The organism is Ureibacillus sp. MALMAid1270 (genome assembly GCF_049202975.1).
GTDB lineage: Bacteria > Bacillota > Bacilli > Bacillales_A > Planococcaceae > Ureibacillus.
This window is the reverse complement of the sequence record NZ_JBMIRP010000020.1, coordinates 1-57,671: the sequence shown is the minus strand read 5'-3', so window position 1 is coordinate 57,671 and position 57,671 is coordinate 1. Positions and strand designations below refer to the sequence as shown.

At 35.5% G+C, this 57,671-nt stretch carries 55 protein-coding genes, 2 pseudogenes and 1 riboswitch (1 of these 58 running past the window's edge); of the genes and pseudogenes, 13 read left to right on the top strand and 44 right to left on the bottom strand.

Annotated features, from left to right (window positions below):
• From ACOQFO_RS01720 to ACOQFO_RS01645, 16 genes and pseudogenes are all read right to left on the bottom strand, one after another.
• On the bottom strand, positions 1-3,600 hold the 5' portion of the coding sequence (locus tag ACOQFO_RS01720) for a hypothetical protein (protein WP_421687992.1). The gene continues 813 nt to the left of window position 1, outside the view; 3,600 of the gene's 4,413 nt are visible here — the first part of the coding sequence; the start codon lies at positions 3,598-3,600; its stop codon lies off the left edge, out of view.
• Between the two features lie 58 nt (positions 3,601-3,658).
• Positions 3,659-4,396: a DUF6063 family protein gene (locus tag ACOQFO_RS01715; RefSeq protein ID WP_421687991.1), complete on the bottom strand. Its 738-nt coding sequence runs from the start codon at positions 4,394-4,396 to the stop codon at positions 3,659-3,661.
• An 18-nt stretch (positions 4,397-4,414) separates the two neighbouring features.
• Entirely contained in the window at positions 4,415-5,920 is a 1,506-nt protein-coding gene (locus tag ACOQFO_RS01710; protein ID WP_421687990.1) for a replicative DNA helicase, read from the bottom strand.
• Positions 5,893-6,921: a Wadjet anti-phage system protein JetD domain-containing protein gene (locus tag ACOQFO_RS01705; RefSeq protein WP_421687989.1), complete on the bottom strand. Its 1,029-nt coding sequence runs from the start codon at positions 6,919-6,921 to the stop codon at positions 5,893-5,895. The genes ACOQFO_RS01710 and ACOQFO_RS01705 overlap by 28 nt, the downstream gene beginning before the upstream one ends.
• A gap of 705 nt (positions 6,922-7,626) precedes the next feature.
• Entirely contained in the window at positions 7,627-7,770 is a 144-nt protein-coding gene (locus ACOQFO_RS01700) for a hypothetical protein (protein WP_421687988.1), read from the bottom strand.
• A 74-nt stretch (positions 7,771-7,844) separates the two neighbouring features.
• On the bottom strand, positions 7,845-8,054 hold the full coding sequence (locus ACOQFO_RS01695; RefSeq protein ID WP_421687987.1) for a hypothetical protein: 210 nt from the start codon (positions 8,052-8,054) through the stop codon (positions 7,845-7,847).
• 18 nt (positions 8,055-8,072) lie between these two features.
• Positions 8,073-8,636, bottom strand: coding sequence for a hypothetical protein (locus ACOQFO_RS01690; protein ID WP_421687986.1), 564 nt, complete (start codon positions 8,634-8,636; stop codon positions 8,073-8,075).
• Between the two features lie 726 nt (positions 8,637-9,362).
• Positions 9,363-9,491, bottom strand: coding sequence for a hypothetical protein (locus tag ACOQFO_RS01685; protein WP_421687985.1), 129 nt, complete (start codon positions 9,489-9,491; stop codon positions 9,363-9,365).
• 87 nt (positions 9,492-9,578) lie between these two features.
• Positions 9,579-9,677: riboswitch (SAM riboswitch) on the bottom strand.
• Positions 9,678-9,944: 267 nt separating this feature from the next.
• Positions 9,945-11,165 carry a Zn-dependent hydrolase gene (locus tag ACOQFO_RS01680; protein ID WP_421687984.1) on the bottom strand — a complete coding sequence of 407 codons (1,221 nt, stop codon included), beginning with the start codon at positions 11,163-11,165 and terminating at the stop codon, positions 9,945-9,947.
• A gap of 114 nt (positions 11,166-11,279) precedes the next feature.
• Entirely contained in the window at positions 11,280-12,284 is a 1,005-nt protein-coding gene (locus tag ACOQFO_RS01675) for a GGDEF domain-containing protein (RefSeq protein ID WP_421687983.1), read from the bottom strand.
• Positions 12,285-12,583: 299 nt separating this feature from the next.
• Positions 12,584-12,739: pseudogene (locus tag ACOQFO_RS01670) on the bottom strand (VUT family protein); the annotation flags it as partial.
• A 104-nt stretch (positions 12,740-12,843) separates the two neighbouring features.
• A complete protein-coding gene (locus ACOQFO_RS01665) occupies positions 12,844-13,071 on the bottom strand; it encodes a hypothetical protein (protein WP_421687982.1) in 228 nt (75 codons plus the stop codon).
• A 47-nt stretch (positions 13,072-13,118) separates the two neighbouring features.
• On the bottom strand, positions 13,119-13,511 hold the full coding sequence (locus ACOQFO_RS01660) for a hypothetical protein (protein ID WP_421687981.1): 393 nt from the start codon (positions 13,509-13,511) through the stop codon (positions 13,119-13,121).
• 446 nt (positions 13,512-13,957) lie between these two features.
• A complete protein-coding gene (locus ACOQFO_RS01655) occupies positions 13,958-14,089 on the bottom strand; it encodes a hypothetical protein (protein WP_421687980.1) in 132 nt (43 codons plus the stop codon).
• Between the two features lie 90 nt (positions 14,090-14,179).
• Positions 14,180-14,335 (bottom strand): hypothetical protein, encoded by a 156-nt coding sequence (locus ACOQFO_RS01650; protein WP_421687979.1) that lies wholly within the window; start codon positions 14,333-14,335, stop codon positions 14,180-14,182.
• A gap of 12 nt (positions 14,336-14,347) precedes the next feature.
• Positions 14,348-15,244: a type II toxin-antitoxin system SpoIISA family toxin gene (locus tag ACOQFO_RS01645; RefSeq protein WP_421687978.1), complete on the bottom strand. Its 897-nt coding sequence runs from the start codon at positions 15,242-15,244 to the stop codon at positions 14,348-14,350.
• A 717-nt stretch (positions 15,245-15,961) separates the two neighbouring features.
• Between ACOQFO_RS01645 and ACOQFO_RS01640 the strand changes: the two genes are divergently transcribed.
• On the top strand, positions 15,962-16,321 hold the full coding sequence (locus ACOQFO_RS01640) for a cyclic-phosphate processing receiver domain-containing protein (RefSeq protein ID WP_421687977.1): 360 nt from the start codon (positions 15,962-15,964) through the stop codon (positions 16,319-16,321).
• 181 nt (positions 16,322-16,502) lie between these two features.
• Positions 16,503-18,122: an MFS transporter gene (locus ACOQFO_RS01635; RefSeq protein ID WP_421687976.1), complete on the top strand. Its 1,620-nt coding sequence runs from the start codon at positions 16,503-16,505 to the stop codon at positions 18,120-18,122.
• 1,154 nt (positions 18,123-19,276) lie between these two features.
• Here ACOQFO_RS01635 and ACOQFO_RS01630 read toward each other — a convergent pair.
• The 4 genes and pseudogenes from ACOQFO_RS01630 to ACOQFO_RS01615 all read right to left on the bottom strand — a co-directional run bounded on the left by ACOQFO_RS01630 (position 19,277) and on the right by ACOQFO_RS01615 (position 22,096).
• Entirely contained in the window at positions 19,277-19,474 is a 198-nt protein-coding gene (locus tag ACOQFO_RS01630; protein ID WP_421687975.1) for a hypothetical protein, read from the bottom strand.
• 881 nt (positions 19,475-20,355) lie between these two features.
• Positions 20,356-20,790 carry a DUF4275 family protein gene (locus ACOQFO_RS01625; RefSeq protein ID WP_421687974.1) on the bottom strand — a complete coding sequence of 145 codons (435 nt, stop codon included), beginning with the start codon at positions 20,788-20,790 and terminating at the stop codon, positions 20,356-20,358.
• Positions 20,791-20,877: 87 nt separating this feature from the next.
• Positions 20,878-21,537, bottom strand: a pseudogene (locus ACOQFO_RS01620) (HAD family hydrolase); the annotation flags it as partial.
• A 22-nt stretch (positions 21,538-21,559) separates the two neighbouring features.
• Complete coding sequence (locus ACOQFO_RS01615; RefSeq protein WP_421687973.1) at positions 21,560-22,096, bottom strand: histidine phosphatase family protein; 537 nt, start codon at positions 22,094-22,096, stop codon at positions 21,560-21,562.
• Between the two features lie 579 nt (positions 22,097-22,675).
• Between ACOQFO_RS01615 and ACOQFO_RS01610 the strand changes: the two genes are divergently transcribed.
• Positions 22,676-22,798, top strand: a complete 123-nt coding sequence (locus ACOQFO_RS01610) for a YjcZ family sporulation protein (protein ID WP_421687972.1) — start codon at positions 22,676-22,678, stop codon at positions 22,796-22,798.
• 430 nt (positions 22,799-23,228) lie between these two features.
• Here ACOQFO_RS01610 and ACOQFO_RS01605 read toward each other — a convergent pair whose 3' ends face one another.
• The 3 genes from ACOQFO_RS01605 to ACOQFO_RS01595 all read right to left on the bottom strand — a co-directional run bounded on the left by ACOQFO_RS01605 (position 23,229) and on the right by ACOQFO_RS01595 (position 27,661).
• A complete protein-coding gene (locus ACOQFO_RS01605; protein ID WP_421687971.1) occupies positions 23,229-24,668 on the bottom strand; it encodes a M20 family metallopeptidase in 1,440 nt (479 codons plus the stop codon).
• 133 nt (positions 24,669-24,801) lie between these two features.
• Complete coding sequence (locus tag ACOQFO_RS01600) at positions 24,802-26,109, bottom strand: amidohydrolase (RefSeq protein ID WP_421687970.1); 1,308 nt, start codon at positions 26,107-26,109, stop codon at positions 24,802-24,804.
• A 13-nt stretch (positions 26,110-26,122) separates the two neighbouring features.
• Positions 26,123-27,661: an AbgT family transporter gene (locus ACOQFO_RS01595; RefSeq protein WP_421687969.1), complete on the bottom strand. Its 1,539-nt coding sequence runs from the start codon at positions 27,659-27,661 to the stop codon at positions 26,123-26,125.
• A gap of 107 nt (positions 27,662-27,768) precedes the next feature.
• Between ACOQFO_RS01595 and ACOQFO_RS01590 the strand changes: the two genes are divergently transcribed.
• Entirely contained in the window at positions 27,769-29,079 is a 1,311-nt protein-coding gene (locus ACOQFO_RS01590) for a hypothetical protein (RefSeq protein ID WP_421687968.1), read from the top strand.
• 369 nt (positions 29,080-29,448) lie between these two features.
• Here the strand turns inward: ACOQFO_RS01590 and ACOQFO_RS01585 are convergent, their stop codons facing one another.
• From ACOQFO_RS01585 to ACOQFO_RS01555, 7 genes are all read right to left on the bottom strand, one after another.
• A complete protein-coding gene (locus tag ACOQFO_RS01585; RefSeq protein ID WP_421687967.1) occupies positions 29,449-30,777 on the bottom strand; it encodes an aminoglycoside 6-adenylyltransferase in 1,329 nt (442 codons plus the stop codon).
• Positions 30,764-32,056 carry an alkaline phosphatase family protein gene (locus tag ACOQFO_RS01580; RefSeq protein ID WP_421687966.1) on the bottom strand — a complete coding sequence of 431 codons (1,293 nt, stop codon included), beginning with the start codon at positions 32,054-32,056 and terminating at the stop codon, positions 30,764-30,766. Before ACOQFO_RS01580 ends, ACOQFO_RS01585 begins: the two co-directional genes overlap by 14 nt.
• 232 nt (positions 32,057-32,288) lie before the next feature.
• The gene (locus tag ACOQFO_RS01575; RefSeq protein WP_421687965.1) at positions 32,289-32,429 is read right to left on the bottom strand and encodes a hypothetical protein; all 141 of its coding nucleotides are present in this window, start codon (positions 32,427-32,429) and stop codon (positions 32,289-32,291) included.
• A gap of 281 nt (positions 32,430-32,710) precedes the next feature.
• Positions 32,711-33,208 carry a GNAT family N-acetyltransferase gene (locus ACOQFO_RS01570; protein WP_421687964.1) on the bottom strand — a complete coding sequence of 166 codons (498 nt, stop codon included), beginning with the start codon at positions 33,206-33,208 and terminating at the stop codon, positions 32,711-32,713.
• A gap of 517 nt (positions 33,209-33,725) precedes the next feature.
• On the bottom strand, positions 33,726-34,031 hold the full coding sequence (locus ACOQFO_RS01565) for an antibiotic biosynthesis monooxygenase family protein (RefSeq protein ID WP_421687963.1): 306 nt from the start codon (positions 34,029-34,031) through the stop codon (positions 33,726-33,728).
• 291 nt (positions 34,032-34,322) lie between these two features.
• Positions 34,323-34,943, bottom strand: a complete 621-nt coding sequence (locus ACOQFO_RS01560; protein ID WP_421687962.1) for an NAD(P)-dependent oxidoreductase — start codon at positions 34,941-34,943, stop codon at positions 34,323-34,325.
• A 189-nt stretch (positions 34,944-35,132) separates the two neighbouring features.
• A complete protein-coding gene (locus ACOQFO_RS01555) occupies positions 35,133-36,026 on the bottom strand; it encodes a DMT family transporter (protein WP_421687961.1) in 894 nt (297 codons plus the stop codon).
• A 155-nt stretch (positions 36,027-36,181) separates the two neighbouring features.
• Here ACOQFO_RS01555 and ACOQFO_RS01550 point away from each other — a divergent pair, with 155 nt between their 5' ends.
• The gene (locus tag ACOQFO_RS01550) at positions 36,182-37,051 is read left to right on the top strand and encodes a LysR family transcriptional regulator (RefSeq protein ID WP_421687960.1); all 870 of its coding nucleotides are present in this window, start codon (positions 36,182-36,184) and stop codon (positions 37,049-37,051) included.
• Between the two features lie 94 nt (positions 37,052-37,145).
• Here the strand turns inward: ACOQFO_RS01550 and ACOQFO_RS01545 are convergent, their stop codons facing one another.
• Positions 37,146-37,859, bottom strand: a complete 714-nt coding sequence (locus ACOQFO_RS01545; RefSeq protein ID WP_421687959.1) for a ZIP family metal transporter — start codon at positions 37,857-37,859, stop codon at positions 37,146-37,148.
• A gap of 97 nt (positions 37,860-37,956) precedes the next feature.
• Here ACOQFO_RS01545 and ACOQFO_RS01540 point away from each other — a divergent pair, with 97 nt between their 5' ends.
• Positions 37,957-38,298 carry a VOC family protein gene (locus tag ACOQFO_RS01540; protein ID WP_421687958.1) on the top strand — a complete coding sequence of 114 codons (342 nt, stop codon included), beginning with the start codon at positions 37,957-37,959 and terminating at the stop codon, positions 38,296-38,298.
• Between the two features lie 25 nt (positions 38,299-38,323).
• Here the strand turns inward: ACOQFO_RS01540 and ACOQFO_RS01535 are convergent, their stop codons facing one another.
• The 3 genes from ACOQFO_RS01535 to aac(6') all read right to left on the bottom strand — a co-directional run bounded on the left by ACOQFO_RS01535 (position 38,324) and on the right by aac(6') (position 40,160).
• The gene (locus tag ACOQFO_RS01535; RefSeq protein WP_421687957.1) at positions 38,324-38,923 is read right to left on the bottom strand and encodes a hypothetical protein; all 600 of its coding nucleotides are present in this window, start codon (positions 38,921-38,923) and stop codon (positions 38,324-38,326) included.
• A 214-nt stretch (positions 38,924-39,137) separates the two neighbouring features.
• Entirely contained in the window at positions 39,138-39,683 is a 546-nt protein-coding gene (locus tag ACOQFO_RS01530; protein ID WP_421687956.1) for an aspartyl-tRNA synthetase, read from the bottom strand.
• 42 nt (positions 39,684-39,725) lie between these two features.
• A complete protein-coding gene (gene aac(6') / locus ACOQFO_RS01525) occupies positions 39,726-40,160 on the bottom strand; it encodes an aminoglycoside 6'-N-acetyltransferase (RefSeq protein ID WP_421687955.1) in 435 nt (144 codons plus the stop codon).
• 475 nt (positions 40,161-40,635) lie between these two features.
• Here aac(6') and ACOQFO_RS01520 point away from each other — a divergent pair, with 475 nt between their 5' ends.
• Positions 40,636-40,824, top strand: coding sequence for a hypothetical protein (locus ACOQFO_RS01520; protein ID WP_421687954.1), 189 nt, complete (start codon positions 40,636-40,638; stop codon positions 40,822-40,824).
• A 71-nt stretch (positions 40,825-40,895) separates the two neighbouring features.
• Here ACOQFO_RS01520 and ACOQFO_RS01515 read toward each other — a convergent pair whose 3' ends face one another.
• Positions 40,896-41,402 carry a YusW family protein gene (locus tag ACOQFO_RS01515; RefSeq protein WP_421687953.1) on the bottom strand — a complete coding sequence of 169 codons (507 nt, stop codon included), beginning with the start codon at positions 41,400-41,402 and terminating at the stop codon, positions 40,896-40,898.
• Positions 41,403-41,539: 137 nt separating this feature from the next.
• Here ACOQFO_RS01515 and ACOQFO_RS01510 point away from each other — a divergent pair, with 137 nt between their 5' ends.
• Positions 41,540-42,013, top strand: coding sequence for a hypothetical protein (locus tag ACOQFO_RS01510; RefSeq protein ID WP_421687952.1), 474 nt, complete (start codon positions 41,540-41,542; stop codon positions 42,011-42,013).
• Between the two features lie 101 nt (positions 42,014-42,114).
• On the opposite strand, the gene ACOQFO_RS01505 is transcribed toward ACOQFO_RS01510, so the two are convergent.
• Positions 42,115-43,629, bottom strand: coding sequence for an SIR2 family NAD-dependent protein deacylase (locus ACOQFO_RS01505; RefSeq protein ID WP_421687951.1), 1,515 nt, complete (start codon positions 43,627-43,629; stop codon positions 42,115-42,117).
• 562 nt (positions 43,630-44,191) lie between these two features.
• Positions 44,192-45,031 carry a DMT family transporter gene (locus tag ACOQFO_RS01500; RefSeq protein ID WP_421687950.1) on the bottom strand — a complete coding sequence of 280 codons (840 nt, stop codon included), beginning with the start codon at positions 45,029-45,031 and terminating at the stop codon, positions 44,192-44,194.
• 565 nt (positions 45,032-45,596) lie between these two features.
• On the opposite strand from ACOQFO_RS01500, the gene ACOQFO_RS01495 reads away from it, so the two are divergent.
• Positions 45,597-46,349 carry a TerC family protein gene (locus ACOQFO_RS01495; protein WP_421687949.1) on the top strand — a complete coding sequence of 251 codons (753 nt, stop codon included), beginning with the start codon at positions 45,597-45,599 and terminating at the stop codon, positions 46,347-46,349.
• A 107-nt stretch (positions 46,350-46,456) separates the two neighbouring features.
• Here the strand turns inward: ACOQFO_RS01495 and ACOQFO_RS01490 are convergent, their stop codons facing one another.
• Positions 46,457-46,954: an LURP-one-related/scramblase family protein gene (locus ACOQFO_RS01490; RefSeq protein WP_421687948.1), complete on the bottom strand. Its 498-nt coding sequence runs from the start codon at positions 46,952-46,954 to the stop codon at positions 46,457-46,459.
• A gap of 126 nt (positions 46,955-47,080) precedes the next feature.
• Here ACOQFO_RS01490 and ACOQFO_RS01485 point away from each other — a divergent pair, with 126 nt between their 5' ends.
• Positions 47,081-47,758, top strand: coding sequence for a hypothetical protein (locus tag ACOQFO_RS01485; RefSeq protein WP_421687947.1), 678 nt, complete (start codon positions 47,081-47,083; stop codon positions 47,756-47,758).
• A 44-nt stretch (positions 47,759-47,802) separates the two neighbouring features.
• Here the strand turns inward: ACOQFO_RS01485 and ACOQFO_RS01480 are convergent, their stop codons facing one another.
• The 3 genes from ACOQFO_RS01480 to ACOQFO_RS01470 form a co-directional block, all read right to left on the bottom strand.
• Positions 47,803-48,213 carry a GGDEF domain-containing protein gene (locus ACOQFO_RS01480; RefSeq protein WP_421687946.1) on the bottom strand — a complete coding sequence of 137 codons (411 nt, stop codon included), beginning with the start codon at positions 48,211-48,213 and terminating at the stop codon, positions 47,803-47,805.
• Between the two features lie 171 nt (positions 48,214-48,384).
• Positions 48,385-49,986: a gamma-glutamyltransferase family protein gene (locus ACOQFO_RS01475; protein ID WP_421687945.1), complete on the bottom strand. Its 1,602-nt coding sequence runs from the start codon at positions 49,984-49,986 to the stop codon at positions 48,385-48,387.
• Between the two features lie 166 nt (positions 49,987-50,152).
• A complete protein-coding gene (locus tag ACOQFO_RS01470; RefSeq protein ID WP_421687944.1) occupies positions 50,153-50,293 on the bottom strand; it encodes a hypothetical protein in 141 nt (46 codons plus the stop codon).
• A 496-nt stretch (positions 50,294-50,789) separates the two neighbouring features.
• Between ACOQFO_RS01470 and ahpC the strand changes: the two genes are divergently transcribed.
• Positions 50,790-51,353: an alkyl hydroperoxide reductase subunit C gene (ahpC, locus tag ACOQFO_RS01465; protein WP_421687943.1), complete on the top strand. Its 564-nt coding sequence runs from the start codon at positions 50,790-50,792 to the stop codon at positions 51,351-51,353.
• A gap of 12 nt (positions 51,354-51,365) precedes the next feature.
• A complete protein-coding gene (gene ahpF, locus ACOQFO_RS01460; protein ID WP_421687942.1) occupies positions 51,366-52,895 on the top strand; it encodes an alkyl hydroperoxide reductase subunit F in 1,530 nt (509 codons plus the stop codon).
• 83 nt (positions 52,896-52,978) lie between these two features.
• Here ahpF and ACOQFO_RS01455 read toward each other — a convergent pair whose 3' ends face one another.
• Positions 52,979-54,385 (bottom strand): tetratricopeptide repeat-containing diguanylate cyclase, encoded by a 1,407-nt coding sequence (locus ACOQFO_RS01455; protein WP_421687941.1) that lies wholly within the window; start codon positions 54,383-54,385, stop codon positions 52,979-52,981.
• A 178-nt stretch (positions 54,386-54,563) separates the two neighbouring features.
• Positions 54,564-54,995 (bottom strand): hypothetical protein, encoded by a 432-nt coding sequence (locus ACOQFO_RS01450; RefSeq protein WP_421687940.1) that lies wholly within the window; start codon positions 54,993-54,995, stop codon positions 54,564-54,566.
• Between the two features lie 950 nt (positions 54,996-55,945).
• Between ACOQFO_RS01450 and ACOQFO_RS01445 the strand changes: the two genes are divergently transcribed.
• Positions 55,946-56,491, top strand: a complete 546-nt coding sequence (locus ACOQFO_RS01445) for a chloramphenicol phosphotransferase CPT family protein (protein ID WP_421687939.1) — start codon at positions 55,946-55,948, stop codon at positions 56,489-56,491.
• 50 nt (positions 56,492-56,541) lie between these two features.
• On the opposite strand, the gene ACOQFO_RS01440 is transcribed toward ACOQFO_RS01445, so the two are convergent.
• On the bottom strand, positions 56,542-57,483 hold the full coding sequence (locus ACOQFO_RS01440; protein WP_421687938.1) for a Gfo/Idh/MocA family protein: 942 nt from the start codon (positions 57,481-57,483) through the stop codon (positions 56,542-56,544).
• Between the last annotated feature and the right edge of the window lie 188 nt (positions 57,484-57,671).

Below are 57,671 nucleotides of genomic sequence, written 5' to 3'. Positions count from 1 at the left end.
AAACGATTCTGCGAGCTGATTCGTTCTGTCAATCTGTTCTTCTAGCAATTGATGGTGATTAACCACTTCCGTATAGGTCGTCTTCGTATCAATTCCATCAATCGCAATTTTTCGCATTTTAGGGTCTGTTAATGAATGGCAAAACTTTTTAAATTGCTCCTTCGCTTTACCTAAGTAGATTTTTTCCCCATCGACTTGCTTTATATTGTCATCTAATTCACGAATCACGTTTTCAATGATTAGGATTCGATTGTAAGTGAAGGCTTGAATTTCTTCATCGGTTAAATGATTTTCAAGTAGTTGAGGATCATTTAACTTGTGAAGTTTTTCATTTCTTTCAAAGAGCAGTCGGCCCTTTTCACAATTCATTTTTAACTGTTTCGCCTGCTCTTGTTGTCGACTGATAAATTGATGTCGTTTTGTTAATTGTGTTTGCTCAGAACGGAGTTGTTCTTCTACAACCATTACTTCTTCGTTAAAGGAAATGAGCTCTTGATTGATAAATTTTTCATTATATTGTTGTAGTAGTTGTTTAATTGAACTTTCTTGAACTGCACAATCTGTACGCTTATTTTGTAATCGCGCTAGTTCTTCTTTCAGCTTTTTATCTAATTCGCGAATACTCACCTGTAAAGAACTAATTTTCCCTTCACCATTGACAGGAAATTCAAGGTTTTCATCAAAATTGTCATATTCCATGTACAGGCTCTTTCTCGATTGCTCCAAATCCTGGATTCGCTGATTACTACTAGCTTTTCTTGCTTCCCACTCGCCTCTTGTTTTTTGTACTTGTTTTAACTTATCGAGGGTATTTGTTCTTTGTTCTTTTAACGCATTGCTATTGGCTATTGACGGAATTGGTCGTGTTGTTTTAACTATTTTGTAAATTTCATTGTTCTCTACCTCATTTTTTAATTGAAGATTCAAAGTTACTAGGTCATCTCGATTTTTCAAAATGTCTTCTAACGTTTCCTGCAGTTGACGATTTAATCGACTTTCATTTTCTTGTTGTTCTTTTAATCGATGGCGGAAAACAATAATTTGAGATTGTTGATACTGGATTTCCTTCTGTAAGCGGACATAGTCATTCGCTAACGGAATTCTCTTTTCTTGTAAGTTTTGAAGTTTTTCTTTTATATCACTTAACCGCTCTTGTTTTATTTCGATATCTTTTTGGATTTCACGAAGATTAGACTCAAGCTTCTGGTGTTCTAGGTGTAAGATTTCCAGTTCATGAGACAGACTTGTCATTTCTGTCGTTAATTCATTGTATTGTTCTATTGGAAATTCGCTTACAAAGCCTTGGAATGATTGCTTTGTATGCTCCCAAAGTTGGATGCTCTGTTCAATTTCTTGACGCTCCAATGTCTTTTCTTCTGCATCTTTTGAAATCGTCGCTTTCCATTCATGAAAACTTTGTGCATTCACATTATTTTGCCAGATAGCGGGTTCAATTACTTCACGTAAATCATGCTCTCCATTAACATATCTTGCTGCATCATGTACCGTTAGAACAAAGATTGGATACGTTAAATGATGTTGAACGGATTGAAGCTTATCCATTAGTGCATCCTTTTCCTGTTCAGTGGTGATTAATGTTGTCGCCCAAAATGGATAATCAATCTTAGAGGTGTCCTTTTCAATAGATTGGATATAATTAATCCCCGTTTTTAAATAGCTAAATTGGTTCCATTGTTGCATTTGTTTTTCAATATAAGGGTCTGCAAAGAAATATTCTTGCCCAGCATAATCATCGACATAACGTTTAGCAATACGTTCTTTAATTAAGGCCTCTTCTTTTTTACCTTGAAGAATTGCAAGACGTTCTTCCAATTGATGTTCAATGGAGGATTTTTTATCGTACACTGATTGTAAAAAGCTCCATTGTTGCATTGCTGTAGCTAGCTGCTTTTTAATTCGTTCATGGGCCTGATCGAACTGAAGTTTCCGTTCTTCTTTCTTCGTATGTTCTAATTGTTTTTGACGAATTTCTTCATTTTTTGATTGAACTTGAAGCTCGGTTTCTTGTCGTGCTACAGTAAGTTGTTTAATTTGTTGATGTAGTTTAATTTGCTCCTCATCTAATTGATTTTGTTGGTTAATCCATAGTGGAAGTAATTCTTCGATGGATTCATCCTCATGGGAGACAAGCTGCATTTTTATAGAATTCATTTGATTCGACTTTTCATCTACTATTGTCTCTGCCTTCACTTTTTTCGCTTGCGTCTCCTGTACTTCACTAGCTACAGACAGTAGATTTTTTCGAACTTCATCACGCATTTCTTCAAGCTGTTTTTTCATTAATGTCGTACTATTTATTTGCTTTTCGAATTCTTCCTTTAGTGCTAAGAATAAATAATGAAGTTGCCCATTGATTTCATCGAGTTCTAAGTATAGTTGCTCAGTTGAGGCATCCTGGTCCAAAGACTCTAATTCCCTTTCGACGACATGTAGTGTGTCACGTTCATTTTTCAATTCTTTTTGAATTTGTGCCAATTTCAATGAATAGTATTCATTTTGACTAGTTTTAAATTTATGTTCATGTTGCTCCACAAGATTTTGGATTTCAAGTTCTTCTTTTTGCAAATTAGAAAGAATCACCTTTTCTTTATGAATGCGCCAGGAAGCCTTCTTTCTCTCCAGTAGCTGTTGTTCATTTTGCCAATCGTTGAAAGACTGTTCTAGTTGTAGAAGTTGCTTTTCTACTTGATTTATCTCTTCTAAAAGGACTTGATGATATCCTTTAGCTGTTTTTCTTGCTTGAAGATAGGCTATTTCTTTATCGTCCACTTTTTTAAATTGCTCAACGTAGATCGCCAATTCTTGTTGTAGGAGTTTATTTTCTTCAATTTTTTCTTTGAGTTCTTTATATTTTTTAAATTGTTCACGGTGGTTTTCAAACATATCAGCGAATGTGTCTTTTTTATACCCAGTAATTCCTTTTTCCACCGATGGAATTAACAATCGGTCGATTAACTCCGTTGTCTTCTTACAGTTTTCAAAGAATTCTTCAATGCCGCCTTCTGATCCATTAATTTGAACAATACTTTCCCATTCGTTTCCGATAATATGGTATTGGTTTTCAATATACTCTCGAAAGGATTTAATAGATTGAGGAAACGTTTTTGCATTTTTACTATACTGACTAGTCATATAGGCGTAGTAATCTGACATTTCTCCGCGACTACTTGGACGTTTTTCATTTCCCTCATGCTGTGTAAACGGGATGTTATCAATTGAATGTGCATCGTTTTCACCATACTCGTAAACGTATCGAAGCGATTCAATGCCATTTAGTTTTCGATAAAGTGAGACAGCGGTCACAACATAGCGACGAGGTCTCTCATTTAAGATCCATTCAATGGCAATATGTGCTGGACCTTCGTCTAGGCTGAGTGTATCTTTTATTTTTCTCTCCGCTAAATCTGTATGGGGAATAATTGCCTGTACGAGGGTTTGAATAAATACCGTTTTCCCACCACCATTTTCTAATAAGACGGCTCCGTTATGGCCATCAAAATAAAATGGCTCGTCGTGGTATCTTTTTTGACCTTGCTCATAGACAACATTAGTAAAACGGATTTTGCTAATTGATGGCATGCCCTGTTCTCCCTTCAATGCACTTTTTTATAAAGACCAGATGAGGATGGTCATCCACTTATTCATTTTTTTGCGCTTCTTCGAAAGCATATAAAAACTCCAGAATTCCACGATTAAATTCACGTTCCATAAAATATCTACCAACAATGACTTTTGTCTTTTCAGTAATGGCCATTTCCCCATTTCCGATATCTTCAACAACCTGATTTCCTATTAAAAATCTTCGAACAGTATCTAGAAAGCTTAGGCGACTTAATGTGTTCCCTGATTGTTTATTGGCAGTCTCTTTTACATCATCTAGTGCATCCCATTTTTCGATGATGGCCGTCCAACGATAAGAAAACTCCATTTCAAGTTGCTCTAACTTTTCTTCATCATGTTCTTTTAAACTATCCATTCGTTTATTCACTTCATTCAACCACTCATCGAGGGTAATGAAGTTTAACGTTGGTTCTACTGACTGGTAACTATCATAAAAGCATCCAATTAAGACAATGGAACAAAAGTATAACAAGTAAAGATCCGCATTCGTCGCTTTCGATCCAAGATACATTTTTTTCAGTTGTTCATTACTTATATGAAAAGGTGAAAGTTTCGTTTTCGGAACGAGGTATAACTCTTGTCCCACAGAAAGACAGACTGCATCATTCATTTCAACAAAATGGTCAGTGAGTGAACGAATTGGTTCTTCTACTTTGTATGCACGGGCAAGATCACCTGTAGCTACTCCTTTTTGGGCGAGCTCTGAGAATAAAGAAAATGCTTTTAAAACTTGGTCTTGCTCATATCTCAACATACGAATCCTCCTTTTAGCTTAAATCGTGTCCCATAGATGGAAATGCATATTTTGTATTTCAAACCGATCATTCACCTTAATAATTTCTGGTAAGTCTTCGATAACGAGCTTTCTATGATGTAATAATTCTAAAGCATCATCTAAAAGATGCAATGCACTTTCTTCTTCTTCCCGTTCATTCTCCTGGAAAATTGGACTTCGCTGATGACATAATATTAAAAAATCATAAAATGAACGATTTTGAAGCCAAGGGTGTTGTCTATTTTGAAGGTCGGTAACCCATTCAGATAGTGTCCATTCTACCTGTCCTTCAAAAAGTTCCAGTAGGTCGTTCATCATTTCCCCATAAAGCTTTCGTTTGAGATTCGCATATTTTTCTTGAGCCTCATCTTCATCTATCTGGGCAAAGACAGTATTGTTACTACTTTGGTCTTCTTCTGACCAGGACTGGGGTGCGAAAATAGACAATAATGACCACGTTTCTTTCTTTTCTACCCTTAAAAAGGGAGCTAATACGCCTTTCATAGATTCTAGTGGTAGTGGCGTACTAATGATTCTTGAAACGATATCTTGGTCAAAATTAAAAGTATCCACCCCGATATAGTACAGTGATTCCTCTGCTGCCTCTAGCGCATTCTTTTTTAAAATAAAGCTTTGATTTAGTAACTCTCGATGCTGACTATGTACGACACTCAATTCTTTTTCGATTTGCAGCAATAATTCATAAGCTTCTTTTTCCTTCTCTGGATTCGGTTGATAATAATAATTGTTCCGCGTATCTGAAACAAATTGCTGTAATTCCTGAAATTCTTCATTTTCTAAACCTAAGCGGAAATTACGATCCTCTATGACTTCCATAAATCGCTTTTGCGTTTCAATGGATACAATACTTCTTTTAATTTCATGTTCGAGTTTCACCATTCGCTCATGAATTGTTTCAACATCCATCCTCATTTCGTTAATTTGTCTTAAAGCACCAACAAATTCCCCTTTTTCAAGTAGTTTTCGCAACATTAATTGATGGATGGACAGTTGAAATTCTTGAAAATACTCTTTCGTTGCAAAGACAAGCTCCAACCCATCATCATCGAGTGTGTAGTATTGTCGATTGGTCTTTACATCAAATTCTGTCGCTTTAATGTATGAAAAATCCAATTGATCTTCCTGATGAGTTTCCCAGTTGAAAAAGGAATGTGTTCTCTTTTTCCCTGTACCTGGTCGGAACGAAGCAATAATAATCCTCGCAATTTCATCCATCTGTTTATCATCTAATTCATATGTGCCATGGGTAAATTTGTGTAGAAACTGAATAAGTTCAGTAACCCCACTCTTCTTCTCTCTCATGAGCTTCATTTCAAAGAAAAATAGGAGCGTGAATAAACCGAGACTCTTCATATCAACTTCTTTACCATTCTGGTCAGTTCGATTTTTTCTTCCTAGCTCTTGTAATGGCTCAAAAAGAAACATTCGTTTGACACGTTCTTTATAATCCTTTGCTATAGTTTCGATAAACGACTGGTCCAATCCGATTCACTCCAGATCTGTTTTAATTCGCTTGAAGATAATACTTCTTGTGGATAGTAGTAGTTGTTTGTCAATATGGTTTGTAATTCTCTTTTTTCATGATCATTAAAATAGGAATAAAATCGTTCATTGGCTGTTTCATTTTTGACTTGATTCGTTCTCACTGGTATTGCTTGCTTCTTTAAAACGGCGCGATAAAAATATAGTGCAGGTATGGCATCGATTTTTTGGGTAAGTAAATGCCAAATTTTTATCCCTTCCCAATCTATATCCCCAAAATAGTAAAAGAGATGGCTTGCTGTTGGAACGGGGAATTGCTTTTTAAAATGTTCAATACTTTTCGTGATTTTATAGCCTTGTCCATAAATAAGTGTTGTAAATGGGGTATCTGTTATTTTACCGATGAGTCCATCAAAGGTCGTTTTATTTTCTACGATAAGGTGGTAATGTATCTGGTTGTTTATCAGGGATGGATTGATTGCAAAACTTAATGGATCATGAACGGGGACAATTTTTAACTGATCCCAAATCTTTATGCTTTCGAGTAGTTTTTGCCCATTCTTTTCTTGAATCCATTTTTCATCACCAACGAGTGCGAGACTCCGTTCAGGAGCCGGTACTTCATTGGTCGGTAAGCCATAGGTTTTTATGTATTTATCAATTTTCTCTATGTATGGCTTGTCCGCTTCCCATTTTTGCGGTAGGGATCGGAAATAGTCGTCTAATTTTAGTGCAGGGTGAATGGATAGACTGAATTTTTCAATATCCTTATGCACATCCTTTTTTAGTTTTGAATAGTGAATGCGATATTTATAGGCAAGAGAAGGTGTTTTTCCATTACAGCCTGCACTTTTTACCGCTTGTAGTATCCCCTGTTCTTCTAGCCGGAGAATCGCTGTAGAAAATTGTTCATAGGTTTGATAATTTGGACCCATTTTCTCAAGGTCATTGAGGGTAATATAGGTTTTTGAAAAGGTAAATAAGTGATCAATTAATTCCATCTTCTTAGCCCCCTATATGTATACTAATTTGTTATTTTTACTATAGAGCACTCCCTATTCATTCTCAATAATAGTATTCAAATTTACAGTATTGAAATCTTTTCTAGCACTCTTCCGTATACTATTGTTCCTTAAATTCACACTATCATTAGATAATAGATTGATTCAAAAAACGAACATACGCGCTATAATTTAATTGCAATAGTTTGATAACTCAAGGGTGGTTGGCTTACTCCTCTACAGAATGGGGGGTGAAAGCGGGCTAAGTGCGCCACGTCCTGTGGCAACGACCGCATGACCCACATCCCGTGGGCCTCCTCGAAGCACTAATGCTAGCAATTGCTTTTACTACATTAGTACTATTAATCCTGTCTTTGAGTTGACGTCCCGGGCCGATTATACACTCTAGTTAGCCACCCCCTTTGAAGGGACTGACTATTTTACCTGGCTACTATCCACAATTTATTCCTATACAATATTGTTTGAGGGTTTAAATGATAAATGAATGCGCAAAATTTCTAATATGTTATTATAATAACCCATATAAAAATAGCCCTCCTTTTATTTGTATACAGGGAGGGGTTAGACATGATGGGGCTATTATTTTGGACTACTTGACATTAGAGCAGTCTTTATAGTTTCGATTCCATCTCTTTGTAAAATGATTATCTATTTAACTAGATGTTTGAAAATTACCATAAGGTTTTAATCTTTCGATTTATCCTTTACTTGAAAGCCAGATTTCTTTAAATCCGCTTTCAACCTAATCTTATCGTTATTTTTATAGTACTGGTCAATTTTCTTTTCCCAGTTGTTAATCTTATTATCTTTTTCTTTTTTATTAGACAATGTTTTCACTCCCCTACATGTTTATTAACATGATGGAAGAGTGGCAACAGTTTTATACAAGTTTATTAAAAAAATTATAGTTTTACAGCAACTGCATTATTATCTTTTTCTATTAGCGAATGGTCATCAATAGTACACGCAACTTCACCATAGTATGCAGATACAGACTGTGATACTTTTTCATGGTTAAATCCAGCAGTTTGTAAGTCTAACTTCAGCGTTGTTGTGTCTGCATTATCATAATAATCATTCATTCGATCAATCCATTTCACAATTTTACTCAATTGTTTTCACCTCATTGTTTACATTTCTTTTGATAAGCGGGAAACAATTCTTTTATCTCTAATAACAAACTGTTTTTCCGTTCTGAAATGTCTTGTTTTAGCATATGGCGATGATTTATTGTTAGAAAATAACGGTGGGTAAATATTATGCTTATCTTTATATACGAAAGTCTTAGATACCATAACTAAATCTAGTATTCTTGATAAATAGTTACAAAAATAAGCATCGCTATATTCACCGATTTCAAGTTCCTTCTCTTTAAGTTGCTTATCCAGGCGCTTCATTTCATTAAAGAAGAAATCTTGTTGCTCTCTAAAATCGTGATCAAGAAAGTACTCTTCATCATATGTTACAGAACATTTTAGAACTGCCCAGTTTTGGCCGAAATACTTTTTACTACGTGTTACCTTCATTTTTGCCCAGTGCTCTGCTTGTTTTAGGTCATTGTAAAAATAGAATCCATCACCTAAATAATGCTTGTCTCCATATGATTTAAATTTGTCTAATAACATACCTTCTTCAAGAATTTCATTAATAGCTTTCTCTGTATTACCATGATATAGGATCATTCTTTTTACCATTGAACCCATGCTCCATAGAGAATAATAATTACCAATATATTACCACTTCACGGATTTTTTACAATAAATCTGGCAAAAAAAAAAAAAACAATGCAGGACGTAAATTATTGTGAACAGCCTGGGAAGATTTGATTATTATCTTTTTGGGGGAATATTCATCTCCCCCACATACCAAGGTAACTCCCCCGTCTCCCTTATCAACTCCCGAAAACTCTTATACTGCTAATAAATTTTGAAACCAAAAAACAAAAGTCTAATAACTATAAAAGGTATTCACTCTAAATCATATGTGATTTTATAAACGGGTTTTCCTCACCTGACGGAAACGAGATACGACATATCCATAATTAAGTGCAATTGGCACATATTTTTAAATATGTCGTATCTCAATTCCGCTAATTAGATGATTTGATTGCAAAAATTCATAGGTGCTTACATTAGTTCTTTCTTTAAAAATTGTTTCATACATTGTAGTTGGTGGATTAGATGCTCGAGGTCCGTTAATTGAGCGGTGTGTGATTGGTGGCGGCATTAACTAAACAGCTGAATTTCCCCTATACAAAATGCTAATGGGAGAATTGAGTGGAGTATTTTGTCATTTATCTTGATGCCGGCATTGTATTGTTAGTAGCGATTATCATGCAGTTCTTCATTTCCAATCATAGTACGTGGAGTAAAGTAAAGAAATTGAATGTGAGCATCAGTTTGGCTTTGCTGCTTTTCATTTTAAATACAAGCTTTTTTATTATCACCGAAAATATCACCTTTGTTTACTGTTAGTGATACATTTCGAACAGCATGAACTTCACGTTTAGCTATTTTAAAAGTTTTAGAAACATCTAAAAACTCTATCATTTATATCCCTTCTTTCTCAAAACCGCTGATTCCCAAAAAAAAATCATTTCTTAAAAGTTAAGAAATGAAAGATTGCAATTGCTCTCATTCTTATCTTTCAAGTTAATTACTTGCAGGATTTGGCACTGGCGTTACGCTGCTGCCGAGACTTCACTGGGCCTGTCCCTCCATCTCTCTTGATAAGAAATTTATTAAGTTATGTAAAATTTAATTGTTTCTAATTTTAATAATATTGAATCAGTTTGTCAATATAGTTTTTTTAAAATAATGATTTTATTCTGAAATTTAATTCGGTTCGGATTTCAGTTGGATAAAACTGTATAATCCTCCTAAATATTGTTACATTATTATAGAAGTCACAAAGAGACAGGATCCTTACCCAAAGAGTTTTAGTTCGGGAAGGATGCCTGTCTCAAATATCGCTTTTTTAAGAATTTGCTAGAAAAATAACATTTATATAGACTGGTCCAAACGTACTAATGTGTCAAATAAGACATTTGTAGCGATTTCACAGTCATCAATTGAAGTGTATTCTAATGGATTGTGGCTAATTCCGTCTTTTGAACGAACAAAGATCATTCCCATTGGGCAAATTCTCGCTAGGTTCATGGCATCATGTCCAGCTCCGCTAACAAGGGAAATCGGTTTAATTCCTTTGGAAACAATGGCTTCTTTAATCATTGCTTGCATACCTGCATCTGCTTGTACAGAAGATACCGTTTGCAATTCGGTGATCTCAAACTGCACACCACGTTTTTGGGAAACCTCTTGGATCATTTCGGAAATTTCATTCACAATCTTTGCACAACGCTCATTATCAAGATCACGAACATCTAGTGAAAATGTCACTTCACCAGGGATCACGTTTACACCATTCGGTTTCACCTGTAATTTCCCTACCGTCGCTACTGCATCTTTATAGTTAAACGCAATCTGTTCAATTTTAAGTATCATTTCACTAGCTGCAACAAGGGCATCTTGGCGAATTGGCATCGGTGTTGCCCCTGCATGCTCACTAAGGCCTCTTACAGTAATTTCCTTCCAACTCGGACCAGCAATTCCCGTGACAATCCCAACCGGTACATTTTCATTCTCTAATACTTTTCCTTGTTCAATATGTAGTTCAAGATAAGCGGCTACTTCGCGAACTTTTGCTTCACTAATTTTTTCAGGGTCATATCCATTTTGAATCATCGCCTCTTTTAGGGTAATCCCTTGATCATCTCTTCCTTCAAGTTCTTCCTCTTTTAATATCCCTGCCACGGCACGACTTCCAAGTAATCCAAAACCGAAACGTGTTCCTTCTTCGTCTTTAAACGAGACGATTTTAAGAGGTGATTTTAGCTGAATGCCTTGGTCTTTTAAGCTATGTGCCACTTCAATAGCCGCAAGTACCCCAAGGGCTCCATCAAATTTCCCACCATGAGGAACCGTATCAATATGCGAGCCAATCATAATTGGCGCTTTTTCTTCTGTTCCTTGTAGTTCACCAATCACATTTCCAACCGCATCAAAGGAAACCGTTAACCCAGCTTCCTCCATACGTTGTTTGATGTATTCGTTCGCTTTTGCCTCTTCTTCTGTAAATGAAAAACGATTAATACCACCTGATGATTGCATTCCAAACTGACTAAGTTCTTCAATATGCTTTTCTAGTCTTTCTCTATTAATCATGCTAGTTTTTCTCCCTTTTCTTCTTTAACAGTTATTTTAACACACGGAATAATTCAGAAGAATAAAATAATAAAAAACACAAAAGTAGAAATTTCCACTTCTGTGAGTTTCCTGTTAGGACAAGGGAACAGCCGCGCCTTCGTATTGCAAATCTCTCCCCTTCGCTTTATACATCGCTTTGTCCGCCTCTTTCAGCATCGTTTCTAGTACCGCCTGTGAAATATCTGTTGTATAGTAAGTCCCTATACTAGCAGAAACATTGATTGTTTGTTGATTTAGGAACACTGGCGTCTCCAGGTTGCTTTGGATTCGATTTTTTACGATGTCTAGATTTTCATTATCTAGATTTGTGAATAGTATGACAAATTCATCGCCACCTAACCTGCAAAGTAAATCTGTGTCTCTCACTTCACTTTTTAACCTTGAGGCAATTTCCTCCAACAATTGGTCGCCCATTTCATGTCCATAAGTATCGTTCACTGTTTTAAAACCGTTCATGTCAATGAAAACAAGTGCGATGGATTGGATCTTTGTCGTCTTCAAGAAATTAAATTTTTCCTTTAGTAACAACCTATTCGCCGCCCCCGTTAAAGGATCGAGATACGCAAGTGCCTGGAGTTTATCATTTGCTTCATTAATTTTCTGAATAAAAAATAATAACAAGCTCGTAACCATAACCCCAAACAATACTAGAAAAATAAAATCTCCCTGCACGACATTTGGAAAAATTTCATCATGAAGGTAAAAGAACGCGTAATATGTAAGAACGATTGAAGCAATCCCTGCAAACACAACCACTCGCGAATTTTGATAAATCGCACAAAGCGGTAAAGCTAACCACATAAAAAGATAATTTACTAAATACGGAGAATCATTTAGTAAAAAATAAAAATAAAGATACACACTGCTAACGATTATATACATTGTTATCTTTGGGTTTACTCTTTTATAGATGAGGATTGTCAAGATCGCACCCAATACGATAAAAAGATACGTTGGAGGAAATATACTTTCTAAACCTTCAACCAATATATTTATTGTTATATGTATAAAATAATAAACACTAATTATTAGGAGTAATACGGAATTCCGTTTATGTATTAATTCATCACTAACCATAGCGACCCCTCATTTTCTTTAAGATGTAGGATAAATTGTTTGTATGGATAATTCCAATACTTCCAAATCATCTCAGTATCTTTATTATAACTGATAAAGTGTCTAAAACTTTGTATATTAATTGAAATTATCTTAGAGAATGCTAGTTTTAGTTTCTCTATCCATGAAAACTGTTCTCGAGAAATAAAAATATGCTTAATTAACCTTGGTAGATTAATTAAGCATTCTCTATGTGAAAATGACGTTTCGTAGTTACTTATTCAATTAATTTACCAAAACTGGATTAATACGGTATATTTCTATACTTCTCTTAATCTTTTCGCTTTTATCGCTAGACCTTGGCTTAGGATTAGTGCACCGATCATTTGAACAATTGTCTTCACAATTACTTGACCAATAATTGCTGCTGGGATAGCTTCCCAAGGTAGGAATCCTGCTCCTAGTGGACTTAAACCGGGGGACATTGGGGACAGTAAAAGTGTCCCACTGACCTTGGGGGACATTGGGGACAGTAAATCTGTCCCACTTACCCGAAAAAATGATCTATCTCCATTATTTATTAAAAAGGTAAATCGTTATATTTTATTTTCGTCGGTGTATTTTCTTTTCCCTCATTGTGTTCACCATTCTCGATTTCTCCACACTCTTCCCAAGTGATACCATATGGTGCCCCGCCTTCTGTATATCCAGCAATAAATGCAAATGTTTCATCTTGCTCAAAATCAATTTTATAATTGTTGGAACAAGTGTTTTTATTCTTCTTTTTTGAATGTCTCTTTTTAACCATAATCTCAAATCCGTTCTCTAAAGGCTGTTAATATTTGTAAAACTCTTTTATTTATTTGCTAAAACTACTTTCAATAGTTGTTGAATAACATCTTTTAAGATATTCATTTTTTCTTTTGTATCTATTACTTCAAAAGGTATATATATTTCATGTTTTTTCAGTTGGATTTTTCTCATTTCTAGAATATCAAAATTAAATATTCTTTGGATTTCCTTTTGTACTTTTTTCCCTTTTGTTGATTCTGGATTACCTGGATCTATATGTACAATTAAACAACGGTATTTTTTATCTCCTTGAAGGGTGGCAAACTTGGTTCTTATTCCAGCAAAGGTAAAAGGTGTATACCCGATTGATAAGCTTTTCATTGGTAAGGAAACATCCATAGGACCTAATGAATTTAAAAACTTATGTAATTCACCAAACACTAGTAACTCGTTCATTTCTTTTCATCCCACTTTCATCATATTAACTACAACATTTTCTATTATTTTAGTCTACAAAATCTATTTCGTCATTCTCTTTGATGGTAACGATCGCATTTTCCAAATTAGTAGTAATGATTCTGTCATTTAACCATAAAAAATAACCCATCCTTGAGTTGACGGCTCTGATGGGTTATACACTCTAGCTAGCCAACCCCTTTGAAGGGACCGACTATTATTATTGACTACTTGATGTAGGAGCATCAGGTAGTCTTTTTTAAATAATGCTTTTACTTACCTTATTATACAAAATATTCGTCCCTTCAATAAGTTAGCCATTAGGTGGGACATTGGGGACAGTAAAAGTGTCCCACTGACCGGGGACATTGGGGACAGTAAATCTGTCCCACTTACCCGAAAAAATGTTTTATATGTTTATTAATTTTATTATCCTTAAAAATCTATCAACCAAACATTCCTTTAAAAGATCGGACTACTTTCAAAGCTTCTTTATTTTCCTTAGACATTTTCGTATCACCTGAATAGCGAGTGACCTTTTTGGATGTTGATTTTTTATTTTCCTTTTGGTTGCCCAATTTTATTCCTCCTATCTCATAGTTTCATTCTATAAGCATTGACAGGAAAAGGAATTTCCAAACAAAAAAAGCAAGGTATTGATACCCTGCTTACTGATTCGCAATATATTTCATAACTTTTTCATTTAGATCTTTTATTTTCTTTGAAGATTGACTCATAGAACATTCAGATAATCGAGTGACTCTTTTTGCTTTAACAACTTTATTCTCTTTTGTTTTTTGTTTTAGAGTTGGTATCATTGGCATATTATAACCCCCCTAGTTTGATAAAGCGTGTGTATAAAGCTTCATATAACTATCTTTCTTATAAATGTAAAAAATGTGTATCAAATTGATAATGTGAACTGCGTCGACTTCTAACAATACACCTTTTTGATTTTTTAAAACGATTAAATATTGTCTTATTTCCATATCAACTGGAACAATCATACTATCATCTTTTAATAGAGAAACAATCTTTAAGTTGGCTAATGCCTCAATATAGGGTTGTCTTTTTTCTTCTAGATTAAAAGAGTTTAGTCTTTCAATTTTATTTAAACATTTTTCTATACCATTTACAAATCCTAACTGTTCTGATAGTAGTTCTAGTTCTTCATCATTTAGTCCACTCTTATCCTTCGAAGGAATGTCCGAAATGGGAAAAGGTGAATATTCAAAATTAAAGATTTGGATGATCAAGCCAAATTGTTCTGAGTAACGTTGAAGATATTGTTCCAATTCTACAGTTTCGTCTATTAGAACATCATCGAGATATGGATCTTGCTTGAAATCTTCCTCAGCTAATTGAATCATTTCTGACATGGTATTCACTCGATCGAGCGTTGCTTTTTCTCTTTTATCATTCGTCATAATGATATTTTCCACATAATCAGCATACTGAAACTCTGCACTGAAAATTTTCAATATACTCGGTGTTAATAAAATAGCTAAATCTATAAAAATAATAATGGTTGTTAAAATTAATATAAATTGCCAGTTTGTTAGATTGATTTCATCAAAGAGGACACCTAACCCTACTGCCCCTATAAATAACGAATAAAGCCCCTTTCGTAACGTACGAAGATGAAAGCTGTAATTCACCTGCGATTTTAGAAAGTAAATAAAGTTTCCTATTACAAAAAGAAGTAATAAACATACAAATAACTTAAACGCCAAGGAATCATCTCTCCCTTATCCAGTTATTTTAGTTGAATTAGGCCTAAGAATTCTTATACTTCAATTCTAGTTATCTACTACTTTCGCTAATGGAAACTATTTCACCTTTCCCCCAACAAATAACCCATCCATTGGCACAGGATGGGACACTGGGGACAGTAAATCTGTCCCGGTAGCGCATGGGACATTAGGGACAGGTACAGTGTCCGAGGCACTGAAAAACTAAATGATACTTTACTCGTTGTATTTGATCATGAATTGTCTCGTAGAAGCGCTCTATGAGTCATTTCTCATTGAATTTGATCATGAATTGTCTCATAGAAGCGCAGTACGAGACATTGTCCAAGAATTTTTAACATGAAATATCTCATTGAAGCTTGCTTTGGTGGGACATTACTCTTCGGTGGAAATCATGCAGTTTGGGTGCATAGATTGAAAAATTTGCTATTTTTTCAGTGCCCTCGGACAGGTAATCTGTCCCACTCTTTCCGGCATCACAAGTAAAGGAGTACTCAAATGGATATTAATGAAAGAAAAAAGATTGTTGAGGCAATTCAAATAGCGACGATTACTATAAAAATAATGATGAAGCATTGAAACGACTTGAACAATCTTTAGAAGAAGTCGAACTCATACAAAAGGGTTTATTACCTAAAAAATCGGCGAGGGAGTTTTTAGAAGAACTTAGAGCTGAGAAGAAATTGGAGAAAGAGCAAAATGAATAAGGAAATTAATATATATGTGGATGATTTAAGGGATTGCCCAGACGGATTTGTCGTCGCTCGAAGTATGAATGAAGCCATTTATCATTTTGAAAACTCTACTATTAATATCCTTTCACTTGATCATGACCTAGGTTGTGATGACGATGGCCACCTACTCCCTACTGGATACGACTTAGTTAAAATCTTTTGTGAAAGAGGATTTCACGCCAATAAAATCTACATACACACCGATAATCCAGTCGGCCGAGAAAACATGTATCAGACACTTCTCGGTGCTCAGAGACACGGTTTTATTAGTCAGGATATCATGATCTACAATTATCCAATTACTCCAAATAAATATTCAGGATAATTGGGACACTTTTACTGTCCCCAATGTCCCATCTTCCGAACTAAATTCCCCTCCTCCGAAAAAAAGATTTGTAGATTTCGATACAAATCTTTATAATTTATTGATAGTTACACATATGTCACTTTAGTTAAATGAACTTTTTAACCGCAAGTGACCATAAAGAAAAAGAGGAGATGAAAGAATGAGTAAACAATCGTCGAGTTCGACTTGGGCGATTACGTTGTTCTGTATTGGGGTTTTCATGGCAGCGCTGGATAATGGAATCATTAGTGCTGCATTAACGACGATTAATAGCTCGTTCGACGTGTCAGCCAACTGGGGAGCTTGGGGTGTCACAATCTACACACTCGGCTTAGCCATTAGTATCCCGATTGTTGGTAAAATTTCAGATCGTTATGGTCGAAGAAAATTATTTTTAGTGGAAATTGCTTTATTTGGTTTGGGTTCACTTCTTGTTGCGCTCAGCCCGAGCTTTGAATTTTATTTAATTTCTCGATTCATCCAGGCAATGGGTGGCGGTGGTATTTTCATTATCGGAAGTTCCCATGTATTAAGTACCTTCCCCGTTGAAAAACAAGGAAAAGCGCTTGGGATGTTGGGGGGAATGAATGGAATCGGTGCCATTCTAGGTCCAAACCTTGGTAGTATGATTTTAGACTTAACTGGAAATTGGCATTATTTATTCTTTATTAATGTGCCGATTGCCATCGTCTTAGTTGTTTTAGGGTACTTTAAAATCCAAGAAACGAAAGAACCTTCTGTTGGAAAACTCGATTTTATCGGAACGATTCTTCTATCGTTAGCTGTTCTAAGTATTATGTACGGTTTAACGAATATTGAAGGGGTTTCATTGATCGACAGTTTGTTAACTGTTGATGTATATGGGTTCTTACTTGCAGGGATTATTTTATTTGCTTTGTTAATTTTCTATAATCGCTCTTTAGAAAAACGTAATGGCGATCCGATCTTACCAGTTGGTTTATTGGTACGTCCTACGTATTTACTGACTTTACTTGTTGGAGCGTTATCAGGGGCATTGCTTGCAGGTATGATCTATATGCCTTCATTCTCAGAGCAAGTTCTCGGTGTTGCAGCTAAAAATTCAGGGTATTGGATGACGCCACTTGCATTAGCATCAGGTATCGGGGCAGGTTTGGGTGGAGCTCTTGTTGATAAAAAAGGGCCTGTTTTAGCCGTATTTTTATCCGGATTAATTACCGCGATCGGCTTTGTTTTATTCCCTACTTGGATTGATGTGGAATGGCAATTTGTCTTCTCTTCATGTATCGCTGGTCTTGGAATGGGGATTCTTTTAGGGGCACCGTTGAACATTTTAGCGACAGAACGTCTTGAAAATAATAAAGGATCAGCACTCGCAGGACTTTCCCTTGCTCGCCAAATTGGGATGACGATTGCTCCAACGATTTATGCTGGATTTATCGTCCGTGGATTTAATCAAATTCCTGACCTTTTCAAAAGTGATTTCGGAACGATTTTAAAAGATAATATGGAGGCTGCTGATTTAAGTCCGGAAGCAATGCAGGAGTTTCAACAGGTGGTTAGCACCGTTTCTGCAGATGCTTCCTCTGGATCTACTGATTACTCAAATCTAGTGAATCAAATTCAAGATCCGACGTTAAAAGATGTCATCCAATCTTCCGTCGACCAAATTACACACATCGCCGCGCAAGATGGATATGGAGGATTATTCTACTCCACAGTAGTCATTGCGGTGTTGGTTCTTGTGTTAGCGATTATTCTAAAACCGATTCGCAAGAAAAGCTTGCGGGACATTGTGTGATGGGATTGGGACATCGGGGACATCAGGGACAGTAAAAGTGTCCCAGTTGCCCTTGGGACATTGGGGACAGTAATTCTGTCCCAGTCACTCCTGGGACATCGGGGACAGTAAATCTGTCCCACTTCCTTTAATTATAATAAAACACCTTCGACAAGTTCATAGTCGAAGGTGTTTTTGCATTACATGGGACAACTTGGATCACTCCCACTTTTCCAACAAGTAAATCTACCAATCCATTTTTATTAACTTAGATATCCCAGTAATCTTCTCCCTCTCAAATAGGAAAATAGTGTTCTACATATTTTATACAATTGGTATAATAGATGGGATTTTATTATGCGAACATACGTGCTATAATTTGTCTATAGTAGTCTGGGATTCAAGGGTTGTTGCCACACTCCTCTATTGGATTGGGGGTGATGCCTATGACAATATATGAAGCGTTAATGTTTACAGTTGCGTTTGCAGCATTGGTTATTTCGCTTTTAGATCATAAAAAATAACCCATCCTTGAGTTGGAGCCTCAGATGGGTTAGTCCTATCATGTAGCCAACCCCTATAGGGACCGACTATTATATCATTGACTACTTGATGTTGCCGCATCAGGTAGTCTTTTTTAAATTATGCTTTCACTTACTATATTATACAAAATATTCATGCTTTCAACAAGGGAGGCATGGGATTGTGGGACATTGGGGTAGGTTTTCTGTCCCAGCCTTCACCCGCTGCTTCAAAATCGATCTATTATTTCACTATAAATATCCAATTTAATTAATAAAATATTGAGTTGAATCAATTTCATAATTAAGTTTTTGACCATAAAATACGAACGAATTATATTTGAGGTTATTTAAAGTACGACTTTTGCTCTTGTTTTTACATTTACAAGGGTGTAAATTAAATAATTATTCGGATTTATAGCTCGGATTTTGATTTATGAAATTGATTCAGTTATTAAAAGAATTGTTATTTTAAAACGACGGTTAAGTTTTTTGTCAACTAAGTTTACTTAAATTAGCGTAAGTATTATATGAAAATCGATTCTCCCAATCAAATAATCTTAGATTAATGAAACATTAACCTTTAAACTTTTGCTTCTATCAATGCTTCAATTAGAAAGTGGGACACTTTTACTGTCCCACTTTTTTAAGTGCTCAAATTTCAAATCTTTTTTCCGCTTTTATTGCTCTCGCTAAATCAAATATTAGCAACACAAAGCCTGCAGCAGATATCGCCATACTAACTAGGAAGCCGATTAGCCAAACTTCAAAAGTCATTCCAAAGTCGAAAAACATAAAAATTGAAGTTAATATTATTCCGATGAATAAAAATAGTAATCCTAATTTTTTCAATGGTGTAACTCCTCTTGCTGATTTATTATCCTTACACATTTCTTGTATCTACAATTATGATAAGGTTAATCTTAACTTTAGCTCAAATGAAAAGTAAGCGTTACCCAGCATCTCTATATTAAATATGGAGGGTTTCTTTATTTTATTCTCTTTGGTAATCTAGAAAGCCCTTCATTCACTGAACTTACAAAATAATCGACCTTACTCTTTTCTAAAATTGATATTTCAAAATGGACGAGTTGCCCTGCATTATTCACTACGATCATTTTGCTAGTAAAACTGTTAAATAAAACACTAAGCTAATCGCAAAGCAAATAAATGTGATCAATTGGTAGCCCAAGTTGAGTGTTATGATAAGAAATAAAAATCCAAATATAAATTTGCTTAAGTGAAATTTTGTTGAGACAGCTACACTTGCTATATTTTGCAAAGGATAGGATATTTCATCTTTGCCCAGAGGAAATAATTCCAGCACTGTATTCGGTTTCGTGCTAATAATTCTTTTATTTGTTAGCGAAAAATCCTTTTTAACCAGGCTAGTAGAAGATTAGTTGTCAATTTCACAGAGTTGAGTAGTTCTTCGTCTTTTGAAAGTTTAATATTCATTTGCACATTCCCCTCAAGCAACTTGGTCTTTCCTTACATCTGTAACCAATTCACCGAGAAATTATTACTTTGAAATAACATTTTCTTCATAACATTTCATTTTGGGGAGTTTCATTTTGGCAATAAATAATCGGAACCTAGTAATAAATTTCATATCACTCCCAAATTAATTAAATGGCCCCCCTGCACGATTTCGCTGGGACAGATTTACTGTCCCCAATGTCCCTATTGAACATGCATAATAGTGTTCTCCTCATTCATTAGCGTATCCAACTTTATTTCCTTGCAAAATAAGGCCCGCACCAGTCCGTTTCGTGCGTCATGACAAATGTCCAATTAAATTGTTTGTCGGTTATGTAAAGGTCTGTTCCGATTTCACTAGCCAAGTCTTCTGTATTCAGCGTTGTGGCATTCTCAAGTAGTAGTGCCTCATCTGAGTGTTGAAAAAAGATAAAGCATTCCTTTTTCAGTTCGTTGTTGAACGCTTCTTCAGCCTGTTCCCTTTCGACACAATCCTTCTTCTGAAAGCTAAATAGATGCCATAAGTATCCACACATTCCCTCATGATCATGCAAATAAATCTTCTTTCGCTCTACGGTACTCAAATGGGGGGCGAATTGATTTTCCCACTCTTTTCGTAAGTAGGGTCCCCACTTTGGAATTTCAGTTACTTTTATGTTCTTACTTTTTAGTTTATCTATTAAATTCATGAACTAGCCTCCTTTCCTACGCAATTCTTGCCTGTGCCTGGGACAGATTTACTGTCCCCAATGTCCCACAGACATCCTGGGACACTTTTACTGTCCCCAATGTCCCTCCAATAGAACATCCTTCAACTCCATCAAATCATTAATGACAAAATCCGCTTGAGCCAGTTCTTCTTCCCGAGCGAAATCGAATCGACATCCGATCGCAACCAAGCCATTATCTTTTGCTGCTTTGATATCAGATAATCGGTCCCCTACTACTGCACCGGAAGTAACACTATATTTATCGATAACACTTCGAACTAAATCTGATTTATTCATCGAATTAATTTGCTGAATACTAAAGGTTTCCGTGACCCATTCATCCAAATGATAAAAATTTACAATCGCTCGTAAATAGTCTACTAACCCATTACTTGCAATATAGATCGACCAATTATTTTCATTCAAATAGCTGAAAACTTCCTTTACATTCGGATATAGATCTCCATTTCCACTTCGAATGTTTTCAACTAATCGTTCCTGGAAATAAACATCCGCTTGTTCTCTAACCTCACTCGAATGCTGTGGTAACAATGTTTCCCAGACTACCGGTAAAGGAACACCCATAATTTCACGGTACTTTTCGATCGGAGTTTCCTTATCCCATTGCCCCAGTGATCTTAATTGGCGGAAGGTTTCATCAAGGGATTGTTCTAATATCGTATCTGTTTGAAAAAGTGTTCCATCCATATCAAAGATGATTGCCTTAGACATCGTTGCACCTCCTGATTTAATTCCATAACCTTGCTGTAGTTACTTGTCCCGATTCAATTGTCAGGAGATAAACGTCTGGATTGCTTAAGCTTTTCCAGCTTTCAAAACCAAAGTCATTATTAAAATACTTTAATAGCAACGAAAGTAGATTGCCATGTGACACCAAAACTGTATTCTGAATCTCGCTAGTCTGAACTTCTTCAACCAGCTCAACAATGCGAGTCATCGCTTCTCGGCTAGATTCTCCACCTTCAAACTTAACATCCAAGTTATCAAAAGTAGATTTCAATTTTTCTAGCCAATCCTGCATATTTTCCGTACTCAAAACTCGCTCTGCTAATCTACTATCCTGTTCAATCTCGATTCCTAATTTCGTTGCAAGTGGATGAATTGTATCAACCGCACGTTTAAACGGACTCGAAATTATCCGGTCGATTTGAACATTCGCGAAAAAATTCGTTAGCTCCACTGCCTGCTTTTCACCTTCTTCTGTAAGCCGCGCTTCAGGTGGCTGTCCTTCCGCAGAGCAATGTCTAATTATGTATATTTTCATTAATAACTCTCCTAAATGAGGGACATTGGGGACAGTCTTTCTGTCCCATTTTGATTTTACCCACTACTTTGGGACACTTTTACTGTCCCCAATGTCCCTATCTTGTTTTATTTATCATCTTTATGATTGTTAGTGCCAATTCTATTATTTACTGTGATATTAATGTTGATGAATCTTGGTAGTAGAATTGCAAGAATGAACAGAAAAGTACTGAGCTTTTTAAATTTAGTCATGAAATCCTCCTTTTAACAGTTAATATCACACAAACTACGCCTCTATTACACTTTCTCTTTCTATTTGTGATTTCCCTTTAAATAAAATATTTCAGTGAAATAATAAAAAGACCACCCTTAAAGTAAGTCGATTCTTTGTTTAGCTGATCCAAAGCAATTCTCGCATCTTTCAGTATCCTTATGAATTTGAAAAGATAAAAGAATCTTTATGTATAGCAAAAAGCCTAAGAATCTTAATAATTATTTATTTGTTGGTAAATATTTTCGACTACATTTTTTGGGGAAACGCACAGTTATCATTCCAATTTTTGAGTAATGTATTACTAACGGAAATCAAAAGGAGGTAATGAGCATGGGTGGCTATCAACAAGGAAGTTATGGAAAAGATAACAACAATTTTGCTTTAATCGTAGTTCTATTCATCTTATTAATCATTGTTGGGACTGCATTTATGAAAGATCACTACTAATCCTTTAGCATATGGATACATCAAAATCATAAACTCATATTGATGGATTCCTTTAAGTATTTAAGAGTCCCTAATTTTGCCCATTCCAGAGCCTCTTACTAAAGTTTAAAAACAGCTTAGTTTTTATTCCCTAAGCTGTTTTGTCATTTTTATGAGGTTTTCCCTCTTATGATTACTCTAATTAAAATAACACTTCTGATTTTGCAGATCAGATCGGTTATTCCTACCATATGGGCACACTCTTGAAGAGATTGTTTTTTGGCGTTATCGGTACATATTCGCCATTTCAGAATTCTTCAACAGAGTTGGGATAATTCCCCTGTCCCCATTGTCCTTGCAATTGTGCTGGGACACTTTTACTGTCCCCAATGTCCCACTCCCAATGTCCCAATGCAACTCCGCTGGGACACTTTTACTGTCCCCAATGTCCCTAGCCGTACATATTAGGTACGATTTCTTTTGGGATTGGGTTGATGTAGTTGCCTTTTGTTTGTTTTTGTAGTTCGGCTTTGGCTTGGTCGATTATTTCTGGATTTTGTAAAAGTTCGACTGCCGTTAAAGCTAAGACTTTACTTGCATAGAGCATCCCTTTATGCGCAAGTCCTGTTTTCCCTTGGGATACAAGCTGCCACGTATGAAGTGGTGTCCCTAACACGAAACATGTTGTAAAGAATTGCGAAGTTGGCACTACCCAACTTACATCCGCCACGTCTGTAGAACCTGACATTGTTTGAGTAGACTTTTGATAAGGAACTACTTCAGAATAGAAGACATTTTCTTCTTGATCTATATCATCCACCGGGCTATCTGGATTAATCATTTTAATCTCATTTAAAGCACTTGTGTATTCCGATGGGCTGATTGTTTTATTCATCTTCTTCGCATATTCCAGTTCTTCCTCATTGTATTGAGGTAATCCAACTAATTGAAGTTTATCGTAAATTATTTTGTTAATTGTATGGTTTGGAATATAGTTCGAACATGCTTTATCAAACTTAACTTTCACCTTAGTTTCCGTCATCAATGCAGCACCTTCAGCAATTTTCACCACACGCTTATAGATGTCATCTACTTCTTTAATTGTATTGGCACGAATTAAATATAAAACCTCGGCCTCAGCTTGCACGACATTCGGAGATTTTCCTCCTGTATTTGTCAATGCATAGTGCACTCTTGCACTAGTAGGAATGTGCTCGCGTAAGTAGTTCACACCAACATTCATTAACTCAACTGCATCTAATGCGCTTCTTCCTAAGTGCGGTGAATTCGCCGCGTGTGCAGCAACCCCTTCAAACTCAAAATATACTTGATAGTTTGCTAGGGAAGAAAAATTAAATACGCTTGTAAATGAATTCGGGTGCCACGTTAATGCAACGTCCACATCATTAAATACGCCTTCACGAACCATAAACGTTTTACCAGAACCGCCCTCTTCAGCCGGACAGCCGTAGTAATGAATTCTACCTTTGACTTCACCTTTGTCGATCAATTCTTTCAGATGAACAATAGCTCCAACTCCAGCTGTTCCTAGTAAATTATGACCGCATCCGTGTCCATTTCCACCATTCACAAGTGGTTCACGGACATCGCTACCAGCTTTCTGGCTCAATCCAGGAAGTGCATCGTATTCTCCTAAGATACCAATGACCGGACCTTCATTGCCGTATTTCGCTACAAAAGCAGTTTCAATGCCGCCAATGCCTGTTTCTACTTCAAATCCATTGTTTCTAAAGTAAGTTGTTAATATTCTTACAGATTCAAACTCTTTAAATCGCGTTTCGGGAATTTCCCAAATTTGATCTGCTAATTGAATAATCTCTTTTTCAAATTGATCATAACTATTTTCCACTCGTTCCAGTTGACTAACCATTTTCTTTCATCTCCTCATTTAAGTGAAACTTCAATCAATAGGAATCTAGCCCCACTAAAAGAACGAATCAGGGAGTTAGCATCCGCTAACTCCCCCTAAACATTATTATTTCTCATGTTTTATATTAGGTGTTTTACGGACGATTCACACCGGGGTAAATACTAAAGGGTAAGTTTAGCCAGATTTCAATAGCCGAAAGCATATCCTCTTCATCAATATCAAACTCTTCATGGTGATGTCCTGCGGCTAACTCAGTACCGATAATTGAGTAGCATGCTAGACCACCTTGTTGTTGAACATGTTTCATGATAAATGTTACATCCTCGGAACCCGCTTTGAAATCTCTATACTCTATTACTTCATTAATAGATGATTGAGATTTAGCAACTTCCTTTATTACTTTTGCTAACTGAAGATCTGATGGGACATTAATAGCGTATCCGACTTTATTCAGCTCAACTTCTACATCATACATTGCTTCAATACCTTTGAATATTTGCTCCACTTTTGTTTCGTAAAAAGCGTTAATATCCGTATTTTCAGCACGAATTTCAAATTGCATTTTTGCTAACGAAGGAATAATATTTCTTCCGTTACCAGCCTCTAACGTCCCAACATTTACACGGAACATCCCTTCACTATGTGGAGGTAGACTATGTAATGCAAGAGCTGCTTGTGCACTTGCTAACAGTGCATTTTTACCCTTTTCAGCAAAAATACCTGAATGAGCTGCAACACCTTTAATTGTAACATCATATTTAGATGTTGCTAGAAAACCATCCACTCCCGCAACAAATGTGCCTTTTGGAATGCCTGTTCCAATGTGAAGTGCAAACAAGTAATCTATCTTTTCTAATAGAGGCGAGGAAACAATCGCATTTCCTCCTCGCACCCCTTCTTCAGCTGGTTGGAAAATCAAAATAATTTTCCCACATAGCTGATCTTTTCTTTTCATTAATTGCTCAGCTAATCCAAGACCGATCGTTGCGTGACTATCATGGCCACATGCATGCATGAAACCTTCATTTTGCGAACGGAATCCAAGTTTTTGAGGCACATGGTGTTTTGCATCAGACTCTAAGATTGGCAACGCATCTATATCTACACGATAGGCAATTGTAGGTCCTTCAACACCTGTTTCAAGAACTCCAATTACGCCTGTTTTTCCAGCTTCCATTTTTTCTAACCATTTTGTCTGGATATTGCTTTCTAATGCTTTATTATAGAACAGATTTGCTTGCGCTTGACTTGGCACGCCTAGGGATTTTCCTAAAATAATTTCTTTCCCTACATAAACGTCATATCCCCAATTTTCAAGCTTGTCCGCTATAATTGCAGATGTACGGAATTCTAACCAACCTGGTTCTGGATGACGATGAAAGTCCCTTCTCCATTCTGTTAAAACTTCCAAGTAATCTTTTTCTAGTTTAATAAAGTCCATTAATGACATCTCCCTAGTTCATGAAGTAGAAAACACCTGGGCCAATCGGAATATTGAAGAATACGAACACTAGCATTAATAGAATCCATGCAATTAAAAATACAATTGTGTAAGGAATCATAAGTGACATCAATGTTCCAATACCCGCTTTTTTGTTATAGAGTAACATAAACCCTAGTATAATGGCAAAATATGGATTCAACGGCGTTACCATGTTTGTAGAAGACTCCCCAACACGATATGCTAATTGAACAAATGCTGGATGATAATCTAATAAGTAGAACGTTGGTACGAAAATTGGTGCAACAAGAGACCATAGTGCAGAACCACTAATGATAAATAAACTTAGGATTGCTACAAGTAGAATAAATAATACGATCGCAAAGATATTTGTTAAATTAATAGCATGTAAAAGTGCTGCTAAATTAACAGCCATCCAAGTAGCAATGTTTGTCCAGTTAAAGTAACCAATAAATTGACCGATGATAAAAATTAATACAATATAGCTAGATAGATCTTTAATCGCTTCAGCCATAATTTGTGGAACATCAGCAGCTTTTTTAATTTCTTTAACTGTCACTCCGTAAGTAATACCTGTTGTTAAAAAGAATCCGAATAGTAACGGTACAATTCCTGATAAGAACGGTGAACGTAAGATTGTTCCATCATCATTTAGTAATGGTGAATTTGGAATTACCAATAAAACAACGATTGCTGCAATATATAGTAGAGCTGCAATACCTGTATTTCGTAAAGCACGGTTTTCTAAAGGTGATAAGTCATGTAAATCTGCTTTCTTGTCCCCAGTGTAAGTTCCTAAACGTGGTTCAACAATTTTATCCGTAATGAACGCACCTAAAAATGCTAATAAAAATGTCGAAGCACTCATAAAGAACCAGTTATCTAATGGAGATACTGTAATTGCTGGATCAATTGTTTTCATTACTTCAGTTGAAATCCCAGAAAGTAATGCATCCGTACCTGCAATCAAAATATTCGCTGTAAAACCAATACCAGCCCCAGCAAGACCCGCAGCTAAACCTGCAAGTGGATGTCTTCCTAAAGATAAGAATACTAATGCAGCTAAAGGTGGGATAACAACGAATGCCGCATCAGAAGCTATATTCCCTAAGATCCCGATGAAAACTACCATAAATGATACAATTCGTTTTGGTGTTTTCGTAATTGCTTTTGTCATTAATGAAGAGAATAATCCTACTCTCTCAGATAAACCAATTCCAAGCATCATCGTTAACACTAAACCTAATGGCGCGAAACCTGTAAAGTTTGTTAACGTATTGCCTAATATATAGCGAATGCCTTCTTTAGAAAGCAAATTATTTACTGTTACTGTTTCACCTGTATTAGGATGAACTACAGAAGCATTCAGTGACCCTAATATAACTGATATAACAATCAAGATTATTGTAAGATAAAGGAATAGCATAAATGGGTGCGGTAATTTATTACCAACTTTTTCAACAGTATTCAGAAACTTATTGAATGCACCGTTATTTTCTTTTTGAGCAGTATCTAGTTGTTGTGTTTTCACAATTTAATATCCCCCTTACTTATTATTAGACATTTTATTACAATGTCTTAAAATGAATGTTATAATATTTAGAATATTGATACAATGAGACTTTAGGAGTGTTTTGGATGTATAATATATGTGTCTTTTCGACTAAATTTTCGTATCGATGGATAAGAAAATGCGAAAACCTTCAGTTCGATAACATTAAAATACACTTACTTTTATATGATGATTTAAATCATTTAGAGCAATTGTTTTTGGAAAATATCAAAAGAATGGATGGCTATATATTCAGTGCCCAAATTCCTTTTTTACATATACAAAGACATCTAAGTGAATATTTGACGGAGATTCCATGTACATTTTTCGATATTACTGCCCAGGATTTTTATTTTAAATTAGCTGAAATTCACTATAAATATCCGGATTTTTCTATCAAGCATTCTATGATTGATTTTCTTTATGAAGAAAATGATTATTTAAATTTAAAAGAAATCATATCACCTGATGACTTTCCTTTTATTCTTGATAATAGTATCCAAATTTTTGGACAACCGAATGCTTATGAACTTATTTACGAGGCACATGCAAAATTATGGAGAGAAAAAAGGATTCGATTCTCCCTCACTCGTTTGTCGAGTTTATATACGTTTTTTGAAGACGAGCATATAATACCAATTGTTGTAAATCCTACTTTAGATAGTATGAAGGCGACAATTTTAGAATTAGTGCATGGAATTGAATTAGAAGACTTAACGAATAATCAAGTTGTTGCTGGCTATCTTGAGTTTTCAATACCTCAAAATGATCCGACTGAAATCGAATATAGACAAATCGCTCTTTATAAATCCATACTCGATTTTAATCGTAAACACGGGACAGCTTTAATTACATCTAGGAATGCGATCCACTATGAGTTGATAACAAATTATAGTGAGTTCTCAATGATTACAAATAACCAAGAAATCTGTTCATTAGCGAAATTTTTAAAGGAGAATCTAACTTTTAAGGTGAAGATTGGTTGGGGTATCGGCAAAACATTACAGGAAGCAAGGATTCAAGCGGAGAAAGCTTCAACTTATTGTACGGGGTCCATAACGGAATCTTATATTTTAACAAAAGAAAATGAGCTGCTTGGACCATTAGATGGCCATTCTTCTGTTTCAATTGGTACTTTTGATAATGATAAATTAGAAGAAATCGCAAATGATACAAATATTTCATTACTCCATTTACAAAAAATATATGGTTTAATTTACAAACATAAAAAAAACGCGATTACAGCTGATGAACTAAGCGTACATCTTACAGTTACAGTACGTACAGCAAGTAGAATTTTAAATCGCCTTGAGGAATGCAACTACGCCTCCTCCACAAAAAGCAAAACAACCCAATCAAAAGGCCGCCCACAGAAGTTATATGAACTGAATTTCTAGTGGGACGTTGGGGACAGGCTTTCTGTCCCAGTTTTGTTTTGGGACACTGGGGACAGGCTTTCTGTCCCAGGTTTGTTTTGGGACACTGGGGACAGTCTTTCTGTCCCAGTTCGATTATCTGGGACACTGGGGACAGGCTTTCTGTCCCAGGTTTGTTTTGGGACACTGGGGACAGTCTTTCTGTCCCAGTTCGATTATCTGGGACACTGGGGACAGGCATTCTGTCCCAGGTTTGTTTTGGGACACTGGGGACAGTCTTTCTGTCCCAGTTCGATTATCGCCAAATGACTGGGACACTTTTACTGTCCCCAATGTCCCTATTAACAAAGAAAAAGAGCAGCAAGTTCGCTGCTCTTTTTTATATTTTATTTAAAATACCAAATTGAGTATTTCTTCGATTGTCTCAAGGTTCTCGTCTATTTCTAATTTACCGCACAAACTATTATGCACTTTCAAAAACTCAGGAATGATGTTTTTTACCACTTGAAGAATTTCGTGACTGTCTCTACTACTGCACCATTGTTCCAAGAGATTTAGTTGCTCTTCTGTCAACTTACTCTTGTTACCTTCTAATTTAGCCCAGTCCCCAAATGTATTGGGTTGTAAACCTGCATCCATATACCAACCAGTTGTTATCGATAACCGTATATTATCAAGGCAACGTAAAGCATAGTATATTTCATTCCTCATTACTCTTCTGTATATTTCATGTACATATGCAAAAAACTTTGTTCTCCAAAATTCCAATTCTTCTACACTTGGCGAATAAGTAAGGGTTGCTGATTTTTCTAAAACATTTTTCAACAGACTGTCAGTATCACGAACAATTTTAATGTTTTGCAGCCAAACAGAAGGTTGAATGTCCTTAACTCTGTAATAAAATGTATCTACTTTAACAAAAGTATCGTAATGAGCAATACTATAAGTTGACCAAGGAAAGTCTTCATAAAACAATACTCTTCCCCAATTGTTAGCTCTTTGTTTTTTGTTTAATCTATATCCTTCAAATACATCATCTTTAACAACAATACGAAGGTCAATATCAGAATATAAATCAGTATTTTCATTCGCCAATGATCCTCCGTAAAAAATACCTAATATGTTTTCATCGACTAATAAATCTTCCTCAATCGCTTTTAATAAATCTTCACGATATTTTGGTAATGCTAAATCCCTATCCCTACGATTAGTTTCTAATCCCACACATCCCTGTACCAACTCCTTTTTGTTTAAAAAAATTATAACAAAAAATTCCATATACTTATAGTGTGGGTTAAGGCAATCCAGGGACAACAGGGACAGGCTTTCTGTCCCATTTAAATTTTCGTCAATTGACGGGACACTTTTACTGTCCCCAATGTCCCCCCAAAGTCCCACGAAAGACTGGGACACTTTTACTGTCCCCAATGTCCCACTCACTAGCCGCAAGATCCATTCTTTTATATCGACAAGTCGTTGAAATTCTGGACGATCTTCTGTTCCAGCGACTATCAGCGGCACAATTGAATCGACTTTGTGAAGAGATCCATGAGCGCCTCCGCCTGCATGATCTTTGCTATGCTTTTCTACAAATTCATAAGAAGGTTTTGCATCTACAAGTATGACATTCCCCTCCTGGGAATGAAGTGCACCATGCAATCTTGCAAGTGCATCAGGATAATCATTGTAGGTAAGGATTCCTTGTTCATTTATCGCCAAATCTAAGATTGATAAATCCCCATCTACCTACATGCCAGGACTGGTTATACCCATCCTCATACGGACCGTTTGGGGAAAACGTCAATTCCTTATTACTCTCGGGACTAATTACAACATTTTTATCCCCCTCTTTCCAAGCAATAAACCCAACTCGTTCATCCTCTTTTAACTTCTGAATAATCTCTGACCTTTCAACTTTCGTATCATTTACATAAATGTAGGCACTACGTTCATTTATCGCAATTGCCAATTGTGCATTTTCTTTATTCCTTTCCCAAACCGAATACTCATTCAACAGTTCATTCAATTTGATTAATGCAACATTTTTATCTTTATTAACCAACGATTGACCACTGTCGCCATGCACAATCCAAGTTACTTTTTGAATAGCCTCTTCCCAAGATGAAAAACTATTTAATAAATCTTGAAGTGCTTGATCTACTTTCTCTATACCTTTTAAGTCATCTGGACCATTTTTATGCACCAATTTATCTACATCTGGTAGATATGCCAAAGTAAATGCGGGTAATTTATTTTCTTTTAATAAAAAAGTTAGCTCGTTTACAGTAAATTGATTATTCACACCCATTCGTTTCCAAGCAAATTTATGACGGTCATTTTCCGGATTATATTGTGACAAGCTACCAAGTGAAAGTAGCTTTGGTCCATCCACTTCAATCTCTTTAGGTAATAAATTCGCTATTGAAATCAGTTTCGGGACATTCAATTTCTGCTTTTCATTACCACGATACAGTAGACCATTTATCGAAGCAGACGAAAGTCCTAGATTCGCTATCTCTTCATGAATCGTTTGAACATCTTTACTTAAGTGGGATTCATTGAGATGAATAATACTATCACGGGCTACATTCTTCACACCGTTATTCCAAATTTCACGAAGACCACTTCCATAACTGACTATTCGGTTTTCATCTTCCTTAAACCAAATTAACCCTGGAATTTTATGCTGGTCGGCATATGTTCCCGTAATCAAGGTACTATCAATGGTAACGGACATGGTCGGATATGAACTTACTACCTCTGGGTATAATTGTCCGCGCTCTATTAAAAATGAAAATGCAGGTGCTTTTCCTTCTTTCATTATTTGTTGTAGTGGTTCAAACATAAGTGAATCAATTGTAATAAGAATTACTGGCTTTTGGGTCGTGGTAATTGTAACGTCATCAATTTCCTTTGTTGGAGACATTGAAAATGCAAGTACGATTCCAACACATAGAACAATAATTACTATCAAGACTAAGAGAATTTTCCGCTTCATATGGTCATGGTCATCCTTTGTTTCAACTTAATACAGTTAATATGGTTACAATTCTTGGATAAATACTAAATTGGAATTAACAATCGGAACATTACGGAGATTTTGGGGATGTTGGTGGATGGGACGCTAAGCGGAGGTGGGACATTGGGGACAGGCTTTCTGTCCCACTACGTTTTTGAACAAAGAACTGGGACAGATTTACTGTCCCCAATGTCCCTGTCCCCGTCCCTAATCAGTTAAATACATCCCAAGCCCAAGTTTGGACTGGTTCCGGTAACATTTTGTAGAATAGTCCTTCAAATTTTAGGTCTAAGAGTGCAGCAATAATTAGTGCAATGAGTATTAATATGATTAGTAGTTTTTTGTTTTTCAAGGGAATGCCTCCAAAATAGAGTTTTATCAGTCAGTCTTCTTAAAATTTATTTTACATACCTTCTTATTCTACAGGCAAAAAAGCATTTTTGCATTGATGTGTTTTTCCTACGAACCGGGCTACCAATCCGGAACTTTTATCCTTTTTCACACACCCATCATATAATGTATGGATTGATAATGGGACAACGGGGACTGGTTTTCTGTCCCATTTCAGTATTCCGCAACATTTCTGGGACACTTTTACTGTCCCCGATGTCCCACCCCCAACGTCCCACCGAATTACAACAATTTAGACATGTAATACTCATCCACAAATTCCCCATTAATTTTTAATGAGTTTCTTTTGACTCCTTCAATTTCAAAGCCGCGTTTTTTATAAAGGGCCACACCTGCTGCATTTTCAGTTATTGTTGTCAGCTCAAGTCTCCAGATATTTTTCTCGATCGCCCATTTTTCCGCATACTCAAATAGAGCTGTCCCTACTCCTTTTCCTCTATAACTTTCCAAAATCCCAATAACTATGTAAGCATTATGTTGATTTTTCTTAGCGTTGCCGCCCATTAACATCATGTAACCAATTAACTTCCCATCATCTTCAGCAACTAATATCGTAGCATTACTTCGTTTTTCAATTCGTTCCATAACTTTTACTTGTTGTTCAGGTGAAGTTTGTCTTTCACCAGGCTCCATTAACATGAAATTCGATGTAGCTTCAACTTCTTTTATAAGATTAATTAAGTTTTCTGCATCTTCAACTTTAGCTTGCCTAACATACATATCATTAGCCTCCTATAAATAAATTGGATTACTTAGATACAGTAACTTCAATATAAGAAGGCTTTAATCCTCTTTATTCTTGGATGTTACATTCGCTTTTATGGTCAATGGGACACTTTTACTGTCCCCAATGTCCCACAATAATCCTCTTTATACCTTGAATACTACATCCGCCTTTATAGAAAATGGGACACTTTTACTGTCCCCAATGTCCCACTTCCCAAATAAATTCATCCATTTAGAACATACTACACTTTAATGGTGTGCGAAAATTGGGTGGGAATTAGTGTACTTTTAGTGTTTTCATTACCTTTTCAATTGATATATGGAAAACTAAATGTATATAGGGTAATATATATGAAGAACGGAAGGAGGAGAGATACGATGTTTGATAACGTTGCTGTAACAATATTACAATCTCTTTTAGTAGTAACAATTCTATTTGTAGTAATAGGAATTCCTCTTGGGGATGTACTATTTAAGAAAAAATAAAACTGCATCCAGTGGGTGCAGTTTTTTACTCCACTTTACAAACTCTAAGAGAGAAATTTTGATACCATTCTGTTTTCCCTTTTTCTTGTGCTATTTTGTGGATGGCATGCTCTTTCCAATCCCTTATAGCCTCTAAAGAATCCCAATAAGAAACTGTTATTCCTAACCCTTCATCACGAGCACTTTCTACTCCTAAAAACCCTTTTTGTTGCGAAGCTAACTCCACCATTTTGTCTGCCATTTTCCCGTAACCGTTGTCACCTTCTGTTCGCTGAGATGCAAAAATCACAGCGTAATACGGTGGTTCAGGAGTTCTTGCAATTCCGCACATTTATCTTTCCCCCATTTTCCCTTTAATCTTTATACCAATCCACTTTAGAATAGGACCTTGGGATAAAAATCTTCTTCTCACGATTAATAAAATATCCAATTTTCGCAGGATGCCATAGATTATTAACATTACAAAGGCAATGAATGCTAGTAATAAATATTGAGTAAATTTCACGGTTGAGACGATTATTCTCATTCCTCTTATACATATTTTTTAGATTAATATCGGTAAACCAATAAGGTCTTTTCACTTCATTTCCCCATTCATTTCAAGAATTAATAAGGAAGACGATTAGTATGCGATCCCTACACGTGATTTTATATATTGATCACTATTAATCTGTTTATAAGTAAATTCAGCAGTATCCGGAACGTGAATTTTAGCTCCATCTACCGGTAAGTAGTCACGCTCCACACGATATTCACCGAGACGTTCTCCATCTGGTAAGTACGTTGGGCAGACAATCGTCCAGTCTAAAGTGGATTGTTTTAGCATCTCATAAGCTTTATGATGTTCTTCTGCAGCACGAGTGATTTTCTGTTTTGATTCACTAGATTGGTATCGAAGTAGATCCGGGCTAACTCTACTTTGTAGAATCCCTGCAGTTCCAACCGTAATAATCCTCTTAATGCCTTCGTTTTCCATTGCTTTAATAATGAGCGGCATACTTTCTGACAAAGTTGTTGTCCCATCGGTATTTAGCGCACTAATCACTGCATCTGCTCCACGCATAGCCCCAACAATATCCTCTTTATTTAAAACATTACCCTGTATAATCGTTAAATTCTCATTGTTTTGTTGAATCTTCACTGGAGAACGAACTAAAACCGTAACATCATGTCCGTCCTGAAGGGCATGATTAACGACCTCACTTCCAACTCGTCCAGTTGCACCTAATATTAATATTTTCATAAGGAAGACCTCCTAATTTGTTCAATTTAGTCAAAAATAAAAAAAGCATTAATCTACGTAGATTAACACTTTCCTTACAAACATGATATCATGTATTGCCTTTTACATCCTAAATTTACTCATCACTTCATAAGTCGACCTCTTGTTTAATGAATGAAAGACTGCACCTCATAAAAGGCTCATCTTGTATTACCCACCTAATATTACTTCTTCGGTAGAATCGCTTTTCATTTTTGACTTAAACAATTCCCCGTATGCTGCTCCACCTAAGATCAGCAACGCACCGACTATTTGCACCAAACCTAACGTTTCTCCTAAAATAACAGCCGAGAAAACCAACGCCGATAGAGGCTCTAAATATCCGAGAATAGATACAGACTGAACTGGTAATCCACCGATTGAGGAAAAATAGAAATAACAGCCGATTCCTGTATTAACAACTCCAAGAATCAATATTGGCACCCAGTTTACATCCATTATATTAACGGCAAAACCTTGCTTAAAGCCCATGAAAATCGCAACTGTTAAAAAGCTAATCACTAACTGGCCAGTAGCATTTTCAAGTCCTGTAATGCTTTTCGCCTTTTTATTGAAAATGACCATAACCGCATACATACTAGCAGCAAGTAAACCGAAAATCAGTCCCCAAGAAACTTCCCCTTGGAATAAAGCTCCCCCGTTTACACAAAGCATACCAATTATGACCGCAAGAAAACCGAGCAGCTTAGCACTTGTCATCTTTTCCTTAAAGATTAACGGAGACAAAATCATCACAATGACCGGACCACAATAGTAAGCCAGTGTAGCAACACTTACACCTATTTGTACATATGCCTCAAATAAAAAGATCCAACTTGCCCCCATTGCTATTCCGGAAATTATTAAATAGAGAAAGTGAGATTTATTTTTCCAAAACCTTATCTTTTGCCTCGTTAATGCAACTATTGCAATCAAAAATAAACTTCCAATCAATGTTCTAAAATAAACAATCTCGTAACTATTTAATAGAACATAGCTTGCAACGATGCCATTTGAGCCAAATAAAAGTAATGCAATGATGTTTTTTAAATAGGCATTTTTCATTTTCCTACACCAGACTCCTTCTTTAGAAGTTCAACTTTTAGTCCTTTCTTACTTGATTTTCATTTTAGAAATAGCATAGCATATTCATATGTATTACAGTTTTGAATGTTTTTCATGGTATGCATAACAAAATCTCATTCAAAGGAGAGAGCAATTTGAGTATCCAAAAATATATGGCTTTTGTTAAGGCTGTTGAATACGGAAGTTTTACTAAAGCTGCAGAAGCTTTAAAATATACACAGTCTGGCATTAGCCGAATGATCAATGATTTAGAGACAGAATGGGGAGTTAAGCTTTTTGAAAGAAACCGTGATGGAATCACATTAACACCAGATGGGTTAAAGCTACTTCCCCAATTAACAAGAATCTGCAATGAGCATGAAATGTTAATGCGACAAATTGAGGATTTACATGGGTTGGATACTGGAATAATCCGTATCGGCACATTTTCTAGTGTGGCAACTCATTGGCTACCAAATATGATTAAAGTCTTTAAGAAAGACTATCCAAATATTGATTTTGAGTTGTTGCTAGGTGATTATACAGAGATTGAACAGTGGATAATGGAAGGCCGTGTTGACTTTGGATTTTTACGCTTACCTACGAAAGCGGGCATGGAAACCATTTTTGTAGAACAGGATCGTTTATTAGTAGTTATTCCTGAAGACCATCCCCTAGCTGATTACGATAAGTTTCCACTTAACGAGTTAGCAAACAGTCCATTTATGCTTTTAGAAAAGGGAGCAAAAGCAGAAATCTCCGAAATCTTTGAGCAACACCAACTCGCTCCACAAGTTCATTTTACAACTTGGGATGACTATGCCATTATGTCAATGGTGGAAAACGGACTAGGAATTAGTATATTACCAGAACTAATATTACAACGTATCCCCTACAAGATTATTGTGAAGGAGCTTGAAGTTCCGGCATATCGAAATATCGGAATTTCCATGAGGGAGCAAAAATCACTTTCCCTTGCCGCTAAGAGATTTTTAGAGTATCTGTCTTTTAGAAAGCGAGCGTAAGAAAGCATGATGGAATTTCATTCAGGCTTTTTCAAAAGTTGAGAAAATCAAAAAAGATTGACGACCAAACGCCAATCCAAAAGTAAAAATTTATTTAAATTAAATTCAAATACAATCCCATAATTCCTATCCCAATAATAGTAAGAATTAATATTTTGTGCAAAGGCGCTTTTTCCATAATTGGTAGCAGTATTTCTGACACCGTCACCATAAAAATGATCCCTACTGTAAAACTAATTAGAGACGCAGATATTATCATATGTTCAGATCCAATAAAACTTCCAACATACACACCTAATGCAACTGGAATAGAAACAAGAAATGGAACTACTAACAAAGATAGATTCTTTATTCCCGCTAGCATAAGTGGCGTAAATAGAATAATACCTTCAGGAATACTGTGGAATAAAAGCGTTTGTAGCACAGACAATGTAAAATCTGCATCAGTACTTGTCCCAATTATGATTCCTATAGGGAAATTGTGTATAGAAATGCTAAACATTAATAATAAGCCCGTTTGAAGATACTTTTTATTGAATGAAGTACTCTTTAATGGTTGCTCGTGGTTTAATAAATTATGTAAAACTGAAAATGTCAACATCCCTACGATTAACCAAATAACACTAATTAACCAGCCACCTAACTCAATTGACTCTGGGAATATTTCAATACATATTAATCCTAAAATTAATCCTGCACATAAAGCATAAATATTGTTTATTCTGTTCTGTAATCCTTTAAATACCCACGCGATACACCCACCGATTAATATACCAATAGAATTACTCAAAAGACCTAATAGCCACATCCTAATGTCACCTTTCTATGGTTATAATTAGTGATATGGCAATTCCATAGTTTTTATGTGTAATATCTTTTAAGTTATGTTCTATTAATCCTGTAATATGGAAAATCAAGTTTGTGTGATTAGCATTTACGTGCCAAATTTAAACAAAGCAATTGATTTCTATACGAATACTTTAGGTTTTGAATTAAATAAACACTATGGACTTAAGATCGCAACACTAGTAAATGGAGAGCTCCCACTTGTATTAGAGGAGAACGATATTGCAACCTCGAAAGCTAAAGGATTTCCTCCCCCTATAAAACATAATCTCATAGACGTTCTCCTCAATATTTATTTTCTCTATGTTCTAAATAGCTTTATTTCTTCCTTCTTTAACTATCTCGTCCCTTTAGTAAATAAGCGACTACTCTTATTGAACAATCGCCTTCGTTTAGCTTAAGTGTAGTAATTCACAAATAATAAATTTACATTAAAGTTGGATCAGCACCAAACCAAGTTTGAGTAGCATTCTTTTCTGTTAATGGTTGAACCCAACAAACTCCAAAATTAAAAATTCTATGAGACGTATTGTGAAATGTTACATATTGAAGTCCATTACTTAAATAATCTCCACTATAGTCAATATAGTTAGGGAAATCAGTAAATTCTCCTTCTACTCCAATTGTTAGTTTTATATCGTTTTTGTAAAAAGATATCGCTTCAAGCCTTTCTCCACTTTCAATTTCTCCCTTTACATCTAACGTTGGTATGCAGCATTTAATCTCTTGATTCTTAAATTCACTTTTGTATTTATATTGAATTAAGTACCTACCATTTACATCTGGACAATGCGATTTAGTATCTAATTTTATAGCAGTAAATTCTATTTCTTCATTATTAACAAATAATTTAATATCACCTAAAGGAGTTAATAACATTATATCCCCCACTCCAACAATTTCTAAATAATCAATTTCAGAAGGAATCAGTAAATCTTCGGAAATCGCTATTTCTTTTTTATTACCATTAAAATTAAATAGAAATACACCTAGTGTTATTAATCCTAATATTAACAGGATCAACATTCGATTCTTCTTAATTTTTATCACCCCTTTATTAAGCTTTCAACTCTATTTCTCTAGCAAGTTAAGAGCTCACTTCGACCTTTCTCATAAATAAAGCTCCTTTCTAAAAGTCCAAACTCTCCGATGTTTTGATCAACCAATCCGAAAAAAAGCTCTTCTTCTTGAAATTGAGGATAATGCTTCGTTTCTTTTTCACGTTCAAACTCCTCTTCAACTATCTGAATCGCTCGGAATCTATTTCTTCTCCAGTGTACTTATCTACTAATTTTATTTCCTCACCACTTAATGATGTTTCACTTTCAAAATACCAAATAGATAGTCCCTCTAGGTTATATTTTTCTACCTCGTTTGATGGCAACATTGCTAAATCTAATATTCTTGCTTCATTTTCCCCAATTAGGATTTTTCGTTCATGGCCATGCCTAATTAATCCGTATACTAGATTCTCGCCATGACCTTTGTATCCATTTAAGCGTTCATAATTTCTTTCCTGATCCATTGATCCCCAAGTAAGCACATCTGCCTTCCATCCAAAAAGTCCCTCATAAACGTAAGTTGAACCTATGCTATTCCCATCTTTGATGAAAAAGAAGAGCGCTTTATCATTTAGCTTATAGCCTGGTATTAACACTAAATCATTTTCAATTGCTAATATTGCTTCTTGAGGTTCCGCATAAGATTGTAATTTTTCAAACACTCCCCAAATTACAGTAATTGAGATGATGAAAATAATTACCGGTATAATTGTTCGTTTTTTCATAAGTGCTTCCCCTCCTAGATGATGCTGGCTTTTTCATTACTTTTATAGTGTCTTTTTAAAACAAATAATTCGGTTTGCTTCGGTAAAACCTAGACTTAGATGTGTCGCCAAGCTCTCAACATTGTCTAATTCACAGTCACTTGCAAACTCCTGACAACCTTTTTCCTTCGCCCAGTTCTCGCAAGCTTGCACTAAACTTCTAGCAATACATTGTTTACGATAGGCTTCTTTTACATACAACCCCTCTAAATATCCAACCGGGCTTGTGCTTGTTCCTTCCACATAATCATAACGTAGTTGGCATTGTGCAAATCCAATTGCTTCATTGTCATGGTAAGCTAAGAAAATCGCTACATTAGGTTGGGAAATAAAATCATTCATTTCTTGAATAAATTCTTCTAATGTGTGATCTGGCCAAAGTAATAAAGCCAGTTGTGCAGCTTCTTTCGCTTCTTGTAAAGTCGCTTTTTTTAGCATGGTGAACCTCCTAATTTGGCTTGAATGGCTTTTTGATAAAGTTTATATCTAGACAGAATTCTGAGAAGTCATATGAAATTGTCTTAATAATGGGGTTATCTTGACAGAAAATTAGTAATTAAGTTGAAGTTGTCGAAATACCAGGCTTATTTAGACAGAATCATTAATATTCAATTAAAGTTGTCAAAATTACGAGCTTATTTAGACAGAATTCATTTAATCCGATCAAAGTTGTCAAAATAACAGGCTTTTTTAGACAGAATACTAAAAATCCAATCAAAACTGGCGAGATCAGAGTATTAATTAGCTTTCACAGAAATCCTCGTCAATCTTCATTATTCATTTACTTAATTCCACAACTCAAACATAACATATTTTCCAATTGCTTTTAAACTTGTATATAATTTCATATAATTGAGTGAACTATAGACGATTTTTTATTAACATAAATTCAGACTTGTGGGAGGTTACATTCATGAAGGAGAAAAGTAGTTTGTTACTTGGGCTCATATGTGGGTTGTTATTATGTTCCCTTGGTTCTTATCGAATTTTCACAGATCAGTTAGAGGAAATGTCTTTAACAGTTGGATATATTTTCGCTATTGCAGGATTTATTAGCTTTACTTTCTCATCTATAGGGTTGTTTAATACTGCCAAGTCTTAACTTTGGATGCAATAGCGGTTTCAATAGTAAAGGCACTTCTCTTAAATAAGAAGTGCCTTCATTTCTATATGCTATTTTCTTTTTGTATATTCCTTTATAGTGCCATCTGTAAATTTCACTTCTAGCTCAAGGCTTTGGTAATTTTCATCTAAATTAAAGGCATTCAACACTTCTGAAATGACAACATCATTCGCTGTGTTTTGATCGAAAGTGAATTTTTCAAAAATCGGGCTTAACACCTCAAATGCCTCGTCACCACTTAATACTTTATTCCCTATATCATCCTTGATTTCAGCTTCCATTCCATCTGTTTCATTTTCATAATCAACATCATATTCTTGGTTATTACCATACTCAACGTCTAAATCAAAGTGTGTGAAGTTAAAAGTAGCTCCACCTGTTTGAGTATCGTCCGTTTGAGTATCAGTGGTTGTGTCGTTTGTATCAGTTTGAGTATTCGTAGCTGTACCTTCTACAGGTGCATTATCAGGTACATTTGTAACTTTATCCTCATCGTTACAACCTAAAAGAAATAGCGCTAAAACTGGTGTTCCAAGTAATAATGTGAGATTCTTCATAATTATTAGCTCCTCCTATTTTTTATTATTTTTCTATAATTAAGTGTTATTTAATTTCATTTTTTTATACTAATTAATTGTTTTAGCTAACACATCGATATGTACTCAACAGTCACTGCTAAGATAATAGTTTTAGTATGTATGGCAATGAACAAAAATATTATAAACAACAGATAAGCCCTGATCAGTACAAGCAATGGAAAGGAACTGTATATCGGATTCTTGCAGGAAAAACTGCTGGAGATGAATTTAAAGGTGCGTGGGGACATATTGATGAAGCAGCAAAACAGTTAGATAACAGCAAGAGGAAACCTCAGTTTGGAAACATTCCAATCGCTGTCATCAACAATCCGGGGTATGGTGATGATTGGACAAAAATGCAAATGGAACTTGCCGCTCGCTCAACAAATCATAAACATATGACAAGCGATCGAAAGGGACACAGTTTACAAATGCCTCGCCCTGAATATGTTATTGAAATGATCCAGCATGTGATAAAACAAGTACAAGAAAGTAATGGCCGAACCCTTGCTGATTGTTATGAAGATTCTTCTAATTGGCATAAAGTCGATTCAGATACAAAATTGATTCATAAATACGTCCATTCTTAAATGCATAATTCCACACTGTAGTCTTTACAGTGTGGAATCTTTTATTGGGCTTATATTTATGAATAGCAATGCAAAATTTACTCTTATATGGTCTCCAAACTTTAAATTTTAATTACTTTATGAATTAACTCTTCCTCTAACTCATTACAAATCTCAGTGACATTGCCCAATACTGAAACATCAAAGTCCACTTCATTTTCTACTTCAGATTCATTAATAAGAATCATTTTGGCATCTTCATTCTTATGATAAACGAGTTCATTAAATGGATATACATCTAATGATGTACCTACAACGAGAATCAATTCCGCTTGTTCAACTTCTTTAATGGCTTCACTAAAATGATGAATTGAATCTCCGAATAACACTAAATTTGGCCTTAAAATTGCACCACACATGCATCTAGGTAAAACATTTTTAATTATTACGTTGTGGAGTGTGTCAGTGGATTTGCAAGAGGGACATATACATTCAAACATATTCCCGTATAGCTCAAGGACTTTTGCGCTACCCGCTTTTTTGTGGAGGCCGTCTACATTTTCTGTCAAAATGGTAACTTGTTTGTTTGATTGTTTCGCAAGCCATGCAAAAAAATGATGTCCATAATTAGTTGGAATGTCTTTAATTGTGGAAACTATTGAATTGTAGGTTCTTTGATTATGGGTAAAGTTCTGGAGCGATTTTTTAATTAGTGTGTAATAAGACTTCCAAAAAGATTCAGGTTCAGTATTAAATACTTTTTGATTTAAATCAGCCATAACAAAAGAGTTCTTCCTCCACAAACGATCTACCGTTGAACGATAATCAAGGATTCCGCTATCTGTACTAATACCTGCCCCGGTAAGTACAACGATTTTCTCAGCATTTACGATAAGCTGAGTGATTTTCTTTATTTCCTTCATTTCTTCTGGTTCATCTGCTTCTTCATAAAATGATGGAACTGGTTCTGAAAAATCTTTTATTAGCATCTGCACCTCAACCTCAGCAGGTGTAATGTTTGACCAATCTTCTTTTACTACAACAGAATTGATATTGAATGGATTTTCTTCAACTTTTGGAAATTCAGCGATCATTGCTTTTTCTACTTCATTTAGTACTAATTTTGAAAGTGGTGTATGTGGTTTCCCCTCTTTATTCAACGCAGTTATTTTCCAATATGTGCTATCAAAAGAAGGAAGCTCATCATTGGTACTGATTATTCTAGTTTGTAACGGTGGAAATAGACTTCTAGTCGCTTCAGCATTCCGCGCACCGTATTTATAAATAATTTCCCACGTCTCGCTATAACTCAGCCCAATAATATTATTCTCTAAATGGTTCTTCACAAAGAATCCAGACACTCCTAATGGGTTCGTATACCCAGGAATGTGAATTGTCCCCATTATTTCATAATGGTTGTCCTTACTTACAGGAACCCCTCTAACAATACTCCAACTAGATTCAGGTTGAGATTCTTTTTTCCACGAGACATCTTCACATAATATGAACGTTCCATATTGATTTCGATATTTTAAGTCAATGATTTTAAAATCTCCGTCAACACACGAAACAATGTCTCCAACGTTGATCTTCTTGTTCTCGAAATCATTCATCACCTTTAAATGTTTACTACTCAAATTAGCTTCTAACTCTCCTTTCTTCAGTGGGACGTTGGGGACAGTCTTTCTGTCCCAACCCGGGACATTGGTCTGCCTGGGACATCGGTCTGCCCGGGACATTGGTCTGCCCGGGACATCGGGGACAGTCTTTCTGTCCCACCACCACTCCAAACCTAATCTCTTCTTAGTTTCAAAACTGTTTATGTGACTTTCCTTTGTCCCTAAAAATATGAGACTAATACTCTACTATATTTACTAAAGGGTTTTTATAGACTTCTTCATCTAAATAGTTTTAAATATTTTTTACTGATTTTTGCAGTATCAAACTTCTTTTGAATGGTGAGTAGCACTTCTACCAATAGATTCACAATTTGATATAAGAATTACTTATATGAGTTCAATGGGACATTGGGACACTTTTACTTGTTCCCAATGTCCCTAATTTTAGACAAAAAAATAACCCATCTGAGTTGTTCACTCAGATGAGTTTAGGTGTAACACTGGGACAGATTTACTGTCCCCAATGTCCCGAGGTGTAACACTGGGACAGATTTACTGTCCCCGATGTCCCAACTTCCTACTATATTTTCGTCAGCATGATACCAAAGAGTGCTGTTAAGACGCCGATGATTTGGTAGGCTTTTAGTCTTTCTTTGTAAAGCCAACAGCTACCTAGTACGACAACTAAGCAGCTTAAGCTTACAATTGGGAAAACAATGCTTGCTACTCCTGTATTTAATGCGAAGAAGTAACTACTATAGCCTATTACACTAATGAATCCGATAAGGATTCCTAGTTTTAGCTCCTCTGATTGCCATTCTTCTTTCGTAATTAAGCTATTAATAATTAAAAACAGTGCCCCGCCTGCATACATACAAACTAGCGTATTAATGGAATCAATCTGTAAATGCGATGAAGTTTTCATTAGTATCCCTAGAACTCCAAAGGATCCAACAGATAATAAAATATGTAACATCCATGGCTTATAATCAATTTTCACACCGCCAGTACCTGGTGTATATTGGATGACTACTGCAGAAGCAAGCATCACAATGATTCCAATCCATTGTATTAAAGTAATATGTTCATGGAAAATGAGTGCAGCACTTAGTATTGGAATAATCGTATTTGTGCTAATTAGTGGTGAAGTTATACTTCCCGGCCCTTTAGAAAATGCCTTAGCCATCTGAATATTTCCGTTTGCATTTAATATTCCGATGATGGCCCCTAAAACAATAGTTATTAAGTTAAATGTGGAGAATCCTTTTATTAACCCATATCCCAGCATGATTAAAAATGCTGTTAGATTAAAGAAAAATTGCATATGTACTTTTGAAAGACCTGATTTTGAAGTAGCTTTAAAAATCATATTGTTAATACCAAAACAGAACATTGTCACCATTGCTGCTACAACCCACATGTGAAATCCTTCTCTCCCATTGATGATAGAGATATTTTAATGTAAAAACTTAGGATTTCAATGATATTTGCGTATTGTAGAAATAATCGTCATTTGTAAGAAAATCTACGCATTTTAGAGTTGAACCTGGGACATCGCGGGGACACCACTGGTTTAACAACGATTCTTATTTATTAGGAAAGAAACTTAAGTCTTTGAGCCAAGCCAACCTTTCCAATTTTTATTCACCATTTTATATTAGCGATCATTCAATCCCATTTGTTTGGAATGTATATTTTGAACCTTGCTTTGTCATTCTAAATGTAAGGTCTCATCTATACATTTATAAATATTTTTTATAAAAATGTTGAACTTTTCGTCACATAAGTATATTTTAGTTATAGATGTATATGATCGAAGGGGAGTAGTTTTAACAATAAAGCCGTCATTTCATGGGAACAACACCCATCGGTTTTATTGGCAACCTGGCGTTGTTAACAAGACCTTTGAATTGTGAAATTTTTCTATTTCATAATTCAAAGGTCTTTACTTTTTCTGAGATTATAAAATATTTTGGAGGTATAGTATGGATTTAACATTATTTTTACAGTACGGAGGAGTTTTGCTCGTATTAATCGTACTTGAGGGATTACTTTCTGCAGATAATGCCTTAGTACTTGCAGTCATGGCTAAAGGTTTACCAAAAGAACTTCAGAAAAAAGCATTAGATATCGGTTTAGCACTTGCCTTTGTTTTCCGTATTGGTGCAATCTTTGTTATTTCATTATTATTCGGTGTATGGCAAGTTCAAGCAATCGGGGCAGCATACTTACTCTTCATAGCCATCAAGCATTTCATGAAGAAAGACCATGAAGAAGTCGAAGTTAAACAAAAAAGTTTCAAAGCAACTGTTGCTCAAATCGCTTTAGCTGACATTGCATTCGCAGTTGACTCAATTTTAGCTGCAGTTGCATTAGTTATTGCTTTACCTGCAACAACTTTTGGTCACATCGGTGGTATCGATACTGCTCAATTTATTTTAATCGTTTTAGGTGCACTTGCAGGATTAATCGTTATCCGTTTCGCTTCAGCGTTGTTTATCAGATTATTAACAGATCGTCCAGCGCTAGAATCAGCTGCTATGTTAATTGTTGGTTGGGTAGGGGTAAAACTACTTATGCATACATTAGCTCATGATGCCATTCATGTTATTCCACATTCGTTCGTAGAAGGACCAATTTGGAATTCAATCTTCTGGGTTGTTATGTTATCGATTGCAATCATCGGATGGTTTGCATCAGGTAAGAAAAAAACTGAAACTGCAACTGATCATAAATAAAACTAAAAAGATGGACTGTCACTTTGACTGCTCCATCTTTTTTTAATAACTGGGACATTGGGGACAGTAAATCTGTCCCACTCTCCTCCCACCCCCTTATTCGCGAATCAAAACGCCGCCGAGGATGCCGCACCTGATTGGTCCGCTTTTACACAATCAATAGCCACAACAATGGCAATGATGATTGTTTCCATTTCTTCTTTTATTATTTGAACTTTATAACTATCTCCCCAAGTGAACCATTCTTTATTCACTCTACCTACTAATTCACCATGTTGATAAACCTGGAAGTCCATATCCCACCAGTTACCTTCTACTTCGATACCTTCACCATCAATCGTATAGCGCGCTTTTAAGAAAGAAAACTCCTTCTTAATCGTTAACACCTCGCGACCATTGACCTCTACAAAGAACTTCGGTAAAAAACTAAAAGTCTTTTTCGTAATGAGCGCGACTTCATTTCTTGCTGTATCCATAATCGTAAACGTCTTTGGAATTTGCATAAAGCTTCCTTCCACGTAGTAAATGTCATTTTCCAGCGGATCTTTAATCGTAAATTTGCCCTTAAGACTAAATACCTTTTGCTTTATAAATAGTTCTTTCATACATGCCATCCCCTTAACTGCCCCGTCCCTTTACCTTTATTATACTAAAGATATCCTCCCGATACATGGAAGGGCATAAAACAATCCCTATCGAATATTAATTAATTAGAAGGGGTGTTAAAGTCGATGCGTGTATTGGCAAATTTATTATTACGTTTATTGTTTTATCGCATACCTACCATAACAATTAACAAAGACGAAGAAGAGTTATTTAATCACCTATTTAATACTGCTATAAAAAAGCCTGACAAATTAATTGAGTACAATCTTTCTATTCCGAAATACAAGTTTCTTCATTACTTATCAAATGCTAAACCTGTTATTTTTCACGGATCCAACCATCTATCGATTGATTCCTTCGAACCCCGTGAACAGACTTTATATAACGGAAAGTTAGCGAATGCTATTTTTGCAACGAAAGATCTGATTTGGCCCGTTTTCTTTGCCATCCTCGATAAAAAGAAATTAGTAGGAAACTTTCGAAACGGGTCCCTCACTGCCAATGACCAAAAATCTTATCATTTTTATTCATTAACTAAACAGACTAAAAGTAATGAACAATGGACTTCTGGAAGGGTTTATATTCTCCCGGAAGAATCTTTCTCTTATTTAGGAAAAGGAGCTATTCAATTTAATGAATGGATTAGTAGCGAGCCTGTCTCCCCTCTCGCCAAAATAGCTGTAAAGCCAAATGATTTCTACTTCATCAATAAGGTAGCAAGAATGGACACCATAAGATACATCGTAAATCCATCAACTAGGGTCAATACAATGAAGAATGAAAATAACACAATGGCTACATAGTGCATACCCTTCTTTCTGCTGTTTGCTCAAGTTATTTGTAATACTCAACTAAACACTTCCTCCACACCTGTGTCTACGTAGACAGTCACTCTGTTTCGGCCAGCTCCTTTTGAGGAGTATAGTGCATTATCCGCCTTATTTAAAAGCTGATATAATGTTTCATCTTCATCTTTTGTTCTTTCGGCAACACCAAAGCTTACTGTAACATTAATATTTACCTCTGCATTATTAAATGGCTGTTCACTCAGATACTGGCCAAGTTGTTTGGCTAATGCTTCTCCTTGTGCAATGGTTTGTCCATTTAACGCAATCACAAACTCTTCCCCACCATACCGTGCAAAAAGTACCTCTTCATCTAAATAGGTTTGAAAAACTGTGGCAACATGTACAAGCACCTGATCACCAATATTATGTCCGTACGTGTCATTCACTTTTTTAAAGTGATCAATATCCATTCATGAAAAAAAACACCCGAAATGGCTTTTCCATCTCGGGCATTTGTTTTTTAAATACCGACTAATACGTTGGATAACATTTAAAATAGGCCTTCAATAACGTATATTGAAAGCCTAAAAATTGAATAAATTTAATTGTAATGAATTAAGGTATCACATCACGTAACCCTATTACCAAGCAGCAACCATGCCATCTGTTCTTGATTCAGTTCCACCTGCAAGTACCCCGGTTTTAGGGTTTCTCCAAATAATTTGGCCACGACCGAAACTGCCTGTATCAGGTAACACTTCAATGTCATGCCCTTTTCTTATCAAAGCCTGAACGAGATAATTTGGAAACTCTGGTTCAACATGTACTTTCTTTCCGCCAATCCATTGCCATCTTGGCACATCGAGTGCAGCCTGTGGGTTTAGAAGATAATCAATTGTATTCGTCACAACCTGGAAATGACCTTGGGGTTGCATATAACCACCCATTACTCCGAATGGACCAACCGCTTCTTTTCCTTTTGTTAAAAACCCTGGAATAATTGTGTGGTATGTGCGTTTGCCTGGTTTTAAATAGTTTGGATGGCTTTCGTCTAATGAAAAGTCTGCTCCTCTATTTTGTAAAGCGATCCCTGTACCAGGTACGACCACTCCTGAACCAAATCCCATATAGTTACTTTGAATGAAGGACACCATATTCCCCTCACCATCCGCTGTTGCTAAATACACCGTTCCACCCTTAACAAGTTCCAATGGTTTCGGTTCAATGGCTTCTTCGCCAATTTCTTTCACACGATATGCAGCGTGCTCTTTTGATAATAAACGATTGATACTGATCGGCATGTCAGCTGGTTCTGTAATAAATGCTTGTCCATCTACGAATGCAAGCTTCATCGATTCAATTTGTTGATGAATTGTATCAGCTGATTGCCATTTCGGTTGATCCATCAGTTCAAAATTATTTAATGCCATTAATGTGATCATTCCTTGACCATTAGGCGGAATCTCCCACACATCATAGCCACGATAATTTGTAGAAATTGGCTTTACCCATTCAGGTTCATATGCTGCAAGATCCGATTTTCTTAAAAAGCCGCCATGTTCCACCATGAAATCCTCAATCTTTTGAGCAAGTTCTCCCTCGTAAAAACTTCTTGCTTCCGTTTCTCCAATTTTACGAAGAGTTTCAGCATGGTCCTTAGAGCGCCAAATTTCACCAATCTCAGGAGCTCTACCATTGATAGAAAACGTATTGAACCAAGATTCAAATTCTTTTCCTTCTTGTCTCTTGTATGCAGCATAAGCTCTCTTCCAATACTTACCTAAAATTGGCGAAATCGGGTACCCTTCTTCTGCATATCGAATGGCTGGTTCTAGTGTTTCTAGTAAAGATAGTTTTCCAAATCGACTAGATAATGCAGCCCATGCAGCAGGCACTCCTGGAACTGTAATTGGCACTAAACCTAGTTTTGGCATACTTTCGTGACCTAATGCCTTTACTGCCTCCGCAGTTAGCAATTGTGGAGAAGGTCCTGAAGCGTTTAATCCATATAATTCGCCTTTTACCCAAACAATCGCAAAGGCGTCGCCACCAATCCCATTTGAAGTTGGTTCAACAACGGTCAATGCAGCTGCCGTTGCGATGGCAGCATCAATGGCATTTCCACCTTTTTTTAATATTTCAATCCCCACTTGTGCAGCTAGTGGTTGAGAGGTAGCAACCATCCCATTTTTGGCAAATACCGTATGTCTTTTCGATGCAAATGGATGATGTAAATAGTCCAATTAACATTCACGCTCCTATTTTTAGTAACTTTATGTAACTTTTAGAGAATCTTTTAATATATTATTCTAAATTTTACGAATATTTTAGCTAAAAGTAAACAAATTCTTTAAACAAAAAGAGCTGACTAGAAAACAATCGCTCCAGTCAGCTCTATTTATTTTTCTATTATACTTGGAATTGCTTCACATGATTATTCAATCCGTTAGCTAATTCTTCTAAATGATCTGCTCGTTTAAGAATTCCATCCATTGTTATTTCTTGATAGCGATCCAAGTCAATTTCATCTACAGCATCTTGAACAATCATCCCGGCTGTTTGACTAACTAACTAATCTCATACTAGAAATTACACTGATTGATGCGATATTTATGCTAATTAATAGAATCATAATAGTCAATATGACTATATTGAGAAAAAAATTATAGTATTTCTATTAAAAAGCAAATCAAAAATTGAATGAAAATGTTATTGTGACGATTCATGAAATTGAAGTATTAACTGAAGGAACAATGGTTAAAATAGATAAAGTTCAAGACCTAATTGAGAAATAAAAAAGACATAATGATAATAATTTTTTGACTTTAGTTATTATTCTCTTAGTTCTTTAAAAGTTAATGAAAATAATTAGGTACTCAATTATTACGTTTTCTTGTACCTTTCTCTTAAGGTTCTATATTTAACGTAAAATTTCCATATTGTTCATACAATATCTATTCAATTCAGTTGACAAAAGTCGACATCTACAGGAGAATTATAACTATATTAGAATTATTATTATAAAAGTACATGGAGGTTTTTGATTATGTCATTAATCGGAAAAGAAGTATTACCATTTAAAGCGCAAGCATTCAAAAACGGAGAATTCATCGAAGTATCTGAACAAGATTTTAAAGGTAAATGGAGTGTTGTTTGCTTCTACCCTGCTGACTTCACATTCGTTTGTCCAACAGAACTTGAAGATTTACAAGCTCAATACCCTGAATTACAAAAACTTGGTGTTGAAGTATATTCAGTTTCAACTGATACTCACTTCGTACACAAAGCATGGCATGATTCTTCAGAAGCAATCGGTAAAATTACTTACACAATGATTGGTGACCCTTCACACGTTATTTCTCGTAACTTCGACGTGTTAATTGAAGAAGAGGGTGTTGCAGATCGCGGAACATTCATTATCGATCCAGATGGTGTTATCCAAGCTTTAGAAATTAACGCTGGCGGTATCGGTCGTGACGCAAGCATTCTTATTAATAAAATTAAAGCTGCTCAATATGTACGTAACAATCCAGGCGAAGTTTGCCCAGCGAAATGGCAAGAAGGCGGCGAAACGCTTAAACCAAGTTTAGACCTTGTAGGTAAAATCTAAGGAGCGATACAAATGGCACTCGATGCAGAAATTAGATCACAGCTAAGTCAGTACCTTCAACTGCTTGAGAACGACATCGTCCTTAAAGTAAGTGTAGGTACTGGCAAAGCATCAGATGAAATGCTAGCTCTTGTTGAAGAGCTAGCTTCTCTTTCATCAAAAATTTCAGTGGAAAAAGTACAACTTGACCGAACACCAAGTTTTAGTGTAAACCGAGTTGGCGAAGATACTGGAATTGTATTCGCTGGTGTTCCACTAGGACATGAATTTACATCTTTAGTATTAGCACTACTTCAAGTAAGTGGTCGAGCGCCAAAAGTGGACCAAAATATTATCGATCAAATTAAGGCAATCGAAGGCGAATATAATTTTGAAACTTATGTTAGCTTAACTTGTCACAACTGTCCTGACGTTGTACAAGCACTTAACATCATGAGTGTGCTTAACTCAAATATTAAACACACAATGATTGATGGTGCAGTATTTAAAGATGAAGTTGAAAGCAAAGACATTTTAGCTGTACCAGCAGCTTACCTAAATGGTGAACCTTTTGGTAACGGCCGTATGACAATAGATGAGATCCTTGCAAAACTAGGGTCTGGCCCAAGTGCAGATCAATTCGCTGGCAAAGAACCATATGATGTTCTTGTTGTTGGTGGTGGCCCTGCTGGTGCAAGTGCAGCGATCTATGCAGCACGTAAAGGAATTCGTACTGGTATCGTTGCAGAACGTTTTGGTGGCCAAGTTTTAGACACTCTATCTATCGAAAACTTTATTAGTGTGAAAGAAACAGAGGGTCCTAAACTTGCTTTAGCTTTAGAAGAGCACGTAAAACAATACAACGTTGATATTATGAACCTTCAACGTGCTACTCGATTAGAGAAAAAAGATCTTATTGAAATTGAATTAGAAAACGGTGCAGTACTTAAGAGTAAAGCCGTTATTCTTGCAACTGGTGCTCGTTGGAGAAACATTAATGTGCCAGGTGAAGCAGAATTCAAAAATAAAGGTGTAGCATACTGTCCACACTGTGATGGTCCATTATTTGCAGGTAAAGACGTTGCCGTTATCGGTGGAGGTAACTCTGGTGTTGAGGCAGCAATTGACCTTGCAGGAATTGTAAATCATGTAACTGTTCTAGAATACAACGAAAGCTTAAAAGCTGACGAGGTACTACAAAAACGATTATCCAGCTTACCAAACGTTACTGTTTTAACAAAAGCTCAAACAAAAGAAATTACAGGTACTGACAAAGTAAATGGACTTACATATGTAGACCTAGAGTCTGGGGAAGAAAAACATATCGAACTTGCAGGTGTGTTTATACAAATCGGTTTAGTTCCAAATACTGAATGGCTAGAAGGTACTCTCGAACGTTCTCGTTTCGGTGAAATTATTGTAGATAAACATGGTGCGACTACAATTCCTGGCGTATTTGCTGCTGGAGATTGTACAGATAGCGCTTATAAGCAAATCATCATTTCAATGGGATCTGGTGCAACTGCTTCATTAGCTGCGTTTGATTATTTAATCCGAAACTAGCATTACTTGTATGTTAAAAACACTATCCTCGAATAAAGGATAGTGTTTTTTTGTTTCCCATCATATATTTATACACTAGGTATTTATTTAAAATTAATTTGATTTTTCCCACGTCTTTTAGCTTCATAAAGAGCAAGATCCGCATGATGAAATAACTCTTTAAAAGTTGTTATTTTACCACTTAAATTATCCGCTACACCCATACTTACGGTAATAGAGGAGAAATAATCACCATTAAATATTTTCAATTTACTTATTGCATCCTTAATCTGAATTGCTTTGTTTTTACCCTCTTCTAGAGAATTAACTGTTGTAATGATCACAAATTCATCTCCACCAAATCGCCCTATAATATCATCTTTTTGTAATATCTCTTTACAAGCTTTACTAACTTGTTTTATGACTTCATCACCAAACAAATGCCCATGCTTATCGTTATACAACTTAAAATCGTCTATATCAATTATGATACAAACAATATTTTCTTTATTTATTGAGGCTTGATTTAACAATTCATCAACCGTATTCTCTAAATAACTTCGATTGTATACACCAGTTAAAAAATCCGTATTAGCTTTCTTTTTAATCATTGTAATACTATGCTTCACTTCCAGCTTTAAAGCAGTTTGTGCAAGTTCTTTATCATTAATATCTGCTAGCAGTTTAATATATTCTTTTTGCACGATATATCCGTTTTGTATATCATTCATTTGATCACAAAGCTTCATTCTCTCTTCTTGAATGGTCTTTAATAAATACAAATCGTTATAACTTTCAACAAGTTCTTTAGCCTTCGTATAAGCATCAAATGCTTCCTGGTATAAATCTAACTTAGCGTGCCACATTCCCAATAAATCATAGTATTGAGACTTTTCTCTAATAAACGAATCTAAAATCTTGGAACGATTAATTTCATCCATTATCCTTTTAGACTCTACAAATTTTTGAAGCCCAATATAGGATTTTGCCATATTTAACTTAACTCTTGTTTCTAAAATTTCACTCTGTGGTTTATGTAACTTTGCCATTTCTAGTCCTATTTTGGTCATTTCTAAAGCTTGTTCATAGTTTTCTTCCACTATGTATAGATGGCTTAAATTACTATAGCCATTGCTAACGATATTGTACTTTTGAATTTTCTTACCTAATTCAATTGTACGAAGTAGTGTATCTTTTGCTTTTATATAATCCTTTTGGAACTCATAAAGTAAAAATCGTACATTGTAAAAACTTAACCAATCCGCATCATCACCATATTGCTGACACACTTCACTATAAGCATCTATACTGTGAAATGCCTCTTCAATATCACCAATACAATAAAAGGAAGCAGCCTTTACTATATGTGCGACTAAAATAGATTTATGATCATTCAATTCTAATCCTTGTTTAAGAAGTTCTTGGCTTTCCTCAATCGCTTCTTTATACTTTCCATCAGATCTAAGTAATGAGACCCTTTGTTGTAATACTTTTAAATGCTTATCATCCATACTTACACCCAATTCTTACATGTATTAATTAATATATCGAACATTTTTCAAAAATTTTTATTTAATTATTACATATTAACTTGGGTTTAGCGCGAGTGTCAGGTACTATTTTAGAAATGGCGAGCGATGTTATAAAGAAGAATGAAAATAGTGTGAGTGGCAGGCACTCACACTATTTTTATCTTCTAGTATTAAACATACTTAACAACGAGCCTACTTGCCTCATAATATTAATCCCTTGGTTAATAGTTCCCATATGTCCAGCGATGGCGTTTAATTGTTCTGGTAATCTGGATGGAGGGCGGCGATTCGGAGGCTGATTTGGTCCAGGCATTCCATTCGGGTGAAAATAGGCTTCGTCTTGTCTTCTCATCTGATTTTGGTAATAGTATAACTCTTCTTGTCTTCTTCTTTGGTCAGGATAAACATACCCTTCCCCCTTCCTTCTCTGATTTGGATAAGGATAGGCTTCATTGGGTCTTCTCATTTCATTTGGATAAAAATATGCCTCATCCTGTCTTCTTATCGGAGGAACAGGTCCAGATCCCCCCCTTTGTGAATACATAGGAGAGCGTGGCCCACCATAAGGGTCTCGAGGATAAAATACCATTCATTCACCACCTATCAACAATAAATTTATCTTCAATGTAGTATATGGTCGGATTCTCTAATAACTTAGACGTTTGAATAATTACATTTAATTAATAATTATAATTAATAATTACAACTTCCCAACAAAATTCGAGTTATGAAACTTTCGACAAGAACAAAGTGGATATTGCGACCTTTGATTTTACTTTTATAACAATTCCGTCAATTTGGTTGACAAAAAACTTTGTTATTTTATTGAGTAAATCGATAATTATTAATGATTTATAAAAATATACACTTCTGTATAATTTATAGTTTAATAATAATAAAATATTTACTATATTCGACAAATCGTTAGAGTACAATATTAATATTGTAAACTTAGATGACATAAAACATATGAAACCGTGCATTAAACTTAATTTTTAAACCATATAAACTGCAAATCATTCATTTACACAATCTATTTTCAAAAAATAACGCGTAATGGAACTACAAATGACTATACGATAACTATTTCGTCAACCTGATTGACAAATAATTATCGTATAGTACTGATAATAATAGCTGCTACCTGTTTAATAGATAAAATCTAATCTTGGTGATAACTATCTAAGTAAAATATCCAATTCCCCTAATTTTTCTCGACAAAACACAACAAGCCAACGCCAATTACGTAAACTAGGTTGACAAAAATTTGAATCTTGTACACATTAATCTCAATTGTTAGAGGTACTTTTATTTCCCAAAACTTCAATAGTATGCTCATTTCAGTATGTATAAAATTTGGTTACATTCATTACCATGATTCGACTTAAAATTATTTATATGAAACCTGAACGACTCTCTTATTACCTCATATTATTCAATAGAGATATCTCACTATCGCATCATCAATGAATAAAAAACACTTTACCAACTTATTCCTATTCCTTAAAATAAGTACATTAAAACAAAGGGAGATCATTTATGGAAAAAGGCTTAATAATTGTCCTTAACGGTGTTTCAAGTTCAGGTAAAACTTCATTAGCTAATAAAATAACAAAATTACTACCAGATTTTTTTACTTTTAGTATTGATGACTACGATATTGTGATAGAAAAAATGGAAGATCGGGAAAATAATCGACTAATCCCCATTGAAACAGAATATTTCTATTATAAAAATGTAGCAATGTTTGCAGACAGAGGAGTTAACTTAATACTCGACCAAATCATTCATGACACGATAACAATGCATACTTTTTATGAAACGTTAAAAGATTATTCTGTGCTTTTTGTAGGCGTACACTGTTCTCCGGAAGAACTGATCAAAAGAGAGCAATTAAGAGGTGATCGCCGTATAGAATTAGCCATCTCTCAACTTGAATTTGTACATAAACAAGAAGTATATGATATCGAAGTAAATACAGGCATACAATCAACGACCGAATGTGCAAAAGAAATTGTGAATCGTCTATCCAGTTCAGAACCATTAACTGGGTTTAATCAATCGCTTCTTACTTCAATTAAATAAATTAAAAAACACCTTACTTCCAAATTGGAGCAAGGTGTTTTTTAATTTATTTAATTACTTAATAACTCATCAATCCATTTTTGTACTTTCAAGCCCTCATCGAACTTCACTGTTAGAGCTTCTTCTCCATTCACTAAACGATGACAAGAATCCACGAGTGATAATGGTTTAATTTCCGGAATTACATGAACTTCTTCTTGCCCCTTTTCACTCACCCAAAGCTCAGACCAGTTACGAATCGTCATTACTTTTGATGTACCGAATACCTTAAATTCAAGTCGCTCAATTTGCCCAATACCGGATAATCCGTTCAATAAAACAGGGATCCCTGATTCCGTTTTTGCTAAAGCTGATACACCCGTCTCACATAATTCCACGTTTTCTGGATATGTAATCTCATGAAATAAAATCTTTAAATCACCAAATAAATGATGGATCACTTGTAAATAATGTGGGAACACTTCTCGGATAAATCCACCTTGTTCACGTGTACTAATCCAAGGATTTTGCTGCCAAGGGCGTGGCCAAACAGGGAAATATGTATGAAGTTCTACACGGACAATGTCACCAAGTTCTTCACTTGCAATTGCTTCCTTTAATTTATTTACAACTGGACTATACATCAATGGAAAATGCATCGCTGTATGAACATTTGCTTTTGTAGACGAATCAACCATCTTCTCTCCGTCTTCTGCATTATGAGCAAGTGGTTTTTCAGATAAAATATTTAAACCGAAACTTGCCGCTTGTTCTGCTAAACTTGCATGGCTTACAGGAGGTGTACCAATATAAACCCAATCTGGTTTCGTTTCAAAAAGTTCCTCCACATTTTCTGCTACTGTCAATTTATATTTAGCTGCTATTTCTTGTAATCTAGTTTTATTCTCATCAAAGATTGAGATAATTTCGCATTTTTCACTGTTTAGAAGTTGATTTATAATTCTTTCCCCTACTACACCTACTCCAATAAGTGCAAATGATGTTTTTCTCATATAATTTTCCCCTTTGCTTCTTGGTATTTAATAAATATAAAAAGACTTAATAACTCAACTTTCGCAGAGTGAAATCGGTAAATAAGCCTTGATATAATTAGGTAGTTCTGAGATCCACTGCTCCAGTTGACTTTGTATTAACTTTTTGATTTTCTTATTTGTTTGTTCAAGCGCATCTTCAAGAAGTT

Coding starts and splice junctions, on each gene's coding strand:
- ACOQFO_RS01615 (WP_421687973.1), bottom strand. CDS start 22,096: ATGAAAATATACATAATTAGACATTGCTCTGCGGAAGGACAGCCACCT.
- ACOQFO_RS01530 (WP_421687956.1), bottom strand. CDS start 39,683: ATGAAAAAACGAACAATTATACCGGTAATTATTTTCATCATCTCAATT.
- ACOQFO_RS01570 (WP_421687964.1), bottom strand. CDS start 33,208: ATGTATGTTAGGCAAGCTAAAGTTGAAGATGCAGAAAACTTAATTAAT.
- ACOQFO_RS01455 (WP_421687941.1), bottom strand. CDS start 54,385: ATGGATGATAAGCATTTAAAAGTATTACAACAAAGGGTCTCATTACTT.
- ACOQFO_RS01635 (WP_421687976.1), top strand. CDS start 16,503: ATGAGTAAACAATCGTCGAGTTCGACTTGGGCGATTACGTTGTTCTGT.
- ACOQFO_RS01540 (WP_421687958.1), top strand. CDS start 37,957: ATGGAAAATCAAGTTTGTGTGATTAGCATTTACGTGCCAAATTTAAAC.
- ACOQFO_RS01685 (WP_421687985.1), bottom strand. CDS start 9,491: ATGATAGAGTTTTTAGATGTTTCTAAAACTTTTAAAATAGCTAAACGT.
- ACOQFO_RS01490 (WP_421687948.1), bottom strand. CDS start 46,954: ATGAAAGAACTATTTATAAAGCAAAAGGTATTTAGTCTTAAGGGCAAA.
- ACOQFO_RS01675 (WP_421687983.1), bottom strand. CDS start 12,284: ATGGTTAGTGATGAATTAATACATAAACGGAATTCCGTATTACTCCTA.
- ACOQFO_RS01510 (WP_421687952.1), top strand. CDS start 41,540: ATGTATGGCAATGAACAAAAATATTATAAACAACAGATAAGCCCTGAT.
- ACOQFO_RS01660 (WP_421687981.1), bottom strand. CDS start 13,511: ATGAACGAGTTACTAGTGTTTGGTGAATTACATAAGTTTTTAAATTCA.
- ACOQFO_RS01495 (WP_421687949.1), top strand. CDS start 45,597: ATGGATTTAACATTATTTTTACAGTACGGAGGAGTTTTGCTCGTATTA.
- ACOQFO_RS01500 (WP_421687950.1), bottom strand. CDS start 45,031: ATGTGGGTTGTAGCAGCAATGGTGACAATGTTCTGTTTTGGTATTAAC.
- ACOQFO_RS01650 (WP_421687979.1), bottom strand. CDS start 14,335: ATGCCAATGATACCAACTCTAAAACAAAAAACAAAAGAGAATAAAGTT.
- ACOQFO_RS01690 (WP_421687986.1), bottom strand. CDS start 8,636: ATGGTAAAAAGAATGATCCTATATCATGGTAATACAGAGAAAGCTATT.
- ahpC (WP_421687943.1), top strand. CDS start 50,790: ATGTCATTAATCGGAAAAGAAGTATTACCATTTAAAGCGCAAGCATTC.
- ACOQFO_RS01610 (WP_421687972.1), top strand. CDS start 22,676: ATGAGCATGGGTGGCTATCAACAAGGAAGTTATGGAAAAGATAACAAC.
- ACOQFO_RS01580 (WP_421687966.1), bottom strand. CDS start 32,056: ATGAAGCGGAAAATTCTCTTAGTCTTGATAGTAATTATTGTTCTATGT.
- ACOQFO_RS01605 (WP_421687971.1), bottom strand. CDS start 24,668: ATGGTTAGTCAACTGGAACGAGTGGAAAATAGTTATGATCAATTTGAA.
- ACOQFO_RS01705 (WP_421687989.1), bottom strand. CDS start 6,921: ATGGAATTAATTGATCACTTATTTACCTTTTCAAAAACCTATATTACC.
- ACOQFO_RS01515 (WP_421687953.1), bottom strand. CDS start 41,402: ATGAAGAATCTCACATTATTACTTGGAACACCAGTTTTAGCGCTATTT.
- ACOQFO_RS01485 (WP_421687947.1), top strand. CDS start 47,081: ATGCGTGTATTGGCAAATTTATTATTACGTTTATTGTTTTATCGCATA.
- ACOQFO_RS01545 (WP_421687959.1), bottom strand. CDS start 37,859: ATGTGGCTATTAGGTCTTTTGAGTAATTCTATTGGTATATTAATCGGT.
- ACOQFO_RS01665 (WP_421687982.1), bottom strand. CDS start 13,071: ATGGTTAAAAAGAGACATTCAAAAAAGAAGAATAAAAACACTTGTTCC.
- ACOQFO_RS01445 (WP_421687939.1), top strand. CDS start 55,946: ATGGAAAAAGGCTTAATAATTGTCCTTAACGGTGTTTCAAGTTCAGGT.
- ACOQFO_RS01625 (WP_421687974.1), bottom strand. CDS start 20,790: ATGAATTTAATAGATAAACTAAAAAGTAAGAACATAAAAGTAACTGAA.
- ACOQFO_RS01560 (WP_421687962.1), bottom strand. CDS start 34,943: ATGAAAATATTAATATTAGGTGCAACTGGACGAGTTGGAAGTGAGGTC.
- ACOQFO_RS01600 (WP_421687970.1), bottom strand. CDS start 26,109: ATGGACTTTATTAAACTAGAAAAAGATTACTTGGAAGTTTTAACAGAA.
- ACOQFO_RS01715 (WP_421687991.1), bottom strand. CDS start 4,396: ATGTTGAGATATGAGCAAGACCAAGTTTTAAAAGCATTTTCTTTATTC.
- ACOQFO_RS01450 (WP_421687940.1), bottom strand. CDS start 54,995: ATGGTATTTTATCCTCGAGACCCTTATGGTGGGCCACGCTCTCCTATG.
- ACOQFO_RS01555 (WP_421687961.1), bottom strand. CDS start 36,026: ATGAAAAATGCCTATTTAAAAAACATCATTGCATTACTTTTATTTGGC.
- ACOQFO_RS01535 (WP_421687957.1), bottom strand. CDS start 38,923: ATGTTGATCCTGTTAATATTAGGATTAATAACACTAGGTGTATTTCTA.
- ACOQFO_RS01440 (WP_421687938.1), bottom strand. CDS start 57,483: ATGAGAAAAACATCATTTGCACTTATTGGAGTAGGTGTAGTAGGGGAA.
- ACOQFO_RS01590 (WP_421687968.1), top strand. CDS start 27,769: ATGTATAATATATGTGTCTTTTCGACTAAATTTTCGTATCGATGGATA.
- ahpF (WP_421687942.1), top strand. CDS start 51,366: ATGGCACTCGATGCAGAAATTAGATCACAGCTAAGTCAGTACCTTCAA.
- ACOQFO_RS01470 (WP_421687944.1), bottom strand. CDS start 50,293: ATGATTGTTCAAGATGCTGTAGATGAAATTGACTTGGATCGCTATCAA.
- ACOQFO_RS01480 (WP_421687946.1), bottom strand. CDS start 48,213: ATGGATATTGATCACTTTAAAAAAGTGAATGACACGTACGGACATAAT.
- ACOQFO_RS01680 (WP_421687984.1), bottom strand. CDS start 11,165: ATGATTAATAGAGAAAGACTAGAAAAGCATATTGAAGAACTTAGTCAG.
- ACOQFO_RS01565 (WP_421687963.1), bottom strand. CDS start 34,031: ATGTGCGGAATTGCAAGAACTCCTGAACCACCGTATTACGCTGTGATT.
- ACOQFO_RS01640 (WP_421687977.1), top strand. CDS start 15,962: ATGAATAAGGAAATTAATATATATGTGGATGATTTAAGGGATTGCCCA.
- ACOQFO_RS01520 (WP_421687954.1), top strand. CDS start 40,636: ATGAAGGAGAAAAGTAGTTTGTTACTTGGGCTCATATGTGGGTTGTTA.